Here is a 56,602-nt window from a genome sequence, read left to right on the forward strand (position 1 = left end):
CGCCGGCGCCGCCTGGGGCCAGCGCACCGGCGCCGAGCGCGCCGCCGTGCTGCACCGGGCCGGGCTCGCGCTCGCCGCGAACCGCGACCGTCTGATCGAGGTGATGGCCGCCGAAACCGGCAAGACCATCGCCGAGGGTGACCCGGAGGTCAGCGAGGCGATCGACTTCGCCCACTACTACGCTGAACGCGCCCGCGACCTGGACGCCGTGCAGGGCGCGATCTTCGTGCCCGCCAGGCTGACCGTGGTCACCCCGCCGTGGAACTTCCCGGTCGCCATCTCGGCCGGCGGCGTGCTCGCCGCGCTCGCCGCCGGATCCGGCGTGATCGTCAAGCCCGCCAAGCTCGCCCAGCGCTCCGGCGCCGTCATGGTCGAGGCGCTCTGGGAGGCCGGCGTGCCACGCGACCTGCTGGTGCTGGTGGACCTCGCGGACCGCGAACTCGGCACCCGCCTGATCTCGCACCCGGCTGTCGACCGGGTCATCCTGACCGGGGCCTACGAGACCGCGCAGCTGTTCCGCAGCTTCCGCGAAGACCTGCCCCTGCTGGCTGAGACGAGCGGCAAGAACGCCATCATCGTCACCCCCTCCGCCGACCTCGACCTCGCCGCCGCCGACGTCATCAAGAGCGCGTTCGGGCACGCCGGGCAGAAGTGCTCCGCCGCGAGCCTGGTCATCCTGGTCGGATCGGTCGCCCGGTCGGAGCGTTTCCTGAGTCAGCTGACGGATGCCGCGACCTCCCTCCGCGTCGGACGGCCCGCCGACCCGGTCACCCAGATGGGTCCGCTGATCGAACCGGCCGAGGGCAAACTGTTGCACGCCCTCACCACGCTCGGCGTCGGCGAGCGGTGGCTGGTCGAGCCCGAACAGCTCGATGAGTCCGGCGCCCTGTGGTCGCCGGGCATCCGCACCGGGGTTCTGCCCGGCTCCTACTTCCACCTGACCGAGTTCTTCGGCCCGGTGCTCGGAGTGATGCACGCGCGCAACCTGGCCGAGGCCATCCGGTTCCAGAACGCGGTCGACTACGGCCTGACCTCGGGGCTGCACTCGCTCGACCCGGCGGAGCTGGCCGAGTGGCTGGAGACCATCGAGGCCGGCAACCTCTACGTGAACCGCGGCATCACGGGCGCGATCGTGCAGCGGCAGCCCTTCGGCGGCTGGAAGCGGTCGGCCGTGGGCCCGGGCACCAAAGCCGGCGGTCCGAACTACCTGTACGGGTTCGGCAGCTGGGTGAGCGATCCCGGCCGCAACAGCTCGACACTGCACCTTCGGGGTCTCGACCAGAGCGTCACCGACCTGATCGAAGCAGCCCAGACCGTGCTCGACTACGCCGACTTCGACGTGCTGCGCCGGTCGGCGCTCAGCGACGCGCTGGCCTGGCGCGACGAGTTCGGCGCCGTGAAGGACGCCTCGGACCTCGGGCTCGAACGCAACCTGTTCCGCTACCGCCCCCTGCCCGTCACCGTGCGCCTCTGCGAGGACGGCACGCTGTCCGACCTGCTGCGGGTGATCGCCGCGGCCACCGTGTCGACGGCGCGGTTCGAGGTGTCCAGCGCGATCCCGGTGCCGCCGATGGTGCGCAACGTACTCGCCGAGCGCGAGATCACGGTCACGGTGGAGAACGACGCCGAATGGCTGGAGCGGGCGGCGGCCGGTGGCATCCGCACCAGTCGGGTGCGACTGATCGGCGGGGACCGTCTGCACGGAGCCCAGGCGGCGGCGTCCAGCCTGGCCCGCGCCCTCGGCGGCAGCCCGGATGTGGCCGTCTACGCGCACCCCGTCACCCAGGCCGGCCGGGTCGAGCTGCTTCCGTTCCTGCGTGAGCAGGCGATCTCGATCACGGCGCACCGCTTCGGCAACCCGAGCACCCTCTCCGAGGGGATCATCTAGCGGCGATCATCCGCCCCGGGTCTCCGCCCGCACGGCGGCGGCGGCCCGGAAGGCTAAAATGAGTCCTTGGCGGTCGCAGTCTGCGGTCGGCCGTGCCCAGCAGGAGTACGGACAACAGTCAGGCTTCAGGTGCAGGATGGCCGGGGCCGTGGTTGCCACTGCTGCAATTCGACAGGGGAACCACAGTTGGACGGTAACGCAACGACGACGCACCGGAACGTCGTTCTGCTCTCGGTGGCGAGCGAGCTCGCCCCGCAGATCACCACGTCGGTGGACATCGACCGTCGCTTGCAACCGGCCCTGAAACGACTCAAACTGCCGAGCGGGCTGCTCCAGCGGGTGGCCGGCGTGCACGAGCGGCGCAACTGGGCTCCCGGCCAGGCCTTCGACGACGCGGCCGTCACGGCCGGCAAGCGCGCCCTGGCCGCGGCCGGCATCGAACCGGGCCAGGTCGGCCTGATGATCAACACCTCGGTGACCCGCAAGCATCTCGAACCCTCCGTCGCCGTGCGCATCCACCACGGTCTCGGACTGCCCTCCTCGGCCACGAACTTCGACATCGCGAACGCCTGCCTCGGCTTCGTCAACGGCATGACCCTGGCTGCCCAGCTGATCGACTCCGGCCAAATCGACTACGCGGTGATCATCGACGGCGAAGACGCCGACGAGATCCAGACCAACACCATCGAACGGCTCGGCCGGCCGGACATCAGCCGCAAGGATTTCATGAGCGAGTTCGCGAGCCTGACGCTCGGCTCCGGGGCGGCCGCGGCCGTGCTCGGGCGGGCCGACCGGCATCCGGAGGGCCACCGCATCCTCGGCGGCGTCACCCGGGCCGCGACCCAGTTCAACGGACTCTGCGTCGGCAGCGTCGACGGCATGTTCACCGACGCGAAGGCACTGCTGAAGGGCGGCATGGAGCTCGTCGTCTCGGCCTGGACCGAGGCCAAGCGCGACTGGAACTGGTCGGGCATGGACCGCTACATCCTGCACCAGGTGTCTGATGTGCACACCAACGCCATCGTGAAGGCGACCGGGCTGGACCGCAGCCGGGTGCCGCTCACCTACCCTTTGTTCGGCAATGTGGGTCCCGCGTCGATCCCGATCACCCTCGCCGGGGAAGCCGGCACCCTCAAGCGCGGCGACCGCGTGCTCCTGATGGGCGTCGGCAGCGGCCTCAACACGGCCATGATGGAACTCGCCTGGTGAACCTCGGCCCTGCCCCCGTGTCCTACCGCCTCCCGCGTGCCGCCGCGACGCCGGCGCCCGCGACCCTGCCGCCTGCCGGGCTGCCGGGGATGGACGCCGCGTTCTCCCGGCTGGTGCCGGTCGTGTCGGGGGCGTCCGGGCATCCGGTCACCCGCACCTGGCACCTGCTCGACAACGGCGACCGCCTCGCCGAACTGGGCGTCACCCCCGTGGGCACGGTGCTCTGCGTGCACGGCAACCCGACCTGGTCCTACCTGTGGCGCGAGTTCGTGACGGCGGCGACGGATGCGGCCGCCAACGGCGGCGAGGCCTGGCGCGTGATCGCCGTCGACCAGCTCGAAATGGGCTATTCCGAACGATCGGGTGCCCGGCGCCCGCTTGCCATGCGCGTGCGGGACCTCGGTGAACTGACCGACACGCTGGGACTCTCCGGCCCGGTGGTCACCTTCGGGCACGACTGGGGCGGCTCGATCTCGCTCGGCTGGGCGCTCGACCACCCGGAACTGCTCGCCGGGGTCATGCTGCTGAACACGGCCGTGCACCAGCCGGAGGACGCTCCCGTGCCGGCCCCGCTGCGGCTGGCCCTGCGGAGCAGCGTGCTCGGGCGTGGAACCGTGGCCACGCCGGCGTTCCTGGAGACGACGCTGGCGCTCGCGCACCCGCCGCTGCCGACCGCGGTCAAGCAGGCCTATCGCGCGCCGTACCGCGGCGCGGCCCGGCGCGGCGGCATCGGCGCGTTCGTGGCGGACATCCCGGTGCCGGACGCACATGAGAGCGCGGCCGAACTGGCCCGGATCTCCGGCGGCATCCGTGACCTCGTCGTGCCGGCCCTGATGCTCTGGGGCCCCACCGATCCGATCTTCAGCGACCGCTACCTCGACGACCTTCTGGACCGGCTGCCGCACGCCGACGTGCACCGCTTCGAGGGTGCCGGGCACCTCGTGATGGAGGACGTCGACTACGCCGCGGCCGCGCTCACCTGGCTCGGCGACCGTGGGCTGCCCGCAGACGCCTCCGCCGGTGGGGTTCCCGTTCCGGTCGAGAGTGCCCGTTCCGCCGGGCACTCTCGACCGGAACGGGCACACTCGGGCGCGCGGGGCGAGGGCGAGGGCGAGGGTGAGGGCGAGGGCGGCTGGGCGGCCGCCGGGCAGTATCCGCTCTGGCACTACCTCGACGAACTGCAGAACAGCGACGAGACCGCGCTGATCGACATGGCCCCGCCTGGTGGCGGCGCGCCCCGCGTCGTCAGCTGGCGGCTGCTCTCCCGGCGCGTGAGGCAGCTCGCCTGCGGCCTCGACCGCCTCGGTGTGCGCAAGGGCGACCGTGTCTCGCTGCTGATCCCGCCCGGAGCCGATTTGACCGCGGTGCTCTACGCCTGCGTGAGGATCGGCGCGATCGTGGTGGTGGCGGATGCCGGCCTCGGCCTGCGCGGGCTGACCCGCGCCGTGCGCGGCGCCCGCCCCGACCATGTGATCGGCGCCGCCCCCGGGCTGCTCGCCGCCCGGGCCCTCGACTGGCCCGGCCAGAAGATCTCCGTGGCGCGGTTTCCCCGCGCCGCGATGCGCGCCCTCGACATCTCCGCCACCCTCGCCGAGCTGATCGCGCTCGGCGTGGACGAGGAACTGCCGCCGCCGCCGGAACCCGGTGACACGGCCGCCGTGCTGTTCACGTCCGGCTCGACCGGTCCGGCCAAGGGCGTCGTCTACACGCACGGCCAGCTCGCCGCGGTCAGCCACGCGCTGTACGCGCAGTACGGCGTGGGCCGTGGCACCGGCCTGGTGGCCGGTTTCGCCCCGTTCGCCCTGCTCGGGCCGGCACTCGGCGCCCGTTCGGTGACCCCCGACATGGACGTGACGAAGCCGAAGACGCTGACCGCCGCATCCGTGGCCGCCGCGGTGGCCGCCATCGACGCGACCGTGGTGTTCCTGTCGCCCGCCGCGCTGGCGAACGTCGTCACCACCGCCGACAGCCTCACCGCCGCCGACCACGCCAGTCTTGCGGGCGTGGAGTGCTTCCTCTCGGCCGGCGCCCCGGTCTCCGAGCCACTGCTCGCCGCGGCGGCCCGGCTGATGCCGGCGGCCTCCGCACACACGCCCTACGGCATGACCGAGGGGCTGCTGATGGCCGACATCACCCTCGACGGCATCCGCGAGGCGCTGGCCACGCGCCCACTGACTGACCCGACGTCGGCATTGTCGTCGGTTGGGTCGGCTGTCGCGTCGTCGACCCCGACGGATGTCCCGGCCGGCCCCGGCGGGGTCTGCGTCGGCCGCGCGACGGCGACCACGCGCATCCGCACGAGCGCCCTCGACGCCCGGGGCCGTGCCACCGGCGAACTGTCCGAGGTTGCCGGCGTCACCGGCGAGATCGTGGTCTCCGCGCCCCACGTCGAAGACCACTACGACCGCCTGTGGCTGACCGACCGGGCCGCCCGCCGCGGCGCCGTGCCCGGCGAACGCTGGCACCGCACGGGCGACGTCGGACACCTCGACACGGCCGGACGACTCTGGGTGGAGGGCCGCCTGCCGCACGTGATCACGACCGCGGCCGGCGTGCTCACCCCGGTCGGCCCCGAGCAGCGCGTCGAGTCCGTCGCCGCGGTGGCCCGGGCCGCCGTGGTCGGGATCGGCCCGGCCGGCACCCAGCAGGTGGTGGTCGTGGTCGAGACCGTCACGCCGGCCCGCCGGGTCGCGCTGGCCGACCCCGAGCTGGCCGCCGCCGTGCGCGCCGCCGCGGGTCTTCCGCTGGCCGCGGTTCTGGTCGTGCCGCACCTGCCCACGGACATCCGTCACAACTCGAAGATCGACCGCACCCGGCTGGGCCGCTGGGCCGGCGGCATCCTCTCCGGTGCCCGGATGACTCGCCCGTGAGGGTGCTCGTCACCGGGGCCAGCGGCTTCCTCGGCCGGGCCGTCGCGGCCGAGATCGCGGCCGCCGGGCACGAGGTGCGCACGTTCCAGCGCCGCCCGTCGGGCGTGCCCGGCGTCACCGACCTGCTCGGCTCGGTCACCGTGCCGGCCGAGGCCCGGCTCGCCGTCGCCGGCATGGACGCGGTCGTGCACCTGGCCGCCAAGGTGTCCCTCGCGGGCAGTCCGGCCGATTTCGTCGCCGTGAACGTGGGCGGCACCCGCTCCCTGCTGGCCGAGGCCACGGATGCCGGAGCCTCCCGTTTCGTGTTCGTGTCCTCGCCCTCGGTGGCCCACGCCGGGGCATCCATTGTCGGCAGCGACGCCGACCCGGCCGACCCGGCCCGCGCTCGCGGGCCCTACGCCCGCACCAAGGCCGAGGCCGAACTGCTCGCTCTCGCCGCGGACTCGGCGCGCCTGCGCGTGGTCGCCGTGCGCCCGCACCTGGTCTGGGGCCCCGGCGACACCCAGCTCGTGGCCCGGATCGTGGAGCGCGCCCGCGCCGGGCGCCTGCCGCTGCTCGGTCACGGCGCCGCCCTGATCGACACCACCTACATCGACAACGCCGCCTCGGCGATCGCCGCCGCCCTCGAGCAGGCCGACGCCGTGCACGGCAACTCCTACGTGATCACGAACGGCGAGCCGCGGCCGGTCGCCGAGCTGCTCGCGGGGATGTGCCGGGCCGCGGGCGTGCCGGCTCCGGCCTGGCGGGTGCCGGCCGGCGTCGCCCGCGGTGCGGGGGCGCTGATCGAGGCGGCCTGGGCCGTCCGCCCGGGCGTCGACGAGCCGCCGATGACCCGGTTCCTGGCCGAGCAGCTCTCGACCGCGCACTGGTTCGACCAGCGCCGCACCCGGACCGAGCTCCGCTGGACCCCCGCGGTGAGCCTCGATGAGGGCTTCCGCCGCCTGGCCGCGTCGTACGACCGCTAGCCGACTCTCGCCGTCTCTGCCGAGAATCGCCTTTCTGCGGGCGAGTCTCGGTGCAAACAGCGACTCTCGCCAGGGGGAACCGCTTCCTACGAACGGATGCCCAGGGCCGTCCGCACGATCACCAGCGCTTCATCCGTGGCCAGCCCGAGTGAGCGCACCCGCTCGGCGTAGGCGACCGCGGCCAGCTGCGCCTGCCGGTGTGTGGCGTCCCCGGTCGCGGCGATGAAGGAGCCGAGGCGTCCGCGGGTCTCGATCACCTCGTCCGTTTCCAGCTCCCGGTAGGCGCGCGCGACCGTGTTCGGCGCCAGGCCGAGGTCCTCGGCGAGCCGGCGCACGGTGGGCAGCTTGTCGCCCGGCGCCAGCGTGCCGGCGCGCACCCCCTCGATCACCTGCACCCGCAGTTGCTCGTAGGGCGGGGTGGGGGAGTGCTGGTCGATGACGAGTTGCATGCCGGACATCCTTTGTGTGCGTTACGTACCAAGCTAGCCGTGATTCACCCGCTCTCGCAGTCGGAAGGGCAGTGCCGAACAGCGGTGCGGGGCCGAACGGATGCGGCGGCTCGCTAGGCTCGATACGTGACCTGGCTCCGCGACCTCCCTGCCCAGCTGGCCGGGCTGGCGCCGACCCTGCTGGGCGTCGTGCTGCTCATCGCGATCGTCACGCTGGTGTTGCGGACGTACCGGGTGCCGCATCCGTTCGCTCCGGCGCTCGCCGTGCTGCGCGGAGCCCTGCAGCTCGCCGCGATCAGCCTGATCCTCAGCGGCATCATCTCCGACCCGTTCTGGGTCGGCGTGGGCCTCGTGGTCATGTTCACCGCGGCGGTCGGCACCGTCACCCGCCGGATCGGCGCTACCCGCCGCCACGCAGCCTGGGTGGCCGCCGCGATGGGACTCGGGGTCCTGGTCACCCTCCTCGTGGTCTTCGGCACCGGAGCGCTCGAGTTCACGCCGCGCTACGTGTTGTCGTTCGGCGGCATCATCATCGGCAACGCCATGTCGATCGCCACGCTCTCCGGCCGACGCTTCACCGAGGGCGTCACCGAGCACTGGGAGGAGGTCGAGGGCTGGCTGGCCCTCGGCGCCACCCCGCGCCAGGCCACCCGGGAGCTCGCCCGCCGAGCGGTGTACTTCGCCCTGATCCCCTCCACCGACCAGACGAAGACCACCGGGCTGGTCACGCTGCCGGGGGCCTTCGTGGGCGCCATCTTCGGCGGGGCGTCGCCGCTCGAGGCCGGCCGGTTCCAGATCGTGGTGCTGGCCGGCATCCTCTGCGCCGGATCGATCGCCGCGGTGACCCTGATCCATCTGCTCGCCCCGGTGACTCGTCGCCCGGTCCCTGTCCCCGGCTAGCGCCCCGTGCCCCGCGCTCGGCGGGTTTCGGCGGCCCAGTGCCGCTAGTGCAGCACCAGGAACTTCGCGAGGATCAGCACCGCGGCGAGCAGCACTGTTCCGCCCGCGACGACGAGGAGCGGCCAGCCACGGATGCCGCGGAGCCGCAACCCGCCGACCGCCACCAGAGCCAGCAGCACGGTGGCCGTGATCACGCCGATCAGTGTCGCGGTGCCGGTGTCGAAGCCGAGGGCCAGCAGGGCCAGCACGGTCAGCAGCGGCACGAACGCCGCGGAGATCATCGGGGCGCTGACGCGGAGGTGGTGGCGCACGTGCGTCCAGCCGACCTTCTCGTCGCCGATCGAGTAGGCGAAGACGTGGGTGGCGTAGTAAACGAGGTTGGTGATCATGACGACGAGGATGATGGTCCAGGCGGAGCTGTTCCCGAGCCCGATCAGGGTGCTCGCGGCCACCAGCAGGCCGTACGCGCCCGCGCTGATGCGCTCGGCGCCGGCTGCGCCGATCCTGCTCGGAACCTGACTGCTTCTGCGGGAGACCATCCCCACAGTGTTGCGGAGGTCCGGGCCGAGCGAAAGGGCCGGGCTGAGCGGCCCGCGGTTACTCGGCCGTGCGGTGGATCAGCCGGGAGAGCACGATCGCGCTGCGGGTGTGGTCCACGTTGGGGGCCAGACGCACCTTCTCCAGCGCCGCCTCGAGGCCGGGGATGTCCCGCGCCCGGATATGCACGATGGCGTCCGCACTGCCCGTGACCGTTCCGGCGTCCACGACCTCCGGCACCCCGGAGAGGATGCGGAGCAGTTCCTCCGGCGCCACGGTTCCGCGGCAGAAGAGTTCGACGTAGGCCTCGGTGCTCATTCCGTCGATGGCCGGGTCCACCTGGATGGTGAAACCACGGATGACGCGGTCCGCCACGAGCCGGTCCACGCGGCGTTTCACGGCGGACGCCGACAGCCCCACCACCGAGCCGATATCGCCGTAGCCCGCCCGGGCATTCTGGCGGAGCAGGTCGAGAATGCCACGGTCGAGGTTGTCCATGCCGAGAGTCTAAGGGGCGTCGTTGCGCTGATGCGCGTGTCGACGCAGAAAAACAGCGCCCGATAGCGCGAATCACTGGATAGCTGCGCGGTGGTCAGCCAGGGGCAGGCCGGCGCTGGGCATCCGTCACCGTCTCTCACGGCGGAAAACTGCGCGCACGGCCGAAATCGCGCATGTTTTCGGCGCAAATTAGCGTGCACCTCCGATTCATGCTGTGTGAAACTAAGAATGGCGTCTCTGTCGGAGCTGTTTTCCCGTCTGGCAGAGCTCTCGTGAGTGACCTGGTCCGCCATCCACCCCGCACGCCGAGCACGCCGGTCTCGCCCGACACGGGCGGCCGGCCGCCGAAGGAGTCCCATGTCGACCAATCTCACCGCCCCCAACCCGAATGAGCTCGTCTCGCCGGAACGGCCCGAGCGCACACCCGTCAAGCGCACCGTGCTGATGTGCAAGCCCGACTACTTCACCGTGGTGTACCGCATCAACCCCTGGATGGACCCGGCCATCCCCACCGACACCGCACTCGCCGTCGCCCAGTGGCAGACCCTCCACGACACCTACGTCGGCCTCGGCTTCGACGTTCACCTGATCGACCCGGTCGAGGGCCTGCCGGACATGGTCTACGCGGCCAACGGCGGCTTCGTGATCGACAACATCGCCTACGGCGCCGCCTTCACCTACGCCGAACGCCAGCCGGAAGGGCCGGCCTATATGGACTGGTTCGGCGCCCACGACTTCGACGTGCGCGTGCCCGTCGAGATCAACGAGGGCGAGGGCGACTTCCTGCTCGTCGGCGATGTGATCCTCGCGGGCACCGGGTTCCGTAGCGCCTCGCACAGTCACGAAGAGGTGGCGGCGATCTACGGTCGCACGGTGATCACGCTCAACCTGATCAACCCGAGCTTCTACCACCTCGACACGGCCATCGCCGTGCTCGACGGTTCGCCCGACACCGGCAACGGCGAGATCGCCTACCTGCCGAGCGCGTTCGACGAGCCCAGCCTGGCCATCCTGCGGGAGCGCTTCCCGGATGCCATCATCGTCACCGAGGAGGACGCGGCCATCCTCGGCCTCAACTCCTACTCCGACGGTTTCAACGTGGTCATCGCCGCGCGGGCCAAGGACTTCGAGCGCCAGCTGCGCTCACGCGGCTTCAACCCGATCGGGGTCGACCTGTCCGAGCTGCTGCTCGGTGGAGGAGGAGTGAAATGCTGCACGCTGGAGCTGCGCCGATGACCGACCAGACGACGACGCCGAGTGCGACGACGCTCGGCCAGGCCGGGTACATCGCACTGGAAGACGAGCACGCCGCCCACAACTACCATCCGCTGCCTGTGGTCGTCGCGTCCGGCGACGGCGCCTGGGTGACGGATGTCGACGGCCGCCGCTACCTGGACTGCCTGGCCGCGTACTCCGCGGTCAACTTCGGGCACTCGAATCCGCTCCTGCTGGACGCCGCCCGCGAGCAGCTGGGCCGCATCACGCTCACCAGCCGTGCGTTCCACAACGACCAGCTCGGCCCGTTCGTGACCGCGCTCGCCGAGCTCGCCGGCAAGGACATGGTCCTGCCGATGAACACGGGCGCCGAGGCGGTCGAGTCCGGCATCAAGGTGGCCCGCGCCTGGGGCTATCGGGTCAAGGGCGTCGCCGCGGGGATGGCCAACATCATCGTGGCCGGGGAGAACTTCCACGGCCGCACCACCACGATCATCAGTTTCTCCGACGACGAGTCGGCCCGGAAGGACTTCGGTCCGTTCACCCCGGGGTTCCGCACGGTTCCCTATGGGGACGCAGCGGCCCTCGAGGCGGCGATCGACGAGAACACGGTGGCCGTGCTGCTCGAGCCGATCCAGGGCGAGGCCGGCATCGTCGTGCCGCCGGCGGACTACCTGCCGGCCGTGCGCGAGATCACGACCCGGCACAATGTGCTCTTCATCGCCGACGAGATCCAGTCCGGCCTCGGCCGAACGGGGGCGACCTTCGCCTGCGACCTGGTGGGCGTCGTTCCCGACCTCTACCTGCTCGGCAAGGCTCTCGGCGGCGGCATCGTGCCGGTCTCCGCGGTCGTGGGCAACCGGGACGTGCTGGGTGTGCTCCGCCCGGGGGAGCACGGCTCGACCTTCGGCGGCAACCCGCTGGCGGCGGCCGTCGGCCTCGCCGTGGTGAAGCTGCTGGCCACCGGCGAGCAGCAGGAGCGCGCGCGCGTGCTCGGCGCCCGCCTGCACGACGGGCTGACCGGGTTGATCGGCCGGGGTGTTCTGGCCGTGCGCGGCGCCGGTCTGTGGGCCGGCATCGACATCGACCCGAAGCTGGCCTCCGGCCGGGCGGTCTGCGAGGCTCTCCTGGTGCGCGGCGTGCTCGCGAAGGACACCCACGGGTCCACCGTCCGCCTGGCTCCGCCGATCGTGGTCTCCGAGGCCGACCTGGACTGGGCGGTGGAGCAGCTCGCTGCCGTGCTCGCGGAGCTCGCCGCGGCGTAGCCGCGCCGCCCAGACGTCCCGTTTGTGCCGAGTTGACCCGCTAGAACGGGTCAGCTCGGCACAAACGGCGACGCTCGGCCGGTCAGGCCGCTACACGCTGACGGATGCCGCCACGGGCTGCGAGATGCGGCCGAGGCGTGCGAGCTGCGTGACGTGCCCGGGCTCGAGCTCCTCGAGGCTCGTCACACCGAGCAGCCGCATCGTGCGGGACACCTGCTCGGAGAGGATCTGGACGGCCCGGTCGACGCCGGCCTCGCCGCCGGCCATCAAGCCGTAGAGGTAGGCGCGGCCGATCAGGGTGAAGCGGGCGCCGAGGGCGACGGATGCGACGATGTCGGCACCGCTCATGATGCCCGTGTCCAGGTGCACCTCGTATTCGCTGCCCACCTCGCGCACGACCTGCGGCAGCAGGTGGAACGGGATCGGGGCGCGGTCCAGCTGTCGACCGCCGTGGTTGGAGAGGATGATGCCGTCCACGCCGAGGTCGGCGAGCGTCTGCGCATCCGCCAGGCTCTGCACGCCCTTGACGACGATCTTGCCGGGCCACTGAGCTTTGATCCAGGCCAGGTCCTCGAACGTGACGGTGGGGTCGAACATGGTGTCGATCAGGTCGGCGACCGTGCCGCTCGAGCGGTCGAGGCTGGCGAAGGCGAGCGGCTCGGTGGTGAGGAAGTTGATCCACCACTCCGGCCGCGGCAGCGCGTTGATGACCGTTCCGATGGTCAGGGCCGGCGGGATCGAGAAACCGTTGCGCCTGTCGCGCAGGCGCGCACCGGCGACCGGCACGTCCACGGTCACCAGCAGGGTGTCGTAGCCGGCTTTCGCGGCCCGGTCGACCAGCGCCATCGACCGGTCGCGGTCCTTCCACATGTACAGCTGGAACCAGTTGCGCCCGTGCGGGTTCGCGGCCTTGACGTCCTCGATCGACGTGGTGCCCATGGTCGACAAGGAGAAGGGGATACCGGCCCGGGCGGCCACGTGGGCGCCCGCGATCTCGCCCTCGGTCTGCATCATCCGGGTGAAGCCGGTCGGGGCGATGCCGAAGGGCTGCGCCACGGGGGCTCCGAGCACGTCCCAGCCGGTCGAGACGGTCGACACGTCCCGCAGGATCGACGGGTTGAACTCGATGTCCTCGAAGGCCTGGCGGGCGCGGCCCAGCGAGAGCTCGGCTTCGGCGGCACCGTCGGTGTAGTCGAACGCGGCCTTGGGGGTGCGCTTCTTGGCGATGTCCCGCAGGTCGTAGATCGTGTGCGCGCTCTCGAGGCGGCGCTTCTTCGCATTCAACTCGGGGGTCTTGAACCGCATCAGCGGGGCGAGGTCTGCGATCTTCGGGATGCGGCGTTGAACCATTGGGATGTGTCCGTTCTTCTATCGGGCCACCGGATACCCGGAGGCATCCGCGGTGCGGGCGGGACGGTGGTGGGCCTGGTGGGTTTCGGCGTAGTAGCCGGCGATGTGGTCGTGCACGAGGCTCCGAGCCGCCGGAGCGTCGCCGGCCTCGATCGCGGCGACGATCGCGCGGTGTTCGGCCCGGAGCCGGGTCGAGGTGTCGGCCCAGGAGGCGAGGCTCGTCGCACCGGCCCGGGCGTAGCCCTCGATGGCGCTGCGGAGCCCGGCCATCGTGGCGGTGACAACCTGGTTGCCGGAGGCCTCCGCCAGGGCCAGGTGGAATTCGGCGTCGAGGGCCAGGAACTCCGCCTCGGTGAGCGCGGGCGAGTCCATCGCGCCCAGCAGCTGTACCGGTGCCCGGAGATTCGGTCGCAGCGACGCGCTGGCCACCATGGTCGAGTCGGCCCGAGCGGATGCCTCGGCCAGCTCGGTCACGACCGACGCCTCGAGCACGAGCCGGGTCTTGACCACGTCAGCGACGGGGAACCCGCGAGCCGCCACCTGCAGGCGCATCAGCGCCGACATGCCGCCGCCGGGCAGGGCCACGATGATCGCGCCCGCGCCGGGTCCCGACCCGGCGGAGGTACGCAGCAGCCCGAGCACCTCGAGCACCCGGATGGCCTCTCGCACGCTGGAGCGTCCGACGCCCAGCTCCACGGCGAGGGCCCGTTCGGGCGGGAGGCGGTCGCCGGGCCGGAGTCGACCGCTGAGCAGGTCCAGCTCGATGCTCTGCAGCACGGTTTCCCAGGCGCGGGGCGGAGCGCTCACGGTTCCTCCTCGACATTGGGGGGGCGGTGTGGTGGGATGTGGTCTGACCACATGCTAGCGGTGTCGGCGCCTCGCCGGGGATAAAGTTGTGATTCAGCCTGAGAGGCCACCCCTGAGAGGCCACCCCTGAGAGGCCACCCATGACCGGCAGCACCGCTCCGCACCTGATCGACCTGCTCCTGCCGCCTGCGCCGGGCGGCAGCGCCGGGCTCAGGGCGGTACTGGGCCGGCCGGCCGGTCCCGGTCCCTGGCCGGCCGTCGTGCTGGTGCACGAGGCCTTCGGCCTGAACGATGTGATGCGGCGCCAGGTCGAACGGATGGCCGCAGCCGGCTACCTCGCTTTGATGCCCGACCTCTTCACCGAGGGCGGGGCGCGAAAGTGCCTGATGCAGACTTTTCGCGAGCTCCAGACCGGCGCGGGCCGGGCCTTCACCGACATCGAGTCCGCCCGGCAATTCCTGATCAACCGGGACGACTGCACCGGCGCTGCCGGGGTGCTCGGGTTCTGCATGGGTGGGGGGTTCGCCCTGGTCGCCGCCACGCGTGGGTTCGACGCGGCATCCGTCAATTACGGCCGGCTGCCGAAACAGCTCGACGACGCGCTCACCGGAGCGTGCCCGATCGTGGCCAGCTTCGGCGCCACCGACAAGTCCCTCCGGGGCGCCGCCGCCACGCTCGAGGCGTCGGCGACCCGGCTGGGCATCCCGCACGACGTCGTGGAGTACCCCGGTGCCGGGCACGCCTTCCTCAACGATGCCGAAAGCGGCCCGGTGGCCCTGCGATTCCTGCTCAAGCGCGTTCTGGGGGCCGGGCCTGATCCCGTCGCCGCGGCCGACGCCTGGCGGCGGATCGAGGCCTTCTTCGGCGAGCACCTGACGCCCGGGCGCTAGCTCTCGAGCGTCAGGTGCGCCCGGCGGGTCAGACGAAGAGCAGCACGATGCCGAGCACGCCGGATGCGGCGCCGATGCCGAGCAGGATCAGCCCGGTCACGCGCAGGGCCCGGCCCTCCGCCTCGGGGGTGTGGGTGCGGCACCGCGAGGGGGTGCGAAGGTTGAACCAGACCAGCACGTCCTCTCCCGGAGCGAGCCGGTGTGTCTCGTGGGTGGTGGCAGGGCATTCGTGCACGTCGCCGTCACGGTCGAACCAACGGATGACCGTACCCGCCGGCGAGGAGGCGATGACGCCGTCCGTCAGCATCCAGCGGCCCTTCACGCCGCGCACGACCAGGCCGGCTGCGAAGAGGACTCCGCCGACGACGAGTCCGACCAGGGTCAGGACCTCGCTGAGGAGGGAGACTAGCGATAGAGCGTCCATGCCGGCCCTTTCTCCAGAGGTTCTAACGGTACCGGGCAAATCGTACCGTGCGCCGCAGCCCGGTGCCGCAGCGGCGCCGATGCCCCCGATTCTGGGGGCACGCGGTAAGGTCAAGCAATGTCCTCGGTTGTTGAACAAGCCCCTCCACGTGACGACCGAAGCTTCCTCGGCCAGCCCCGTTCCCTCGCCAATGTCTTCGGCGTCGAGATGTGGGAGCGTTTCTCCTTCTACGGGATGCAGGGCATCCTGCTGCTGTATTTGTACTATTCCGCGGCCGACGGCGGCCTCGGCATGCCGCAGGCCACCGCGGCCGGCATCGTGGGGGCGTACGGCGGCGGTGTCTACCTGTCGACCATCCTGGGTGCCTGGATCGCCGACCGTCTGCTGGGTTCGGAGCGGGTGCTGTTCTACAGCGCCATCGTGATTGCCGTGGGGCACGTGGCGCTGGCGGTGCTGCCGGGCGCCGCCGGGGTGGCGACCGGGCTCATCCTGATCGCCCTCGGCAGCGGAGGGCTCAAGGCCAACGCGACCAGCGTCGTCGGGGCGCTCTACGCCAAGGACGACCCGCGGCTCGACGCGGGGTTCTCCCTCTTCTATCTCGGGATCAACCTGGGCGCGTTCTTCGGACCGGTCCTGACCGGGCTGCTGCAGACCACTCTCGGCTTCCACTACGGCTTCGGCCTCGCGGCCGTGGGCATGGCGATCGGCCTGGTGCAGTATTCCTTCGGGCGCAAACGGCTGCCGGCGATCGTGCACGAGGTGCCGAACCCGCTGCCGGCCTCCCGCTACGCCGCGTACCTCTGGGCCCTGATCGCGGCCATCGGCCTGATCGTGGTGCTGGTGCTGCTGGGCGTGATCACGGCATCCGGTCTGGTCACGATCGTGATCACGCTGACCCTGGTTGCCACGGTCTCCTACTTCGTGGTGATCCTGCGCAACCGTCAGATCACTGCCATCGAACGCAAGCGCGTCTACGCGTTCATGCCGCTGTTCGTGGCCAGCGCCGCGTTCTGGTCACTCTCCCAGCAGCAGTTCACGGTGGTCACCATCTACGCCGATGAGCGCCTCAACCGGGACGTGTTCGGGTGGGAGCTGCCCGTGTCGTGGGTGCAGTCGTTCAACCCGGTCTTCATCATCCTGCTCTCCGGCGCCTTCGCGGCGCTCTGGACCCGCTGGGGTTCCCGCCAGCCGTCGACCCCGGTCAAGTTCGCCGCGGGCACCGCTCTGATGGGCGCCGCCTTCCTCCTGTTCCTTCCGTTCGTCGACGGCGGTGCGAACTCGACTCCGCTGGTCGCCATGGTCGTGATCCTCTTCGTGCTCACGGTGGCGGAGTTGATGATCGGGCCGGTCGGCCTGGCCGTCACCACGCGGCTCGCGCCCGAGCCGTTCAAGACCCAGATGGTCGCGCTGTTCTTCCTGTCGATCGCCCTGGGCAGCGCGATGTCCGGTTGGCTCGCCGAGTGGTACACCACGGTGCCCGAGACGGTCTACTTCAGCGTGATCGGCGGGGTCGCCATCGTGCTCGGACTGCTGCTCGCACTGATCGCCCGCCCGATCCTGCGGCTGATGAACGGCGTGCGCTGACCGGCGTGCGCTAACCGGCGTGCGCTAACCGGCATCCGCCGGCCCGACGGCTGTGACCCGGCGCTCTGGCGACCTGCGTCGCCATGGTTCCCATGGCGCTGGTCGAGCCTGTCGAGACCCGAGCCTGTCGAGACCAAGGCCCAGACGCACCCCTACTCGTCATCCCTGCTCACGTTCGTTCGTTCGACGGAGTCCGTCATCCGGGTGCGGGACTTCGTCACGGCCCGCCACTTGCGTGCCCCGGTCTCGAGCCAGGGTGGTGCCATGATCTGCACGGCGCCGCGCACCATCCGGATGGCCCAGCCGGAGGCGGCGAGGTAGCGGTGGTGGAACCAGCAGAGGCAGACGCCGTTGTCGGTGTGGGTTTCCCCGCCTTCGGAATGCGGGATGACGTGGTGGATCTCGGTCATTCCGGCGGGGATTTTGCACCAGGGGATGATGCAGGTGCCGTCGCGGAGTTGGATCGCGCGTCTCTGCGCGGGCGTGAAGCAGCGCTCGGGGGAACCGAGCTTGATGATGCGGCCCTCGTCGTTGATCACGACCTTCTGCTGTCCGCCGGTGCTGATCAGATCCTTGACGGCGGTGATCGGGATCGGGGAATCGACGCCGTCGATCCAGCCGACGCCGCGGCCCTGGCCGAAGTCCGCGTTGAGGTCCTGTTCCCGCACGCTGACCAGCACCGTGGCGGGGGCGCCGCCGATGGTCGGTGCCTCGCCGGCGCGGGCGGCGACGTCGACGATCACGGCGAACACGTCGTGCCGCCGCTGGTCGGGCGTGCGATCGTCCCGTTCGAGCAGCGCCTGCTCCCGCGCCTGCTCCGGTGTGAGCCCCTCCCGGTTTGTGTCGGCGTCTTCCTCGGCGTGGAAGGCGACCGGCGCACTCTTCGGCGACAGATACGCGTCGAACAGGCGGCGCAGCTTGCCCGCGATCTCGGGCATCAACGACCCCGACACCGGCACCACGCCGTCGCGTTCCCGGCCGAGCCGGAACGACCGCGCCACCGCGGCGTGGTCGTCGGGCCGCGACCCGTCGGGCGCGAGCACGGCCTTCCAGACGGAGCCCTGCAACCGGACCTCATCCGCCGGCGCGGGCACCGGGGTCTGCGCACTCGTGCCCGTCGCCGTCGCCACCAGCTCGCTCTCCGCGGCCTGCACCGAGTCCAGGTCGGTGCACCGCAGCGTGGGCGTCAACGCGGTCAGGATGGCGTCGGCCGTGTCGACGCCGATCGCGCCGGTGGCCAGAGCGATCGAGGTCGCCGGAAAGGTGGGCGGCAGCGGTTCGCCGCTCAGGGAGCGGCCGGTGCGGAGCTGCTTGCCCAGCCGCATCCGTCGCCCGGCGGTCGGGCCCGACACCAGGGTGAGCCGCTCGAGGAGTTCCCCGGCGGTGCGGCAGCCCTTCCTCGCGGAGAGCTGCCCGGTGCCGAGTTCGGGCCGGGACCGGTCGGCGACCTCCCCGGCCGCGGCTACCCGGAGGGCGTCGACACGGCGGCCGAGCCCCTCGAGCGCCGTGGTCACCTGCAGCAGCCCGTCGTCGTCGAGGCCGCGCACGCTCGAACACCCGAGCGTCTCACCGAGTTCACCCGCGAGAGCCTGCAGCTCGGCCACCACGCGCGCCGCCGCGAACGGGCCGGGTGCGGCATCCGCTGCGGGGTGTTCCACGAGGGTGGTCATGAACAAGAGTTTACCTCAAGTAGAACAAAAGCACTATATTCGTTCCCATGACAATAAGCTAAAATCGAACTTGATTACGAAGTGTCGATCGCGCCGTCAGACCCCAACACCGTCGTCTCGCCGAGCCGGGCGATTCGAGCGCTAGCGTGTCGCCGTGGCCTCGACGATGGCGATCTCGCGGGTCGCCGTCTCGGCATCGCGGCCGTCGCCGTCGTGGTGCACGCGGATCCGGGGGGACACGCCCCGGCGGATCCGCACCCGCAGGCTGCGGTAGCGCACCATCCAGAACAGCACGGCGGCAGCCGCGAGGAGGCCGGAGAGCGCGGCGACACCGAGCGCCCAGCGCGGGCCGAATTGGTCGGCCACCCAGCCGACCAGCGGTGCCCCGAGCGGAGTTCCGCCGGCGAAGATTGCCATGTACAGCGCCATCACCCTGCCGCGCATGGCCGGCCGCGTCGTGGTTTGCACGTACGCGTTCGCAGTCGTCATCAGGGTCAGCGAGGACAGGCCGACGAGGGCCAGGGAGATCGCGAACGTCACGTAGTTGGGCATCACAGCGGCCAGGGCGCAGGAGAGTCCGAACACGAACGAACCGGCCACCACGAGTCGGAGCCGAGGCCGGCTGCGCCGGGCGCTGAGCAGGGCTCCCGCCACCGAGCCGATCGCCATGATCGAGCTGAGCAGGCCGAACTCGCTGGCACCCATTCCGAACTCGACGGTCGCCATCGTGGCCGTGAAAATGGCGAAGTTGAACCCGAAGGTGCCCACCAGGAAAACCGTGATCAGCACGACGACGATGTCGGGTCGATGTGACACATAGCGGAAACCGGCCATCAGCTGACCGCGCTCGCGGGGTGCCCGCGGCTGCCGGCGCAGTTGCTCGGTTCGCAGCAGTGTCATCGCGAAGACCGTCGCGGCGAAGGTCACGGCGTTGATCATGAACACCCAGCCGGCACCCACGGCCACCGTCAACAGGCCGGCGGCGGCCGGGCCGAAGAGCCGGGCGCCGTTGAACGAGGCGGAGTTGAGGGCCACCGCGTTCGACAGGTTGTCGTCGGAGACCAGCTCCGACACGAAGGTCTGCCGGGCCGGGGCGTCGATGGCCGCTACGATGCCGAGTCCGAGGGCGAAGAGGTAGACGTGCCACAGCTCGACGACGCCGGTGACCGTGATCACGCCCAGGCCGAGCGCCAGCAGTCCCATCAGGCTCTGCGTCAGGATGAGCAGCCGGCGTCGGTTGAACCGGTCGGCGATCAGGCCCGACCACGGCATCAGCACGAGCTGCGGCCCGAACTGCAGGGCCATCACGATACCCACTGCCGTGGCGTTGTAGTCGGTCAGCTCGGTCAGGACGATCCAGTCCTGGGCGGTGCGCTGCATCCAGGTTCCGATGTTCGACACCAGGGCGCCCGCGAACCAGATTCGGTAGTTCGGGACGCTCAGGGAGCGAAACATGGTATTCAACTGTTGGCGAGCTCCTTCATGATGTCGACGGCTTCGGTGAGCACCCGGCGCTGATCGGAACTCAGTTTCACGATGCGCTGGGCGAGCCACGCATCCCGGCGCTTGCGGGTCTCCCGCATCAGGCTGCGCCCCCGTTCGGTCACCGTGAGTACCACTTTGCGGCCGTCGTCGGCCGAGCCGGCCCGGTCGACGAGGCCGGCCTCGACCAGCGCGTTGACCGTGCGATTCATCGAAGGCGGTGTGACCCGCTCGTGCTCGCTGAGCTCGCGGAGGGTGAAAGGGCCCTGGAAGAAGATGGTGCCGAGCGCCGAGAACTGGCTGCTGCTCAACTCGTTGTCGGCCTTCTCCTGGCGCAGCCGCCGGGCCAGGCGGCCGTTGGCCAGCCGGAAATCGTGGCTCAACTCGGCAACCGTCGCGCGCCGGCCGCCTGCGGGGGCAACAGCTGACGTGAGAGCTGACGGTGAAGATTCCATGGGTACACACCCTAACCACTTAGCCTTGCTAAGTATTCCCTGTTCGCAGCCTAGTTCAGGTTGGCGGCAAAGCCCTGTAACCAGCAGACGAGCGGGGCGAGTGCTGTCAGACTGGCCCCGTGCCTACCTACACGGATGACTTCGGCGTCTCGATCACGTATTTCACCTGGGCCGTCGATCGCCCTCGGGCCATCGTCCAGATCGCCCACGGGGTCGGTGAGCATGCGCAGCGCTACGCGGAGCTCGCCGAGCGCCTGAACACGGCGGGCTACACCGTCTATGCCGACGATCATCGGGGCCACGGCCACACCGGGGTGCACCAGTACGGTGGCGACCTCACCTGCCTCGGCCGCCTCGGCCCCGGCGGCCTGCGCGCGGCCGTGGCCGGAGTGCACCAGCTGAGCGGGATCATCCGTGCCGCCCACCCCGACCTGCCGCTCGTGCTGCTCGGCCACAGCTGGGGGTCGTTCATGGTGCAGATGATCGTGAACGCGCACGCCGCCGACTACGACGCGGTCGTGCTCAGCGGCACGGCCTACCGGATGCCCGGCTACCTGGACAGCGGCGACCTGAACCGCCGGCACAAGCACCTGGGCGACACCGGGGTGGAGTGGCTCAGCCGCGACCCCGCGGTGGCCCGCGCGTTCATCGCCGACCCGCTCACGACCACGACTCCGCTGGCGAAGCTGTTCGGCTTGCGCGAGGCGGCGCGCCTCTTCGGCCGGCCGAGTCGCGGTCTGCCGCCGGACCTGCCGCTGCTGATCCTGGCCGGCGGCGACGACATCGTGGGCGGGGAGCGCAGCATTCTCAAGCTGGTCCGGGCCTATTCCGGGCGGTCGGGGCTGCGCGACATCCGTGTCATCGTCTACCCGGGGGCTCGGCACGAGGTGTTCAACGAGACGAACCGCGACGACGTCTTCGACGACCTGATCGGGTGGCTGGGCAAGCGCTGGGCCGTGCCCGCCGATTAGGCTGGCGTCATGCACGGTGAATATAAGGTTCCAGGCGGCAAGCTCGTCGTCGTCGATCTCGACGTCGTCGACAACACGATCGTCGACTTCCGGCTGGCCGGTGATTTCTTCCTCGAGCCCGACAGTGCGCTCGGTGACATCAACGCGGCCGTGAACGGCCTGCCCGCCGACAGCGACGCTGTGAGCATCGCCGCCGCTGTGCGCGCCGCGCTGCCGGCGCAGGCCACGCTGCTCGGCTTCTCGCCCGAGTCGGTGGCGGTGGCGATCCGCCGTTCGCTCGCCCAGGCCAGTGGCTGGCGAGACTACGAGTGGCAGCTGATCCACACCAAGGCGGTCGCCCCCGTCATGCAGATGGCGCTCGACGAGGTGCTCGCGATCGAGGTCGGCGAGGGGCGCCGCAGCCCCACCCTCCGGATCTGGGAATGGACGGAGCCGGCCGTGGTGATCGGCAGCTTCCAGTCCCTCAAGAACGAGGTCGACGCGGTGCAGGCCGCCCGGCACGGCTTCACCGTCGTGCGCCGGATCAGCGGCGGCGGGGCCATGTTCATGGAAGCAGGGTCGGTCATCACCTATTCCATCTACGCGCCGACCGACCTCGTGCAGGGCATGACGTTCGCCGACTCCTACGCCTTCCTCGACGAATGGGTGCTCACGGCCCTCAAGTCCCTCGGCATCGACGCCTACTACCAGCCGCTGAACGACATCACGAGCCCCAAGGGCAAGATCGGCGGGGCCGCCCAGAAGCGGCTCGGCAGCGGCGCCGTGCTGCACCACGTCACCATGAGCTACGACATGGACGGCGACAAGATGGTGCAGGTGCTCCGCATCGGCCGCGAGAAGCTCAGCGACAAGGGCATCACGAGCGCCGCGAAGCGGGTCGACCCGTTGCGCAGCCAGACGGGCCTCAGTCGAGACGCGATCATCGACCGCATGAAGACCACCTTCACCGGGCTGTACGGCGCGGTTGCGGGCGAGATCACCGAAGCGGAATACGCCCGGGCGGCCGAGCTGGTCGAGACCAAGTTCGGCACGGATGAGTGGATCGGCCGCGTTCCGTAGGCCGAGGGTTACTGTCCGCGCGTGAGCAGGTCCTGGTACTCGGTGTGCAGGTCGATCCAGCGCACGACGTAGGGGCACACCGGCACGACGGTGAGTGTGGTCTGAGTGCGTACGTCGTCGAGCGCCTGCTCGACCAGAATGCTCGCCAGGCCCTCGCCCCGGTGCGTGGGGTCCACCTCGACGTGGGTGAACACAACCTCCTCGCCGGCGATCTCATAATCGGCCAATCCCACGGTGGCTCCCGCGATCTCCAGCGTGTAGCGGGAGAGGGCCGGCTCGTGGCGGAACTCGACCGTGGTCGAGGCCGTCGCTGAGTCCGTGCTGGAGTTCGTCGTGGTTTCCGGGGCTGCTGCGTCTGTTGTCATCCCTTCAGCGTAGGGTGCCTGACACAATGAGGGAATGCCAACCGCGTGGTCTCCCTCCTCTTCCAGCCGTGTCGTCCACGCGAACAACCTCGAGGTGCTGCCGCACCTGCCCGATGCGGCCTTCACGCTCATCTACCTGGACCCGCCGTTCAACACGGGACGCAAACAGAACCGGCAGACCACAACGTCGGTCCGGGCGCCCGCCCAGGCGGCATCCGCTGCCCTCGGCGCGAAAGCGGCGGGCACCATCACGGGATTCAAGGGACAGCGCTACGAGCGCATCAAGGGTGACCTGCTTGGCTACGACGACCAGTTCGAGGACTACTGGGCCTTCCTCGAGCCGCGCCTGATCGAGGCCTGGCGCCTGCTCGCCGACGACGGCACGCTGTACCTGCACCTCGACTACCGCGAGGCGCACTACGCCAAGGTCCTGCTCGACGCGCTCTTCGGCCGGGACTGTTTCCTGAACGAGCTGATCTGGGCCTACGACTACGGTGCGAAGTCGAAGAACCGCTGGCCGACCAAGCACGACACGATCCTGGTCTACGTGAAGAACCCGGCCCGGTACTATTTCGACTCGACCACGGTCGACCGTGAGCCCTATATGGCGCCCGGGCTGGTCACCCCGGAGAAGGTCGCGAAGGGCAAGCTGCCAACGGATGTCTGGTGGCACACGATCGTGTCGCCGACCGGCAAGGAGAAGACCGGGTATCCCACCCAGAAGCCCGTCGGCATCCTGCGCCGCATGATCCAGGCGTCCAGCCGCGAGGGGGACTGGGTACTCGACTTCTTCGCCGGCAGCGGCACGACCGGCGCCGTCGCCGCCGCCCTCGGCCGCCGGTTCGTTCTGGTGGACCAGAACCCGGAATCGATCGCGGTCATGCGGGCGCGCTTCGCGCTGCTGCCCGACGTCGAGTTCCTGGCCGGCGGCGATGCCCTGCCTGGAGCAGTGAACCCCGCCCAGCCGCCGCTGCTCGATTTCGCCCCGGACGAAGCCGAGACAAGACTGGGAGCATGAGACTCCGCATTTTCACCGAACCGCAGCAGGGTGCTTCGTACGATGACATCCTCGCCGTGGCCCAGGCCACGGAGACGCTCGGCTTCGACGCGTTCTTCCGCTCCGACCACTACCTCGCCATGGGCGACACTGCCCCCGGCCTGCCCGGGCCGACGGATGCCTGGACCACCCTGGCCGGCCTCGCCCGGGAGACCCGGCGCATCCGCCTGGGCACCCTGGTCTCGTCGGTGACCTACCGGCCGCCGGGGATTCTCGCGATCCAGGTCGCGCAGGTCGACCAGATGTCGGGCGGGCGGGTCGAGCTCGGGCTCGGCACCGGCTGGTTCGAGCAGGAACACCTGGCCTACGGCATCCCATTCCCGGCCAAGCGGTTCGGCATGCTCGAGGAGCAGCTGGAGATCGTGACCGGCCTCTGGGATACCCCGGTCGGCGACCGCTACAGCTTCACCGGCGAGCATTACACCCTCGTCGACTCACCTGCCCTGCCCAAGCCCGTGCAGGCCCGCATCCCGGTGATCGTGGGCGGCGGCGGCGCCAAACGCACCCCGGCCATGGCGGCCCGCTTCGCCACCGAGTTCAACCTGCCCTTCCCCGACTTCACGGATGTCCCGGCCAAGTTCGCTGGCGTGCGCGCGGCCTGCGAGGCCATCGGCCGCGATCCCCGTGAGCTCGTCTATTCGGCCGCCCTGATCGCCGTCGCGGGTGCGGACGAGGCCGATTTCGCCCGCCGGGCCGCGGCCGTGGGCCGGGAGCCCGCCGAGCTGCGGGCGCACGGCGTGGCCGGCACCGCATCCGAGGTCGTGGACCGCCTCGGCGCGCTCTCGGATGACGGGGTTGAGTGCGTCTACCTGCAGATCATGGACCTGTCCGACCTCGACCACCTGGACTTCATCGCCCGCGAGGTCATGCCCCAGCTCGCCTGATCGCCCTCTCGCTCCCGCACAGTGCCCGTTCCGGTCGAGAGTGCCCGCTGCGCCGGTCACTCTCGACCGGAACGGGCACACTCGCGATGAAGTTACGCGGACTCCCGCAGCACCAGGCGGGTGGGCATCAGGGTCTGGTGCGGCATCTTCTCGTCGCCGGAGAGCCGGCGCAGCAGGATGTCCGCCATCGCGTAGCCCATCTCCTCGGAGGGCTGGCTGACAGTGGTCAACGGCACCAGGCCGCTCGTCGCGGCCGGGCTGTCATCGAATCCGACGATGGCCACGTCCCCGGGCACCGAGCGGCCGAACTCGCGCAGCACGTCCACCGCACCGGTGGCCATCAGGTCGCTGGCCACGAAGAGGCCGTCGATGTCGGGGCAGCGCTCCAGCAGCCGGCGGGTGGCCGCCGCGCCGCCCGAGGCCGTGAAGTCGCCGGGCTCGACGGCATCCGTGGGCATCCCGGCTCGCTCGAGCGTGCGCTCGAAACCGATGAGCCGGTCGATGCCGGCGGGCATGTCGACCGCTCCGGCGATCGACCCGACGCGGCGCCGCCCGATGTCGATCAGGCGCTGGGTGCCCGTCTCGGCACCGGACGCATTGTCGACGTCGACGAAGTAGGCGTTCGGGTTGTCCGCGTTCGCCGGCCGGCCGCCGAAGACCACGGGCATGGTTTTCTCCAGTTCGGCGACGAAGTCGTCCCCGGTGTGGTGCGAGATGATGAGTGCGCCGTCGACGTTGCCCGAGCGCAGGTAGCGCATGGTCTTGTGCCGCGGGTCGCTCGAGGCGACGAGCAGGTTGAGCGTGTAGTCGCTCTGGTCGAGGCGGCGGGTGATGCCCTGCACGACCGCGGCGAAGTAGGGGTCACCGAAGAACCGGGTCATGTCCTCGGGCACGACCAGGGCCACGGCCTCGGTCTGCCGGCTCGCGAGCGAGCGGGCCGCCCGGTTCGGGACATAGTTGAGCTGGTTGATGGCATCCGTCACCGAGGCGACGATCTCGGGGCTGACCTTCGGCGACCCGTTCACGACCCGGCTCACGGTGGCACGGGAAACCCCGGCCACCTCGGCCACCATCTCCAGGGTGGGCTGCGACGGACGGGCCTGGCGCACACTGGTAATCATGGCGTCAGTCTAATTCGCCGGTGACCATTGCAATTCCGGATCAGGACAGGGCGCGGTTGCGGATGATGTCGGCGTAAGCCCTCCCACTGTCCTTGACGGTGCGCTCCTGGGTGGCGTAGTCGACCCGTACGATTCCGAAGCGCTTGTCGTAGCCCCAGGCCCACTCGTAGTTGTCCATCAGTGACCAGTAGAAGTAGCCCCGGACCTCGACGCCCTCATCGATGGCGTCGAGCACGGCGCCGAGGTGGTCGGTCAGGAACTCGGTGCGCCGGGCATCCGGTACGCTGCCGTCCGCCGCGACGACGTCGTCGAAGGCCGCGCCGTTCTCGGTGACGTAGAGGCTGGTGCCGGCCGGTGCTGCGTACTCGGTGTTCACGCGAACGAGCAGTTCGCGCAGGCCGTCCGGCTGCACCTCCCACTCCATGGCGGTCAGCGGCAGCCCCTGCGGGTGGGTGAAGACACCGTCGGCGGCGGGGAACGCCGACCGGGTGGGACGGCTGGTCGGAGCCTGGGCGAGCAACGGATGTTCGGCCGGGCGATCGCTGACCAGCTCGCCGTGGTAGTAGTTCACGCCCAGGGTGTCGATCGGCTGGCTGATCTGGGCCAGGTCGCCGTCCTGGATGAAGTCGGTCAGTCCGAATTCGGCGACGTCCTCCAGGAGGTCCTCGGGGTAGGCGCCGCGGAAGATCGGGTCGAGGAAGACTCGGTTGAACTGTCCGTCGATCCGTCGGGCGGCGTCCACATCGCCGGCGCGGGCCGGATCGACCGGCTTGGCGACGGTGAGGTTCAGCGTGATGCCGAGCTCGAGCTTCGGATCGCGGTCGCGGAGGGCCTCGATGGTGAGTCCGTGGCCCAGCAGGAGGTGGTGCGCCGCGGCGAGGCCGTCGCGGGGGCTCTGCCGGCCCGGGGCGTGCACGCCGCCGGTGTAGCTGAGGAAAGAGGAGCACCACGGCTCGTTGAGGGTGGTCCACACGTCGACACGGTCGCCGAGGGCGTCGTGCACGTTGAGGGCGTAGTCCCGGAACAGGGAAGCAGTGTCGCGGTTGACCCAGCCACCCTTCTCCTCGAGGGCTTGCGGCAGATCCCAGTGGTAGAGGGTCAGCCACGGCTTGATGCCGGCGCCGAGCAGCTCGTCGACCAAGCGGGAGTAGAAGTCGATCCCCTTCGGGTTGACCGGGCCGCCGTCGGGCTGCACGCGCGACCAGGAGGTGGAGAAGCGGTAGGTCTGCAGGCCCAGATCCTTCATCATCGCGACGTCGTCCTGGTAACGGTGGTAGTGGTCGCAGGCGACGTCCCCGTTGTCGGCGCCGAGGACGGCGCCGGGGACGCGGCTGAACGCGTCCCAGATGGAATCCGTGCGCCCGTCCTCGTGGGCGGCACCCTCGATCTGATAGGCGGCCGTTGCCGCTCCGAACAGGAATGCGGGAGGGAAGGAGCGAGCGTCTGTGGTCATATCCATATTCTGGTTCACGGTGGAAGGGTTCAGTACCGCGGTCATCCCTTGACCGCGCCCTGCATGATGCCGGCGACCAGCTGCTTGCCCAGGAAGATGAAGACCAGGATCAGCGGGATGATCGACAGGACGACGCCGGCGAGCACGAGGGAGTAGTCGACGTAGAACGCGGCCTGCAGCTGCTGCAATGCCACGGGGAGGGTGGGGTTGCCCGGCCCGAGCACGATGAACGGCCAGAAGAAGTTCGTCCAGGTGCCGATGAAGGTGAAGAGGGCCAGCATGGCTGCGGCCGGGCGCGCGGCGGGGAGGCCGATGTGCCAGAAGCTGCGGATCATCGACGCGCCGTCCATGCGCACGGCCTCGATCAGCTCGTCCGGCAGTGCGTCACGCAGGTACTGGGTCATCCAGAACACGCCGAACGCGGTGACCATGGCGGGTGCGATGACGGCCCAGAGGCTGCCGGTCCAGCCGAGCCGGGACATGACGATGAACAGCGGCACGATGCCGAGCTGGGTTGGTACGGCCATGGTCGCGATCACGAAGATCAACAGGCCTTCACGGCCACGGAACTTCAGCTTGGCGAAGGCGTAGCCGGCCAGGGTCGAGAACATCACCACGCTCAGCGACACGACCGTCGACACGATGATGCTGTTGCCCAGGGCCGTCCAGAACGGGATGCTGTCGATGACGGTCAGGGCGTTGGCGATGAAGTTCCCGCCCGGAATCCACATCATTCCGTTCTGGTTCAGCGCGGAGGCATCCTGGCTGCCGATCAGGAACGACCACCAGATGGGGAAGGCCGAGCCGAGGAGAACGGCGATGAGGATGCCGTAGACCCAGAGGGAGGGACGGCGGTCGTGGCCGCCGATGATGGTCTTGCTCATTTCATGCCTTTCGGGCGGACGCGCAGCTTGCGGTCGGCGGTGCCCGCGATGCGGCGGGTGATGAGGAAGTTGATCACCGCGATGAGGATGATGATCAGGAAGAGCAGCCAGGCCACGGCGGACGCCCGGCCGAAGTTGCGCTGGTTCCAGCCGAGTTCGTAGATGTAAAGGGTGAGTGTCTGCCATTGGCGACTGGCCCCGCCCTGGCCGACGTTGTCGAACATGCGCGCCTCGTCGAAGATCTGCAGACCGCCGATCGTCGAGGTCAGGATGACGAAGATGATGATCGGGCGCAGCAGTGGCAGGGTGATCGACCGGAAGGTGCGCCAGCGGTTGGCGCCGTCGATGATGGCGGCCTCGTAGTAGTCCCGCGGGACGGCCTGCATGGCGGCCAGGAAGATGAGGGCGTTGTAGCCCGTCCAGCGGAAGTTCACCATCGTGGCGATGGCGATATGGCTGGGGATCACGTCGACGTGCCAGCGGATCGGCTCGAGCCCGAGGCTCATGATGCCGCTGTTGATGAGCCCGTACTTGTCACCGAAGAGGTCGTTGAAGATCAGTGCGACCGCGACCGGGGCCACGACATAGGGCAGGAGTACGCCCATACGCCAGAAGGTCTTGCCGCGCAGGTTGAAGTCGAGCACGGCGGCGATGCCGAGCGCGATCAGTACCTGGGGAATGCTCGAGAGCAGGAAGATGCTGAAGGTGTTGCGGAGGGAGTTCCAGAAGTACCCCTGGGTCAGCACCGTGACGAAGTTCTCCAGACCGACGAAGTCGCCCTGGCCGCCGATGAGGTTCCAGTCGTGCACCGACACCCAGGCCGTGTACAGCAGGGGGAAGAGGCCCATGACTCCGAAGACGAGGAAGAAGGGAGAGATGTACAGGTAGGGCGAGAAGCGCACATCCCAGCGGCTCAGCTTGTGGCTGAGGGCGATGCGGCGGATGCTGCGGGCATTCACCTCGGCGGCGGCGGCGGCGGTGGTCATGAACAGTCCTTCGGTGGTTGAGCGTGTCGAAACCCGGTGGTCGAGCCTGTCGAGACCCGGTGGTCGAGCGTGTCGAGACCCGGTGGTCGAGCCTGTCGAGACCCGGTGGTCGAGCCTGTCGAGACCCGGTGGTCGAGCGTGTCGAAACCAGGGCGGTCGAGCCGGGAGAGCCGGCCGGGACCGGGGGCCGGGCCTGACGAGAGGTGTCTCGACAGGCCCGGCCGGCGGGTGGTGCTGGTTAGCCGAGCGACTCGACGTCGGTGACCCACTGAGCCCAGGACTCGTCGGGCGTCATGGAGCCATCCTCGACCCGGGTGAGAGCCTGCTGCATGGCGTCGTTGATGGCGAAGTAGAACTCGCCCTTGAACGGCGTCACGTCGACGGCCGCGGCGCGGTTGGCGAGGATCTCACCGGTCGGCGCGTTGTTGAAGAACTCGTTCGTGGCGCTGAGCAGTTCGTCGCTCGCGAGAGCGTCGACCTGGCTCGGGAAGGTGCCCTTGGATTCGAACGCCTTGAGCTGCTGCTCGGGGGCGGTCAGCCAGGCTGCGAGCTTCTGCGCTTCGACCTGGTTCTTGGACTGCTCGGGAACGGTCAGGTACGAACCGCCCCAGTTGCCGCCGCCGCCGGGGAAGGTGTCGGCGATGTCCCAGCCGGTGACGCCTTCAGCGTTTCCGGAGATCACGCCGAGCATCCAGCCGGGGCAGAGCATGGTGGCGAAGCCGTCGTTCTGGAAGCTGGCGGTCCAGTCGTCGCTCCACTGTCCGAGGTGGGCGGAGAGGGTGGTGCTGGCCCCGAGCACGCTCGTGTAGGCCTCCTTCACCTCCGGGTTCTCGGTGGCGATGATGGTGCCGTCTTCTTCTTCGTAGGCGTTGGGCATCTGGTTGACGACACCCTGCCAGGTGGCTCCGGCCGAGTCGAACCACGGCACGTTCGTGCCGGCGGCAGCGAACTTCTCGCCGGCTGCGTAGTAGCTTTCCCAGCTGGTGCCGAGGAGCGCGGCGACTTCAGCGCGGTCGGTCGGCAGGCCTGCGGCGGCGAACAGGTCGGAGCGGTAGCAGACGCCCTGCGGGCCGATGTCGGTGCCGTAGGCGATGAGGCGGCCGTCGGCATCCGTTGCGGCCTCGGTCTTCCAATCCAGCCAGCGGTCCTTGACGTCATCGGAGGTGAGGTCGACGAACTGGTCGGAGTACTGGAGCAGTTCCGGCAGCCAGTCCACTTCGATGGCCTCGACGTCGCTCAGGCCGCTGCCTGCGGCGAGACGGGTCGTGAGGTTGTCGCGGGCCTCGTTCGAGGTGGCGGCCTTCTTGTGCGTGATAGTGACGTTCGGGTTGGCCTTCTCGTACTCGGCGAAGAGGTCCTCGTAGCCGAATTCGTTGAAGGTGGCGACGGTCAGTTTGACGTTCTTGTCCGTCGACTGCCCGGTGTCGGCGCCGGCTGAACAGCCGGACATGAGCAATGCGAATGATGCCGCTCCGGCGACGGTTACTGCAAGTGTGCTGCGTGGGAAACGCTTCACGGTCACTCCCTTGTGTGCGTGCTGATGGGTGGATGCGAGTCCGCTCTCATCAGTGCTGTGAGAGCGCTCTCACGTGTTGATGATCACGCTAGTGTGCGGATCGGTCGTTTGTCAAGAGAGCGCTCTCATTTGGTGCGCGTGAGGAGTCGCAGCCGGGGGCGGCGGGTCGGCCGCCGCCCCGTTCGGGTCAGATTCCGGCGTGCTCCGGCACGGTCACCACGAGGGAGAGCACCCGGCCGTCGCGGCGGAAGATGCTCGCGCTCAGGTCGGCGTCGAGTGTGCCACCCTGCCCGGGCACGTGGGTGCCGTCGGACAGGTGCGCGACCACGTCGAGCGGACCCCCGCGGTGGAATACGACGGGGACCTGGCAGAACGTGAAGGCCAGCGCTCCGGCGGGCAGATCGATGCTCTGCTGCTCACCGGTGACGTCCGAATAGGTGAACGTGCCGGGCGTCGTGGTCCACTCGCCGGCCCGGAGCAGAGTGGGCCGCAACCGGATGCGACCGTCCTCGACCCGCAGGCCGAGCTCGCCCATCCGGGTGAGCACCTCCTCCTTGACCTGCCCGGTCATTCCCGGTTGCCGTGCGCCGTGGCCGGCCGGGGTGTGCGAGTAGGGATCGGTGGGGAACGCACCGTAGGTCAGCGGATCCTTGCGGTAGCCGATGCCGGCCCGCACGTCCTCGTATGCCGCCTTCAGCCCCGAGATCGCCGCCTCGTCCGCCTGCTCGGCGACGGCACGTTCCAGTGTCTCCTGCACCGCGAGCAGCAGCTTCGACACCATGTGCCAGTAGATGCTGCCGAGGCCCTCGTAGGCGAAGAACGACCCGGAGCGCCCGGTGAACTCCGCATGCCGGAAGACCTCCTCGAAGATGCCCAGGAGCTCGGCCCGGTCCTGTTCCACGGCGTCATGCAGGGCCGGGTCGGTGCTCAGCGCGTCCAGCGCCTCCGAAACGCCCCTGGCATTCCGGATGTGGGCGGCGAAGTGCAGGTCTCCCTGGACATCCCGCACGACGACGCTGCGGTCGCCTGCCGCGGCAAGGCGCAGGGCGAGGGGGCAGTCGTCGGCCCGGGCGGCGCTGAAGGTGTTGCGGGCGAGGAAGGACGGAAGGTCCTTGTCGGGATAGAGGATGTAGCTGTGCTGGTCGGCGCGGTACAGCCGGCTTGCGCGCAGGGCGCGAAGCAGGTCCAGAGACTCGTCCGGGCCGAGCAGGCCGGAGGAGAGGATGGCGACCTGGCCCTCGAGCATCTCCGCCAGCCGCCGCACGTCGGCGCGATCGGCTCCGAGGTCCAGAATGTTGTAGGAGTGCACGAGTCCGTCGCCCCGCCGGTTGGCGCGCAGGCCGGACTCCACGAAGCGTCGGGCCAGATCGAGCAGCTCGGCGACGTCTCCCGCGGCGACCGTCGACCGGTCCCCGCCGAAACCGGCGTAGACCTGCTTGCGATAGGCGGTCCCGGCCTCGCCCAGATCGTCCATGACGGTCTTGCGGCGAGTGGAATCGAATCCGTCGGCCAGGGCGTCCGAATGCTCGAAGAGCACGTCGCGCACCGCGGTGAGCAGTCCGGAGAGTTCGCTCGAGAGCTCGACGTCGACCGTCAGCAGGTCCTGCGCGAAGACGAGGTAGCGGCGCAGGTAGGCGAGGGTGACCACCGACAGGCCGCGGCCGACGAGCGCGTTGTTGGCGTCGTTCCACTCCGGGCGCTGGGTCGTCATCCAGATGCCGCCGTCGGGCACCAGGTTGACGAGCTTGGCCAGCAGGAGCAGCAGCACCTTCTCCGCCAGCGTCACCCGCACCAGGTCGCCGTCGGCGCCGTGCACGAGCCGTCCGTCCGACCCCTCCGCCGCAACCCGGCGGTCGATGGTGTGCTGCCGCTCGTCGTCGAACGTGATGGTGTTGTACGGGTCGGTGAGGATGTCCCGGTACGAGGCGATCCGATACGGCACGTCGGCGTGGGTGAAGGCCGCCCGGTTGACGAGCGCGTCGAGGCGCCCCGGGTGGAAGCGGTGCGAGGTTTCGAGCAGCTTGAGCAGGTAGACGATCTGGTGGTCGCTCCAGTAGCCGATGTTGGCCCACGGGTCCTCGGGCTCGGGGACCTCCCAGTCGATGCCGTCGCGGGAGATCCGGTACGGGTTGTAGCCGTCGGCGGTGGTGGCGTCGAGGAAGATCGTGATCATCGACTCGACGTATTCGGGGAACGACCAGGCCAGCGCCTCCCAGTTCTGGAAGATGTCCCGCCAATTGCCCTGGTATTCCAGGCGACGGATGCCGCTCTCGTCTTTCAGCACGATCCGGAACTGGTTCCACGGCCGGCTCGGGTCGCCGTGCCGGCGGCTGAACGTGAGCGGCAGGTACTCCGTGGCGAGGCGCCACAGGTCCACGTCGCCGTGCTCCTGAACGATGGCGATGAGCTCGTCGGCCCGCAGCCGCTCGGGCAGGGCCTCCAGCACCGCGGCGCAGCGCCGGGCCGTCGCCTGGCTCCGCTGGGTGATGAACGCCCGCACGTCGCGGGACTCCACCGTGTAACCCTCGGCGGGGACGCCGCCGCGCATGGTGTTGAAGAGCACATTGGCGGTGTGGTGGATGGTCGCCAGCTCGTCACCGGTGTGCTGGGCGGCGTCGGTGGCCCCGAGGATCGTCTCCAGATCGGACCGGGTGCCGGAGATGTCGGCCGCCAGCTCCTCGGCGAGGGCGAGCGGGTCGCGAAGCTTCTCCCGCAGGCCCACGACATCCGCCGCATCCTGGTTCACGTCGGCGACGATCTGCCAGCGCAGTGTGCTGCCGGGGGCCAGTGTGGTCCGCGCGTGCACGAGGTAGGCGCCGCGCTGGCCGCGGACATCCGTCTCGGCGGTGATGCCCCGGCCGCGGGCGAAGGCGGCCACCTGGCTGGTCGAGAGCAGGTGCTCGGCGTTGCTCAGCCCGACCTGCCAGGCCACGTTGGCCTGCAGCGACTCGCTGGGCTCGGCCAGGTCGGAGAGCGTCGCGCTCAGCGTCAGCAGCCCGAGGCCCGTCGCCGGGTCGAGCTCGGCGCGCTTATAGGCGTCGAGCAGCACGCTCAACTCGTTCTGCGTCTTCTTGCCGGCCCCGGCAGGGAGGATGTTCACCAGGCCGTCGAGGAGGTCGACGTCGAGAGTGTCGCCGGCGAGAGAAGTGAGAGCGCAGCTGCGCACGACGCCGAAACGGGCGCTGGTCTGCCACGTCACGCGCAGGCGCAGGCCGAGATCCGGGCGGGTCTCCTCGAAGACCAGGGTCGTGCCGAGGGCGTCCTTGTAGAGCGTGCGCTGCACGTGCTGATCGCCGGGGCGCAGCTCCGCGAACGGCTGCCAGTGGGTGCTGGTCCCGTCGGGCCGTCGGACGAGCAGCACGCTCAGCCCGCCGGTCCGGCCGGCGCTCTCGGTGACCTTGTCGTCGGTGTAGTACGGGAAGAGGGCCCGGTCGGCGTCAACCCGGCCGGCGGTCAGGCCGCCGGTGCTCGAGATGAAGAGCCACACGTCGCTCGCGCCGACGAGCGTCATGAAGAACGGCGGCATCTGGTCGTAGGCCTCGATCCGGTAGAACCGGCGTCCGTCCAGATCCACCGGTCCACCCCGGACGGTGCCCTCTGCGGGGTCGACCGGGATCTCGCCTCGGTCGGTGTGCTGAATGATGGGCTCGAGGGACATGGGATCCTCCATTGGATTCACCCCGACGGATGTTCCGGCGGGACCGGGCTCACCGGGTCACCGAGAGAGCGCTCTCACACAGCATTTCAGACATCCGTCGCGCATTCAAGCTGCTTCTTCCCGGGCGGTCGGCGTCGAGCTCGGCGTGAAGCCGACCCGGCCTACGCGAACGCGGCCACGGCGGTGGTGACGGGCGTCTCACCGGACACCAGGTGCAGCACCCGGCGGGTCGCGGCGCCACTCGTGATCAACTCGGCCAGCACGGCGGCGACGTCGGCGCGGGGAACGCTGGCGCTGTCCTCCGGCAGGCCGGGGCCGGCGGGGGTCAGTCGCACCTGACCGGTGCCGGCGTCATCGAGCAGGCCGCCCGGACGGACGATCGTCCAGTCCAGAGGGCGGGTGACGAGGTCGTCTTCGGCCGCCAGCTTGGCCTGAAGGTAGCCGAGGAAGTCCGCCGGGACATCCTCGGGGGTCTGGCCGTTCCGCACCTTCTCGGTGCCGGTCGAGGAGATCTGGATGAAACGGGGCACGCCCGCGGCCTCGGCGGCGTCGGCCAGCAGCACCGAGCCGCCGAAGTCGACGGCCTGCCGGCGCTCCTCGCTGCCGCCCGCTCCGGCTCCTGCGGCGAACACCGCCACGTCGGCGCCGGCCAGAAGATGCGCGACGTCGGCGGCCGAGGACGCCTCGAGGCTGATCACCACCGGCACCGCCCCGTCGGCAATCAGGTCCGCCCGCTGCTCATCCGTTCGAATCAGCCCGACGACCTCGTGGCCGTCCTTCGCCAGCTCCCGGGTCAGCTGACGAGCGATTTTTCCATGTCCACCTGCAATAACAATACGCATAGGAGGTCCAACGCCTCGCCGGCCCGCACAATTCCCCACCCCGGCGATCGAGTTCGACGGGACCCCAGCAAGTCGGTCGCCCGAACGGCCCCGACCGGTCTAGGCTCGCCACCGTGGGGGGACTACAGGCACCAGGGCCGGCGCATCCGTTTCGGCGGAGGCGCATCATTGCGCTGTCAATCGTCATCGCCGTGCTCGCTTCCGGTGCGGTCCTGGCCGGAGCCCTGACGGGGGCACCTCCGCCGCTCGCCGCCAGCCCTGTCGTGGATCCGGTGCCCACCCCCCGCCAGGAGCCGACCGCCACGCCCACCCCGACCAGAGCTGCCCCGACCGGATCCCCGGAGCCTGCCGTGGTGCCCACCTTCAACCGGTCGGCGCGCTCTCTCGACGACCCGGCCAGCATCTGGGTGGTCGTCGACAAGACCCGGCCGCTGAATCCCGCCGACTACTCACCCAGCGACCTCGTCGAGGTGCCGGTGGCCCACGTCTGGACGCCGCTGCTGCGCCGGGAGGCTGCCGACGCCGTCGTCGCCCTGTTCGCAGCCTTCGAGGCCGAGACGGGGTTGCAGTTCCAGTCGCAGAGCGCTTACCGCAGCTACGCCACCCAGGTCGACCTCTATGCCGGCGACGTCGCCGCCAACGGTCAGGCGGTCGCCGACACGAGCACGGCACGACCGGGAACGAGCGAGCATCAGACCGGGCTGGCCATCGACATCAGCGCGCTGCCCGGGAACTGCTCCCTGGCTGCCTGTTTCGGCGACACCGTGCAGGGGCAGTGGCTCGCGCAGAACGCGTGGCGATTCGGATTCCTGTTGCGGTACCCCGCCGACAAGGTGGAGATCACCGGTTACGCCTATGAGCCCTGGCATTTCCGCTTCATCGGCACTGAGCTCGCAGCCGAAATGCACAGCGTTGGAGTGACAACGCTCGAGGAGTTCTTCGGGTTGCCGGCCGCTCCCGGCTACAACTGAGTCCACGCCTCACTGGAACACTCTGACATTTCACGGATAAGTGTGATTATCTGGGGTGTCCCCCAACCGGGGTATTTCGTCGCCCGAACGGGTGACACCCCGATCGAATAGAGATATCTGTGGTTTTGACTCGACGCTTCCGTATCGGCGTTGTCGTACTTGTCCTCGGCGGCCTGGTCGCCGGAACGGCCGCGGTGGCCTCGATGGGCGCGGACGAGCCCACGGCCTCGGCCACCCCGACGCCGGATCCCACGGAGGCCGCCTCGACGAATACCGCGTCCGGAACCGGCGCGACGGAGGCTGACGCAACGGAGCCGGAGCGGGCCGAGCCTGCCGACGCCGGAGAGCCCGTTGCCGTCGACGCCCAGGCGCAGGCCCAGGTGGACTACATGCTCGCCTACTGGACCGACTACAACACCGACGCCTACGGCGTGATCACCGACAACGACTGCGTCAACTTCACCAGCCAGTCCCTGATCGAGCGGGGCTGGACCATGGACGACCAGTGGTGGTCCGAGGGAACCGGCTCCGACTTCGACACGTCCTCGCCCTGGATCAGTTCCACCGCGTTCCGGGATTACGTCGCGCAGTCCGGCCGGGCCACGGCTCTGACGGATGACCAGCGCGACCAGGTCAAGATCGGTGACGTTGCCCAGTTCGACTGGGACAATTCGGGCGACCGCGACCACACCGGGGTGGTCACCCGGATCGAGGGTTCCGGAGACGACATCCAGATCTACTACGCCGGACACACCGACGACACCGACTACCGGTCGGTGGACTACGCGATCACCGAGAAGCACCCGGGCGCCACGGCGTACTACTGGAGCATTCCCTAGCGGGTCTCGACAGGCTCGACCGCCGACAGGCTCGACCGCCGACGCGGGTCTCGACAGGCTCGACCGCCGACAGGCTCGACCCCCGACAGGCTCGACCACCGACAGGCTCGACCACCGCGGTGATCGAGCCTGTCGAGATCCGGCGCGCTACGCGATCGCGTCGTCGACGATCGCCTTCGCCTCGATCTGCACCTGCTTCAGGTGCTCCGGGCCCTTGAACGACTCGGCGTAGATCTTGTACACGTCTTCGGTGCCGCTGGGCCGGGCCGCGAACCAGGCGTTCTCGGTGACGACCTTGACGCCGCCGATAGCCGCACCGTTGCCGGGGGCGTGACTCATCTTCGCGATGATCTTCTCGCCGGCGAGTTCGGTCGCGGTGATCGCGTCACCGTCGAGCTTGGACAGTTGGGCCTTCTGGGCCGGGGTCGCCGCGGCATCCACTCGAGCGTAGGCCGGGTCGCCGAAGTGCTCGGCCAGTTCGGCGTAGCGCTGGCTGGGGCTCTTGCCGGTCACGGCGACGATCTCCGCCGCGAGCAGGGCGAGCAGGATGCCGTCTTTGTCCGTGGTCCAGACGGTGCCGTCGAAACGCACGAAGCTGGCGCCCGCGCTCTCCTCGCCGCCGAAGGCGACCGAGCCGTCGATCAGGCCCGGAACGAACCACTTGAAGCCGACCGGCACCTCCCAGAGGTCTCGGCCGAGGAAGCCCGCGACGCGGTCGATCATGGTGGAGGAGACGAGCGTCTTGCCGATCGCGGCATCCGCCCGCCACCCGTCTCGGTGGCTGTACAGATAGTCGATGGCCACGGCCAGGAAGTGGTTCGGGTTCATCAGCCCGCCGTCGGGCGTGACGATCCCGTGCCGGTCCGCGTCGGCGTCGTTGCCCGTGACGATGTCGAACTCGTCCTTGTGCGCGGCGACGGACGCCATCACCGAGGGGCTCGACGGATCCATCCGGATCTTGCCGTCCCAGTCCAGGGTCATGAAGCGCCAGGTGGGGTCGACGTGGGGGTTGATCACGGTCAGGTCGAGCTCGTAGCGGTCGCGGATGGCGCCCCAGTAGCCGACACTCGCGCCGCCGAGCGGGTCGGCGCCGATCCGGATGCCGCTGGCCTTGATCGCGGCCATGTCGATGATGTTCTCGAGGTCGTTCACATACTCGCCGCGGAAATCATAGGTCTCGACCGCGCTGGGCTCGCTCATCTTCACCTCGTTGAGGCCGCCCGCGATGAGTTCGTTGGCTCGGTTGGCGATCCAGGAGGTGGCGTCGCTGTCGGCCGGTCCACCGTGCGGCGGGTTGTACTTGAAGCCGCCGTCGGAGGGCGGGTTGTGGCTCGGGGTGACCACGATCCCGTCGGCCTCGTCGCTGTTGCCGGCCCGGTTGTAGGCGAGGATCGCGTGCGAGAGCGCCGGGGTCGGCACGTAGTCGTCGAACTCGTCGACCAGGACGCGCACACCGTTGGCGACGAGCACTTCAAGGGCGGTCGTGTACGCCGGCGCACTCAGGGCGTGCGGGTCGGTGCCGATGAAGAGCGGTCCGGTGATGCCCTGGGCTGCGCGGTATTCCACGATCGCCTGGGTGGTCGCGATGATGTGGTCTTCGTTGAAGGCGGTGTTGAGAGAGCTCCCTCGGTGTCCGGAGGTGCCGAAGGCCACCCGCTGGGCGGGCACCGTGACATCCGGTTTCAGGTCGTAGTACGCCTTCACCAGCGCTTCGACATCGACAAGGTCAGATTCCAGGGCCGCTGTGCCCGCGCGTTCGTTCATGGTTCCCAGTCTTGCACTGCAACTAGGCTGATCTCCATGTCCGAGACCCGCAATGTCAGCTACAGCTTCCTCGGACCCACGGGCACGTTCACGGAGGCCGCCCTCGCCCAGGTCGTCGAAGCCCACGGCAAGCCGTGGCGGGCCGTGAACAATGTGGGCGAAGCGTTCGATGACGTCGTGTCCGGCCGCAGCGTGGCCGCGATGATCGCGATCGAGAATTCCGTCGACGGCGGCGTGTCCGCCACGCAGGATGCCCTCGCCAGCGTCCCCGGGCTCCGCATCATCGGTGAGTATCTGGTGCCGGTGAACTTCGTCCTGGTGGCTCGCCCGGGAACCGTGCTGGCCGATGTGAAGACCGTCAACGCGCATCCGGTCGCCTACGCCCAGTGCCGCCGCTGGCTGGAGTCGAACCTGCCCCGCCACGGCCACGTCCCCGCGTCGAGCAACGTGGCCGCCGCCGCAGCGCTGTCCGAATCCGCGCTGGCGGATGCCGCCATCGCCCCGCCCGGGATCGAGAAGCACCACGATGTGGTCGTGCTCGCCCGCAGTATCGGCGACAACCCCAATGCGGTCACCCGCTTCGTTCTCGTCAGTCGCACGACCGCCCTGCCGCCGCGCACGGGCGCGGACAAGACCAGCCTGATCGTGGAGCTGCCCGAGGACCGTTCCGGCGCGCTGCTCGAAATGCTCGAACAGTTCGCCACTCGCGGGGTGAACCTGAGCCTGATCCAGTCGCGCCCGATCGGCGACGCGATGGGACGCTACCGCTTCGTGATCGACGCCGACGGTCACATCCATGACGAGCGGGTGGCCGACGCGCTGCTCGGCCTGCGCCGGTTCAGTCCGCAGGTGATGTTCCTCGGTTCCTACCCGCGGGCCGACAAGCAGCCCATCGAGTTCACGTCCCGTTACGATGACGAGGTCTTCAGCGGAGCGCGGGCCTGGCTGAGCGGCCTGCTCGGCTGAGGCCTGCCCGGCTGAGGCCTGCCCGGTTGAGGCGCTCAGACGCCGGCCGGTACCCGCATCACGAGTGAGACCGGATCGGTGCGCATCGAGACCGAGCGCACGGGACCGAGCGCGTCGCCGTCGATCTCGAAATCGTGGGCTTCGGCCAGCACGATGCGCACGTCGGCGGCCTGCAGCGTCGTCATCACCCGGGCCGTGGTCGATTCGGTGCGCTCGAGGATGCGCCGCCCCACGGCCGACCGCCGCAGCACGCCGTTCTCCCACGTCACCCGGCGCCAGATCGTCAGCCAGCCGAGGAATCCCTTGGGCTGCAGCATCGCGATATCGAGGATGCCGTCGTCGATCCGGGCATCCGGCAGGATCTGGATATTACCCGGCAGCTGGCCGCAGTTGCCGATCAGGATAGTGCTGACGTGCGCCGGGCGGTGTGGGCGGCCGTTCAGGCTGTACCGGATCGGGAACGGCTTGACCCGGGGAAGCACGCGCGCCACGGCGTCGACGTAGGCCAGCCAGCCCACCTTCTTCTTCAGATCGGGGCGGGTGCTGGCGATCATCTGGGCGTCGATGCCGATGCCCGCCATCACCAGGAAGACATGGTCGGATGTGGTCCCGTCCTCGCTGCGAACGGATGCGACCCCGACGTCGATCGGCTTGTCCAGGCCCGTGAACGCGATCGTGGTGGCCTCGTCCAGGCTCGACAGCGGCAGGCGCAGGTTGCGGGCCAGCAGGTTGCCGGTGCCCAGCGGAACGACGGCCAGAGGCACGCCGGAACCCCGCAGCACCTGGGCGACGGCGCGCACAGTGCCGTCTCCGCCCGCCGCGAGCACCAGGTTCGCGCCCTGCGCGAGGGCCAGCCGTGCGGCGGCCTGTCCGGCGTCATCCGCGCTGGTGGAGAACCACAGGGACTCCGCCCAGCCGGCCGCGCCCTCGGCCCGGGACACGCTGGCCCGCAGGCGCTCCGGGTCGACCTTGAGCCGGTTGTAGACAACCGCGGCTCGCCGAACAACGGGAGGCTGATCGGGAGTATCCACCCGGCAAGGCTAGCAAGCTGCCGGGGCAGGCGCTTGTAGACTGGTTCAGTGATTGATCCTGTGCTGCTGCGAGAGAATCCCGACCTCATCAAGCGTTCGCAGAAAGCGCGCGGTGCGTCGGTCGAGGCGGTCGACGACGCGCTCGCCGCCGACACGGAGCGTCGCGCCACCATCCAGGCGTTCGAGGCGCTGCGCGCGTCCCAGAACCAGTTCGGCAAACAGGTGGCTGCCGCGCCCCCCGCGGAGAAGAAGGCCCTCGTCGCCCAGGCGCAGAGCCTCGCCGCCGAGGTCAAAACCGCTGCGGCGGCCTCCGCCGAGGCCGAGGCGCGGTTCACCGCCGTCGTGCGCACCCTGGCGAACCCCATCATCGACGGCGTCCCGGCCGGCGGCGAGGAGAACTTCGTCACCCTCCGCACCCATGGCTCCGTGCCCACCTTCGACTTCGAGCCGCGCGACCACCTCGAACTGGGTGAACTGCTCGGCGCCATCGACATGGCCCGCGGGGCCAAGGTGTCCGGCGCCCGGTTCTACTTCCTGCGCGGCATCGGCGCCCGCCTCGAGATCGCGCTGATGAACATGGCGCTCGACCGTGCGCTCACGGCCGGCTTCATCCCGCTGATCACCCCGACCCTGGTGCGGCCGGAGATCATGGACGGCACCGGGTTCCTCGGCGAGCACGCCGACGAGATCTACTATCTGCCTGCCGACGACCTCTACCTCACCGGTACGAGCGAGGTCGCGCTCGCCGGGTACCACTCGGACGAGATCCTCGACCTGACCGACGGCCCGCTCCGCTACGCGGGCTGGTCCACCTGCTATCGCCGCGAGGCCGGTTCGGGCGGCAAAGACACCCGCGGCATCATCCGGGTGCACCAGTTCAACAAGCTGGAGATGTTCACCTACGTGCTGCCGGAGAACGCGGAGGCCGAGCACGACCGCCTCGTGGCCCTGCAGGAAGACATGCTCCAGGCTCTCGGCCTGAGCTACCGCGTCATCGACGTGGCCGCCGGCGACCTCGGTTCCAGTGCAGCGCGTAAGTTCGACATCGAGGCCTGGGTGCCCACCCAGAACGCCTACCGTGAGCTGACCAGCACCAGCAACTGCACCACGTATCAGGCGCGCCGGCTGGACATCCGTTACCGCACCGAGTCGGGCAAGACCGCGCCGGTCGGCACTCTCAACGGCACCCTCGCGACCACGCGCTGGATCGTGGCCCTGCTCGAAACGCACCAGCAGGCGGACGGCTCGGTGCTGATCCCCGAGGCGCTGCGGCCCTGGCTGGGCGGCCTCGAGGTCATCCGCCCGGTGGGCGCATGACGACGCTGACGGATGCGCCCTGGCTGGTCGCCCTCGACATCGACGGCACCACCATGCACGAGGACGGCACGATCAGCCCCGGCGTGCTCGAACAGATCCAGCGCCTCACCGCGGCCGGCCACGAGGTCATGCTCGCCACCGGGCGCTCGACGGCCACCACGCTGCCGGTGCTGGATCGTCTCGACATCCGGCCGCGCTTCGTGGTCTGCTCGAACGGTGCGATCACCCTGCACCGCGATCCGGATGCGCCCACGGGCTACCGGCGCGAATGGGTCGAGACCTTCGACCCGACGGATGTGCTCCTGCAGATCCGCTCGCACCTCGTCGGCGCCCGGTATGCGGTCGAGGATGAACACGGTTTCTACCGCTACACCGAGCCCTTCCCGGATGCCACGATCGGGCTGGACAGCGAGCACGTCGATTTCGACGACCTCCTCAGCCAGGACGCCACCCGGGTCGTCGTGATCTCACCCGACCACGACATGGAGGACTTCCTCCAGGTCGTGGACCGGATGGGGCTGAACCGGGTGAGCTATGCGATCGGCTGGACCGCATGGCTGGACATCGCCCCGGACGGCGTGAACAAGGCCACGGCGATGGAGCGCGTGCGGGCCGAGTTCGGAATTCCGCGCAGCCGCGTCATGGCCGTCGGTGACGGGCGCAACGACATCGAGATGCTCGAGTGGGCGGGAATCCAGGGCCGGGGAGTGGCCATGGGCCAGGCTCCGCAGGAAGTCCTGTCCGTGGCCAGCGAGATCACCGGAGCCGTGCACGACGACGGGTTGGCCGTCGTTCTGGGCAGCCTGTAGCCGGTGCCCAGCCCGCTGCCAGCATCCTCTGGCACAGTGGGTAGTCCGCGAGCGGTTAGAATCGGTCGGTATTCGCATGTCCGCGTCGCGTGTTCGATCAGCGCAGCCGGGTAGTGAAACGGGAGGGCTGTCCGAGCGGCCGATGGAGCCAGTCTTGAAAACTGGTGGGCAGAGATGTCTCGTGGGTTCGAATCCCACGCCCTCCGCATCTTTATCTGCACGGCCTGCATCAACGAAGGGACCTCAGTGAGCGACCAATTGCGCCCCCGCTCGTCACGATCGAGGAAGCTCGCCACCATCGCCCGCCACGGTCGTCTCCGCCGTTCCAACCCGTTCATCGCTCTGGCCAAGGTTCTCGCCGCGTCGCTGGCCGTCGTGCTCGTGAGCGGCGTCTCCGTTGCCGCGATCGCAACCTACGACGTCGCCGCGAGCGTGCAACCGGACGTGAAGCTCGCCAACGAGACCGCGGGCCCGGCGACCAGCATCGATGCGATCGAGGGTGGGGTGAATCTGCTCATCGTCGGCAGTGACAGCCGCAAGGGCCAGGGCGAAGCGTTCGGCCCGGAAGACTCCACCGGCGACCTCAATGACGTGACCATGCTGCTGCACATCTCCGAGGACCACAGCAACGCCTCCGTGATCAGCTTTCCCCGGGACCTGTATGTGCCTATTCCCGAGTGCCCTGACCCGGAGGGTGGCACCTTCGATTCGATGAGCAGCCAGAAGATCAACACCACGCTCACCTACGGCGGTTTGGCCTGCACGGTTCTCACCGTGGAGAAACTGACCGGCCTGAGCATTCCCTACGCGGCGGAGGTGCAGTTCAACGGTGTCATCGCCATGTCCACGGCCGTCGGAGGCGTTCCGGTCTGTGTCGCCGAAGACATTGAAGACGAGTACACGAACACCTATCTGGAAGCCGGCATGCACACGCTGGAGGGAACGGCCGCGTTGCAATTCCTGCGCACCCGCCACGGCGTCGGCGACGGCAGTGACCTGACCCGGATCAGCAACCAGCAGGTATTCCTGTCCTCGCTCATGCGCACGGTCAAGAGCGCCGACACCCTCACCGACCCGCTCAAGGTCTACTCCCTGGCTAAGGCCGTGACGGCCAACATGAGCCTCTCCACCAGCTTGAACGACGTCTCCACCCTCGCCTCGATCGCGGTGGCGCTGAAGGACATCGACCTCAGCAAGGTCGTCTTCATCCAGGTGCCGACCGGAACGGTCGACGGCGGGGTGGAGGCGGTCGAACCCGACTTCGGCGACCTCTTCGCGGCGGTCGCCGCCGACGCCTCGCTCCAGCTGGGCGGCACCACCGGGGGAGGCGCCACCGTCGACCCGAACGCTCCGGTGGTCGCCGAACCAGACCCGGCAGCCACCGTTGACCCGGCGACCGGTGAGGTCGCGGATCCCGCTGTCCCTGATCCGGCCGTCACGGATCCGTCGACAACCGTGCTCTCCGACTCCGTGACCGGCCAGACCGCCGGCGAACTCACCTGTTCGGTCGGGCGCACGCTCGACGACCAGTAGCGCCCGCCGGCATCCGTCGGCCCGGTTCGTGCGGATGCCGTCAGTACGGTTATGATTGCAATCGTGTGTTTGCATTGCAGGCACCAAGGAGACGTCGCATAGTACGGCTTAGTGCACCACCCTGCTAAGGTGGAGTACCCTTCACGGGGTACCGTGGGTTCAAATCCCACCGTCTCCGCACTGAGATCCTTCGCACAGAAGGTCGTTCGCACGAACAGCATCCGCCCCTCCATGCCGGTTCCCCGGGATGTGGGGGTTTTGTCTTTCCCCCTTGTGCTCTCCCCCTTTTCCTTTTTCCCGCGCCGCACATATCCGCTGCACGTTACTGCGGAGATTTTCGCGACACACCGGGTCTCCGGGCGGGGCGAATGGCGTGTCGCGAAAAACTCCTCTCTTGCCGCGGTGACGGATGACGCGGACCGGGCGCGAAGGCCGGCCGTGCTCTGCCGGCAACCTGCGCCAGACCCAACCGCCGCAGCGCACTAGAAGCCCGGCAGGAACTCCTGCCACACCGCCCGTCGTTCTCCGCGCGGATCCGACTCGATGCGATCGACCGCGTCGATGATCAGGGTCAGCCGGTCCGACTCCGTGTAGGTCGGCCAGGTGTCGTCGGGGCGCCCGGTGCAGGCGAAGCGCAGCCAGTGCAGGCGCATCCGTTCGCCCGCGTTGATGAAGAGTTCCCGCCCGCCCAGCAGGCTCATCGCCCGGGCCACGGGACCGTCGACGTGGTCGAACAGGGCGAACAGCTCGATGCCGTGGGTGGCGCCCATGCCCAGCAGGTGCATGAGTCGGGGGGCCAGGTCGAACCGGTAGGCGTAGACCGCCGCGAACCGCGAGTGGAAATCGCCGATCTGCAGGCTCGGAAACCAGAACACGAAATCCCCACCGAAGTCGGCCGATGACCTCTTCGCCGGAAGGCTGGCATAGACGGTCCGCATCGCGTCGTGCGAATTCACCGGGGCGTGGTCGAAAATGGCCGCGATGCGCTTGGGCGATTGCGGCAGGATGTCCACCCGTCCCCGGAACAGGGAGCCCTCCCGCTCGTTCGTGCCGATGATCAGCGGCACTCGGTGCGCGGTCCCGTCCCGGAAGGCGTCGAGGGTGCGCTCGGGCAGGAAGTCCCCGTCGATCACCGGGATCAGGCAGAAGGTACCCGGGTTCGCATCGGGGGTTCGCGACTGCAGTTCCACCGCGGCCCGGGTCAGGTCGGTCACGGCCGCGCCGGTCAGCAGCTCGTTCGGGGAGAGGGCGTCCGCGTCCGGTTCGAGCGATCGCAGTTCCGCCACGAACTCTGCCGCCCAACCCTCCGTCAGCGCATGCGAGAACGACGCGCTGGTGGGTGGGCTCTGCGCGATCGCACGGGCGAACAGGCCCTTCGCCGCGGGCGTCACCATCAGGTGCAGCACGGCATTGGCGCCGGCCGACTCCCCGAACACGGTCACATTGTGCGGGTCGCCGCCGAAGGCACGGATGTTGTCGCGCACCCACTCCAGCGCGGCCACCTGGTCGCGCAGGCCCAGGTTGCTCTCGAGGGGCCGTTCCGGGGTGGAATACCGGGAGAAGTCGAGGTAACCGAGAGCCCCCAGGCGGTAGTTGAAACTGACGTAGACGACCCGGCCGGTGCGCACGAAGCTCTCGCCCCGGCCGGTGAAGTCCTGTGAGGAGCCCACGCTGTAACCCCCGCCGTGGATGAAGACCATCACCGGGCGGCCCAGGCGTTTGCGGGACGACGACGCCGGCCGCAGCACGTTGACGGTCAGGCAGTCCTCCCCGGCCGGTACGCGCGGCCGGGTGCCCTTGAACTGGCTCTTGTAGGGCTGCGGCGCGACCCGGCCGAACGTGGAGGCGTCCCGCACGCCCTGCCAGGGAGCGACGGGCTGCGGGGCCCGGAACCGCAGTTCCCCCACGGGCGGTGCGGCGTAGGGGATCCCGCGCCAGGCCAGGATGCCGTCGTCGGCCACGCCGCGCACGACCCCTCCCGTTACCCGCACGTCCAGCCGGCTCCGGGGAGAAGTCGGCGCCACGGGGGTCAGGGTCACGGTCATGGTGGGCTCACTTCTGGCGCAACGGCGCCGCTATCGGTACTCCGGGTTCGGCTGGAATCCGAATCGCTCGCCCTGGTCCCACTCGGCGCGGAGGTTGCCGTAAGCGGGGATGCCGCCGTTGGCCTTCAGAATCGCGGCCAGGTGCATCAGGTTCCAGGTCATGAACGTGGTGTTGCGGTTCGTGAAGTCGTTGTCCGGGCCGCCGGAGCCCGGGTCCAGGTAGCTCGGTCCCGGCCCGATCGCGCCGAGCCAGCCGGAGTCCGCCGCCGGGGGGATCGTGAACCCGATGTGCGCCAGGCTATAGAGCACGTTCGACGCGCAGTGCTTCACGCCGTCCTCGTTGCCGGTGATGACTGCTCCGCCCACCTTGCCGTAGTAGACGTACTGGCCCTTGTCGTTCATTTCGCCCGACATGGCGTACAGCCGTTCGATCACGCGCTTGGTGACCGACCCGTTGTCGCCGAGCCAGACCGGCCCGCCGATCACGACGATGTCGGAGGTGCGCACCTTGTCGAACAGGGCCGGCCAGGCATCCGTCGCCCACCCCCGTTCGGTCATATCGGGGTAGACGCCGGTGGCGATGTCGTGGTCGACGGCCCGGATTGTTTCGACGTAGACGCCCTGCTCGTGCATCAGGTTGATGCTGAGGTTCATCAGGCCCTGCGTGTGGCTGATTTCCGGGCTTCGTTTGAGGGTGCAGTTGATGAACAGGGCGCGCAGGCCCGCATATTCGAAGGATGCCTGGGTGTTGCGGGTCGGGGTCATGGCGCCAGTTTTGCACCGGCCCCAGACCTCGGCTAGGGCGGTGCGCGGCGCTCCGGGGTGCGCCCGCAGGCCCCGAGGAGGTTAGATGAGAGGATGATAGCCAGAGACCGCCGGGTACTGATCGTGGCCATTCTGGCGTCGTTCGTCGCCTTCCTGGACGGGTCCATCGTCACGGTCGCGTTGCCGGCGATTTCGGCGGAGCTCGGCGGCGGGCTGGCGTTGCAGCAGTGGGTGGTCGACGGCTATCTGCTCTCCCTGGGCGCCCTGATCCTCGTGGCCGGGTCGCTCTCCGACACGTTCGGCCGGGTGCGGGTGCTCCGGATCGGCCTCGTCTGGTTCGGAATCACCTCGCTCGCGTGCGCGGTGGCACCCTGGGGGAGCGCGCTCGTGCTCGCCCGGTTGCTGCAGGGCATGGCGGCCGCCCTGCTCGTGCCGAGCTCCCTGGCTCTGATCACGTCCACCTTCTCCGGAGCGGCACAGGCTCGCATGATCGGCGCCTGGACCGGTTGGACCGGGATCGCGGGCATCATGGGCCCGGTGCTCGGCGGCATCCTGGTCGACACGCTGAACTGGCGCCTCGTCTTCGGGCTGAACGTGATCCCCATCGCGGTCACGCTGTACCTGCTGGCAGGACTGCACGAGCCGGGGCGCACCCGGCCGGCCGCGCCGCTCGACGGGTGGGGTGCCGGTCTGGCCGCGCTCGGCCTGGGCGGTGCCGTCTTCGCCCTGATCGAGCAGGGCCGGCTCGGCTGGTCCAGCCCGATCGTGTTCGTCCCGTTCATCGTCGGGGTGCTCGCCTTCTCCGCCTTCCTCTGGTGGGAGGCGCGCGCGCCGCATCCCATGATGCCTCTGGACCTGTTCCGGATCCGTAATTTCGGGGTGGGCAACCTCGCCACGGTCGGTGTCTACGCGGCCCTCAGCCTCGGCTTCTTCGTCGTCACGGTCTATCTGCAGCAGGTCGGCGGCTTCTCCGCCACGGCGGCCGGCTTCGCGGGCATCCCGGCAACCGTCATGCTGCTGCTCCTCGCGACCCTGTTCGGCACGCTCGCCGGCCGCTACGGCCCACGGATGTTCATGGCCGTCGGTCCGGTCGTCGCGGGTCTCGGTTTCCTGCTGCTGCGTGGGGCGGTGCCGCCCATCGACCTCTGGGTGGACGTTGTACCGGCCATCGTGGTGGTCGGCCTCGGACTGGCCATCACCGTGGCGCCTCTGACCTCCGCGGTGCTGGGATCGATCCCCGCTGAGCAGGCCGGGATCGGGTCGGCCGTCAACAATGCCGTGGCCCGGGTGGCCGGGCTGATCGCGGTGGCTCTGGCCGGAACCATCATCGGGGCGGCGCTCGACGTGGCCGGCTTCCAGCGTGTGATGGTGGTCGTGGCGGGCCTGATGATCGCCGGGGGGATCGTTTCCTGGCTCGGAATTCGCACCCCCGCAGCGCTTGCGGCACCAGAGCGCCCCGAATAGCTGTTATAGTTTTCAAGTTGTCATAGAGCGCTTAGCTGAATGACAGCCTGCGCTCGTAGCTCAACGGATAGAGCATCTGACTACGGATCAGAAGGTTGGGGGTTCGAATCCCTTCGGGCGCACAACATAAAACCCCCGCAATCGTCCAGATTGCGGGGGTTTTTTCGTACCCGGGGCGCGGCCCGTCGGGCAGGTCAGCGCGCGGCCACCAGGGTCCGGGGCTGGTGGGCCGACTCGCGGCGCACATTCGTGCGGTCGCATCCGGTGCAGCTCAGAACGTAGACCGGGAGGGCGTGGTGCTCGGCGTGCGCCGGGTTCGGCGTCAGGCGAGCGGCCGAGTGACAAAAGGGACACGTGATTCTCATGGCTGAGGCTCCTGTTCTTGTACCCGCCACGATCTGCAACGCGTAATCCGAAGTTAACTCAGGTCGGCTCGGCGCAGTACCCCCTTGACCCGGCCGGATGCCTGTGCTCGGCCGTCTCGGGACGCGGCTCTACGAGTGGTCGATGTGCTCGATCATGAAGTCCGTGCCGGGGTAGACGATGCTCTCGTGCGCTTCACTGAACCGCACGAGGTAGGGCGGTTCGCCGTCCGGTCCGCGAACCTCCAGAATCACGCCATGCCGGTCCGAAGCCTCCACCGTCTTGCCTCGAATGACGATCCGGTCTCCCTGCGCTGCGTGCATGGGAACCACCTCCTCGCCGGTTACCGTACGCCCGCCCGTGGTGTCTGCACAGGGGGCGCGGGGGCGGTGCGCCGGCGAAGGGGCGGCAGGGTCAGTCGCTGCCGCGGAGGCGGTCGCAGAGAGCGGTCAGCTGTGTGAGTTCGTCGGCGCTCAGGGTGTCGCCGATGCGCTCGGTGATGGTGTCCATGTGTTGCAGCGCGACCCGGCGGAAGAGCTCGAAGCCGGCATCCGTCAATTCGATCAGCGCGCCGCGGCCGTCGGTCGGGTCGGTGTGCTTCTGCACGAAACCGCGCAAAGCCAGCCGGTCGACCAGACGGCTCACGCTGGGCTGGGTGAGTAGCACGTGCCGGTTCAGATCGCGGAGCCGCAACTGCCGTCCGGGTGCCCGGGACAGGTTGAACATGACGTCGTACTCGTTGAAGGAAATCTCCCGGGACGGGAAGTCGGCGGCGATACTGCGCATGATGGCGACCTGGGCGCGGAACAGGGACTCCCAGGCGGCTACAGCCACGGCTCGATCGGTCACGCTGCCTCCACATCCTTGAACTCCAAGAATAGAGACTCCGTACGAAGCCGCCTCATCCACTCGTGGCGAATTCAAAGAAAAATAACGAACGGATAACTAGCTTCTCGTTACGCGTTCGTTATATATTCGGAGTGCGTCAACCGTTTGCTGTGGCGGAAGACGCGAAATGTGATTGCAGGACACTCTTGGTGCAAGGGAAGAGGGCCGGTCGTAGCTACTACGACCGGCCCTCTGTCATGCAGGCACCACTCAGAAGACGTCGGGGCTGGGCGTGCTGGACTGGCGGATCGACACGTCGGCGTGCCGGTCGAAGCGGTAGCCGACGCCGCGCACGGTGCGCACGATGTCCTCGTAGCGGCCGAGCTTGGCCCGCAACCGGCGCACGTGCACGTCGATCGTGCGCTCGTTCGGGGCGTCCTCGTCGTCCGCGGCGTTCCAGAGCTTGGAAATCAGCTCGGCACGTTCGATGGTGCGGCCTTCGCGCAGCACGAGGTACTGCAGCAGTTCGAATTCCTTGTAGGTGAGCGCCGCGGTCTCGCTGTCGAGGATGACGCGCTTGCGGGAGATGTCCACCACGACGCCGCCGGGCGCGCGGTCGGGGTCTTCGGCGACGTTGCGGTGCTTGGCCAGGGCGGTGGGGTCCTGCAGCGCGAGGCGTACGACGTCCACGTCGCGGCCGCCGGCGCCGGCCGGTGCCAGTGCGACGGCGGCATGGGTCTCCGCGGCCGGGGCGATCGTACTGGTCAGCGCCTTCAGGGCCTCGACGATGCGGCTGAGGCTGGTTCCGGCCGCTGCCGCGGTGTCCTCGTCGATGCCGACGTACAGAACGAAGCCGCGGGCCTGCGTGCCGTCGGGCACGGCCCGGATGCGCGGCGCGGCCGGGGTGGGAGCGGTCTGAAGTTCGAGGCGGGCTGAGCGAGCGGTGTCAATGTGAGCAAGCGACATGGCGGTGATCCTTGGCTGGGATGCTGCAGGGGAACCCGACGCACGAAGCGGTTGCGGGTTCGAAAAAGTTCGGCCGGTGAATGGCCTGGAGGCAGTCGAAGAGACTCGGAGTTCAACCGGCCGGCCGCGATACGTCAGCGGGGCGGGAACGGGGCGATGGTTCGCTGGTTAGCGGGACATTCGGCAACACGCGGAGCAGCTGCCGGGCATCAGCATCATGCCGGCAGTCCCGGGGGCCTCGACGGAGGTCTGGGGGCGTGCGCTCGTTGTCATAGTTGCGAGTAAAGCCCACTGTTACGGCGTGTGTCAATTCTGTGACCGAGGATGACGCTGTGCGACGCGCATCACGTTCGGTGACTCTGCGACGGATCGGAGGATCCGCCGCAGAGAGGGAAACTGTGAAAGCATCCGTGATGAAAAGATACTTCATCAAAGATTCGTGAATATGTCGGGGTTGCATGCCATGTGGGTCGCAGGACCTGCATGGCCGGTACCCGGCACCGGATCAGTCGGTTCTGCTACACCAGACCGTAGAGGCGGTCGCCGGCGTCGCCGAGCCCGGGCACGATGTAGCCGTGTTCGTCGAGACGGTCGTCGACGGCGCCGAGCACAATGGTCACTTCACGGCCCTCGAGGGCCTTTTCCACCGCGGCGAGGCCTTCCGGGGCGGCCAGGATGCAGATGGCCGTGACGTCGACGGCGCCACGGTCGAAGAGGAACTGGATGGCCGCGATCAGCGAACCGCCCGTGGCCAGCATCGGGTCGAGAACGAAGCACTGGCGGTCGGACAAGTCGTCGGGCAGACGCTCCGCGTAGGTGGTCGGCTCGAGGGTTTCCTCGTTGCGGGCCATTCCGAGGAAACCGACCTCGGCGGTCGGCAGGAGTTTGACCATGCCCTCGAGCATGCCGAGCCCGGCGCGGAGAATCGGCACGACGAGCGGCTTGGGGTTGCTGATCTGCACGCCGCGGGCCACGGCGACCGGGGTCTGCACGGTCACTTCCTCGACCCGCACACCGCGGGTCCCCTCATAGGCGAGGAGAGTCATCAGCTCTTCGACAAGTGATCGGAATATCGGCGACGGGGTGTTCTTGTCCCGGAGAACCGTGAGTTTGTGGGTGATCAGGGGGTGGTCGGCTACGTGGACTCGCATAGGCTCAATCTACTAGTCGGGGAGAGGAACGTGGATGGGCGAGGTCGATCGCCGGCACAGTGAATGGATGCGGCTGGCCCTGCACGAGGCCCGGGCGGCACTCGAAACGGGCGACGTTCCCGTGGGCGCGGTGGTGCTGGACGCTGCCGGCACGGTCATCGGGCGTGGGCGAAACGAGCGCGAAGCGCTGCAGGATCCGACCGGCCACGCGGAGATCGTCGCCATCCGACAGGCTGCCCAGGCTCTGGGGGACTGGCACCTGACCGGTTGCACCCTCGTGGTCACGTTGGAGCCCTGCGTGATGTGTGCCGGGGCGATCCTGGCGGCGCGCGTGCCCGTGGTGGTGTTCGGCGCGTGGGACGAGAAGGCCGGGGCCGCCGGTTCGGTGTACGACGTGTTGCGGGACCGCCGGCTCAATCACCGGGCTGAGGTCTACGCCGAGGTCGACGCGGAGGAGTGCGGGGAGCTACTCAGGGCGTTCTTTCTGGATCCAGCCCGTCGAGCCATTCGCTGAACATGGCCCTGGACGCGCTCTGCATGCCCCTGGAGTAGCGTTCCCGGTCACGGCGCAGCTCGCCCGGGTCGAAGCCTTCCGCGGCCACCTCGGCCTCGGAGGCGGCCAGCCAGACCTCGTGCATCTCGGCGGTGACCTCCGGGTGGAACTGCACGGCCAGCGCCCATTTGCCGATGGAGAAGGCCTCATTGCCGTATTGGGGTGAACCGGCCAGTCGCGTCACCCCGTCGGGCAGGTCGAAGGTGTCGCTGTGCCACTGGAAGACGGGGACGCCGCTGATATGGCGCACCGGGGACGCCGCGCCGGCCTCCGTGGGCACCACGGACCGGTAGCCGATCTCGTTCGTCGGCCCGCGGTAGACCCGGGAACCGAGGGCTGTGGCCATGAGCTGGGCGCCGAGGCACACGCCGAAGACGGGCAGGCCCGCGCCGAGCCGGTGCTCGAGCAGCGCGATCTCGTCGTGCAGTGCCGGGAACGCGTCGGCCTCGTAGACCCCCATCTCGCCGCCGAGCACGACCAGCAGATCGCCGTCGGTCGGGTCGAGGGAGCGCACGTCCTCCCGCAGCGTGTCGACGTAACGGACGACGTAGCCGTGCTCCACCAGGACGGGCTCGAGATTGCCGAGGTGGATGGTGTCATCGTGTCGCAGAACGACCGCGGTGCGGCTCACTCACTGCCCTTGATGACGATGGCGTCGGTGGGAGGCTGGCGTCGGTTGGGGTCGACGTACAGGTCCGGTTCGAGGTAGATCACCCGGGCGGCCGGCACGGCCTCACGGATGCGGGCTTCGACCGAATCGATGCCCGCGGCCACGTCGGCGAAGCGGTTGTCGGCGTCGAAGGCGATCTTGGCCGCGACGAGGAGTTCGTCCGGACCGAGGTACAGCGTCTTGAGGTGGATGATCTTCTGCGTCTCCGGGCCGGAGAGGATGGCGCGCTGGATGGATACGGCATCCGCGGTGTCGGCACCCTCACCGACCAGCAGGCTCTTCGTCTCGATGCCGAGCACGACAGCGACGAGCACGAGCAGCACTCCGATGAACAGGGTGCCGATGGCGTCCCAGATCGGGTCGCCGGTGATGATGGTCAGGCCGACGCCGAGGAACGCGAAGACCAGACCTGTGAGCGCGGCGACGTCTTCGAGCAGCACCACGGGCAGCTCGGGCGCCTTGGAGTGCCGCACGAACTGCACCCAGCCCTGCGTGCCGCGCACGAGGTTCGATTCCCGGATCGCGGTGCGCAGCGAGAAGGACTCGAGGCCCATGGCGACCAGCAGCACCAGGATGGGCAGCCACGGAACGTCGAGCGGGTGCGGATTCTGCAGCTTGCTCACGCCCTCGTAGAGGGAGAAAACGCCGCCGACCGAGAACAAAATGATCGACACGACAAAGGCGTAGACGAAGCGTTCCCGGCCATAGCCGAACGGATGCTCCGTGTCCGCTTTCTGCCGCGACTTACGACCGCCCACCAGCAGCAGCACCTGGTTGCCCGAGTCGGCGAGGGAGTGCACGCCCTCGGCGAGCATCGAGGAGGAGCCGGAGAATCCCCAGGCCACGAACTTCGTGATCGCGATGCCCAGATTGGCACCGAGTGCCGCCACGATTGCCTTGTTCCCGCCCAATGTGCTCATTGGGCAATCCTAGAACGATCGAAAAGGCGCCCGGCTCCGGCCCCTGCCTCGAAAGTAGACTCGTCGGATGACTTCGACTGCATCGACCACCCTGCCCACGATCGCATTCCTCGGCGCCGGCTCTATGGCGAGGGCCGTACTCACCGGGCTGCTGCAGCCGGGCGTGACCGTGCAGGGTGGTATTCGTGCCACCAATCGCACCGCCGCCAAGGCCGCCGAACTCCGCGCGACCGAGGGCGTGACCGCCTACGCCACCGCGGAGGACCCGGAGGCCAACCGCACGGCCGTGGCCGGTGCGCGCATCGTGATCGTGGCCGTGAAGCCCGCGATGGTCCCGGACCTCCTGCGAGAGATCGCCGACAGCCTGGAGCCCGGAACGCTGGTCGTCAGCGTCGCCGCCGGCGTCACCATCGCGACGTTCGAAGCCCTGCTGCCCGACTCCGTCTCCGTCATCCGCTCGATGCCCAACACTCCGGCCGTCGTCGGCAAGGCGGTCACGGGGCTGAGCGCGGGGTCCCGGTCCAGCGCCACCGATCTCGAGCTCGCCACGGCCCTCTTCGGCACCGTCGGCGACGTGCTGGTCGTGCCCGAGGAGAAGCTCGACGCCCTCAGTACGATCTCCGGGTCCGGTCCGGCTTACGTCTTCTACCTGATCGAGCAGCTCACGGCCACGGCCCTCGACAAGGGCTTCACCCCGGAGGAGGCCGCGGTCATGGTGAACGGCACCTTCCTCGGTGCGACCACCCTGCTTGCCGCATCCGACCTGTCGCCGACCGAGCTGCGCCGCCAGGTGACGAGCCCGAGCGGCACCACCGAGCGGGCCGTCTGGGAACTCGAGAAGGGTGGCCTCAAGGAGCTGTTCGACCGGGCGACGGATGCCGCGCTCGCCCGGGCCCGCGAACTCGCCGGCCACTGACCCGCGAGTGCCCGGCCAGGCCGGGGTTCCCGGCCGCGAACTCCCGGCCTAGAACTCCAGCGCCGCGAACCGCTCGATGTCGGATTTGGTGCCGGAGACGATGATCAGGTCCTGGTCGGTGACCACGGTCTTCTCGGTGGCGTAGGTGAAGGGTCTGCCGGGGCTCTTCACGCCGACGACGGTGACGTTGTATTTGCGGCGCAGCCCGGATTCGGTCAGGTTCAGGCCCCGGATGGGCTTCGGTGGGATCATCTTGACCAGCGCGAAGTCGTCGTCGAACTCGATGAAGTCGAGCAGACGCCCCGAGACCAGATGGGCCAGTCGTTCGCCTGCCTGCGCCTCCGGAAAAACGACATGGTTGACGCCGATGCGCTCGAGGATCGTGCCGTGGGACTTGGAGATCGCCTTCGCCCAGATCTGGGGGATCCCCAGGTCGACGAGGTTCGCCGCGATGAGCACGCTGGCCTCGACGGACGAGCCGACCGCGCAGACGGCGATCGAGAATTCCTGGGCGCCGATCTGGCGGAGCGCCTCCATGGAGGTCGCGTCGGCCTGCACCGCGTGGGTGACCCGCTCGGACCACTTCTGCACGAGGGTCGCGCTGTCGTCGACGGCGAGCACCTCGCGGCCGAGCCGGTCGAGTTGCCCGGCGGTGGCTGCGCCGAACCGGCCGAGGCCGATCACCAGCACGGGTGCGTCGTGTTTGAAGCGGTCAGCCAACGATGGGTCTCTCTTCCGGACGGGAGAACAGCTGCCTGCTCTGGCTCGCGGCGAGGGCAGCCGCGAGTGTCACTGTACCAATCCTGCCAAGGAACATCGTTGCCGCCAGCACGTACACCCCGGCGGGAGACAGTTCTGCGGTCAGTCCGGTCGACAGGCCGCAGGTGGCGAACGCGGAGATCACATCGAAGAGCACGAGATCCAACGGCGCCTGGGAGATCTGCAGGATCAGGATGGTGGACACGGCCACGGTCGTGGCGCCCCACAGCACCACGCTGACCGCGAGCCGCAGGATGTCGCCGGGGATGCGGCGGCCGAACGCCTCCATCTGGGTTCGTCCGCTGGCCTCGGCGAAGGCCGCCAGAAAGAGGATGGCCAGGGTTGTCACCTTGATGCCGCCCGCGGTGGACGCGGAGCCGCCGCCGATGAACATGAGCATGTCGGTGGCGAGCAGGCTCGCACCGTTCAGGTCGCTGATGTCGAAGGTCGCGAAGCCGCCGGAACGGGTCATCACCGACAGAAAGAGCGACTGGAAAATCGCGTCTCCCGCGCTCAGGGAGCCGAATGTCTTCGGGTTGTCGAACTCGAGTAGGAGGTACGTGGCGATGCCCGCCACGAGCAGCGCAACCGTCGTGAAAAGGGTCAGCTTCACGTGCAGGGACCAGCGCCGGGGGCTGCGCCAGCCTCGGGCGAGGGTGTAGATCACCGGGAATCCCAGACTGCCGAGGAAGGCCCCGAGCATGAGGGCGCTGAGGAA

At 69.1% G+C, this 56,602-nt stretch carries 52 protein-coding genes and 3 tRNA genes (1 of these 55 cut by a window edge); 25 read left to right on the top strand and 30 right to left on the bottom strand.

Features of this window, described 5'->3' with window-relative positions; genetic code table 11:
- The 4 genes from E3T49_RS05755 to E3T49_RS05770 all read left to right on the top strand — a co-directional run.
- A partial coding sequence (locus tag E3T49_RS05755) for an aldehyde dehydrogenase family protein (protein WP_134424012.1) occupies positions 1–1,888 on the top strand: 1,888 nt, incomplete at its 5' end.
- 186 nt (positions 1,889–2,074) lie between these two features.
- On the top strand, positions 2,075–3,097 hold the full coding sequence (locus E3T49_RS05760) for a 3-oxoacyl-ACP synthase III (protein ID WP_134424013.1): 1,023 nt from the start codon (positions 2,075–2,077) through the stop codon (positions 3,095–3,097).
- A gap of 89 nt (positions 3,098–3,186) precedes the next feature.
- Positions 3,187–5,967 (top strand): alpha/beta fold hydrolase, encoded by a 2,781-nt coding sequence (locus tag E3T49_RS05765; RefSeq protein ID WP_134424064.1) that lies wholly within the window; start codon positions 3,187–3,189, stop codon positions 5,965–5,967.
- Positions 5,964–6,932, top strand: coding sequence for an NAD-dependent epimerase/dehydratase family protein (locus E3T49_RS05770; RefSeq protein WP_134424014.1), 969 nt, complete (start codon positions 5,964–5,966; stop codon positions 6,930–6,932). Before E3T49_RS05765 ends, E3T49_RS05770 begins: the two co-directional genes overlap by 4 nt.
- Before the next feature lie 86 nt (positions 6,933–7,018).
- Here E3T49_RS05770 and E3T49_RS05775 read toward each other — a convergent pair whose 3' ends face one another.
- Complete coding sequence (locus E3T49_RS05775) at positions 7,019–7,381, bottom strand: GntR family transcriptional regulator (RefSeq protein WP_134424015.1); 363 nt, start codon at positions 7,379–7,381, stop codon at positions 7,019–7,021.
- Positions 7,382–7,507: 126 nt separating this feature from the next.
- On the opposite strand from E3T49_RS05775, the gene E3T49_RS05780 reads away from it, so the two are divergent.
- A complete protein-coding gene (locus E3T49_RS05780; protein ID WP_174722386.1) occupies positions 7,508–8,281 on the top strand; it encodes an ABC transporter permease in 774 nt (257 codons plus the stop codon).
- Positions 8,282–8,325: 44 nt separating this feature from the next.
- On the opposite strand, the gene E3T49_RS05785 is transcribed toward E3T49_RS05780, so the two are convergent.
- Positions 8,326–8,820, bottom strand: a complete 495-nt coding sequence (locus E3T49_RS05785; RefSeq protein WP_134424016.1) for a hypothetical protein — start codon at positions 8,818–8,820, stop codon at positions 8,326–8,328.
- A 58-nt stretch (positions 8,821–8,878) separates the two neighbouring features.
- Positions 8,879–9,316, bottom strand: a complete 438-nt coding sequence (locus tag E3T49_RS05790; protein ID WP_134424017.1) for an Lrp/AsnC family transcriptional regulator — start codon at positions 9,314–9,316, stop codon at positions 8,879–8,881.
- Positions 9,317–9,673: 357 nt separating this feature from the next.
- Between E3T49_RS05790 and ddaH the strand changes: the two genes are divergently transcribed.
- On the top strand, positions 9,674–10,552 hold the full coding sequence (gene ddaH, locus E3T49_RS05795; RefSeq protein ID WP_134424018.1) for a dimethylargininase: 879 nt from the start codon (positions 9,674–9,676) through the stop codon (positions 10,550–10,552).
- Complete coding sequence (gene rocD, locus E3T49_RS05800; protein WP_134424066.1) at positions 10,549–11,796, top strand: ornithine--oxo-acid transaminase; 1,248 nt, start codon at positions 10,549–10,551, stop codon at positions 11,794–11,796. The genes ddaH and rocD overlap by 4 nt, the downstream gene beginning before the upstream one ends.
- 90 nt (positions 11,797–11,886) lie before the next feature.
- On the opposite strand, the gene E3T49_RS05805 is transcribed toward rocD, so the two are convergent.
- Positions 11,887–13,146, bottom strand: coding sequence for an alpha-hydroxy acid oxidase (locus tag E3T49_RS05805; protein ID WP_134424019.1), 1,260 nt, complete (start codon positions 13,144–13,146; stop codon positions 11,887–11,889).
- 18 nt (positions 13,147–13,164) lie between these two features.
- Positions 13,165–13,953, bottom strand: a complete 789-nt coding sequence (locus tag E3T49_RS05810) for a FadR/GntR family transcriptional regulator (protein WP_134424020.1) — start codon at positions 13,951–13,953, stop codon at positions 13,165–13,167.
- 140 nt (positions 13,954–14,093) lie between these two features.
- Between E3T49_RS05810 and E3T49_RS05815 the strand changes: the two genes are divergently transcribed.
- Positions 14,094–14,843 (top strand): dienelactone hydrolase family protein, encoded by a 750-nt coding sequence (locus tag E3T49_RS05815; protein WP_134424021.1) that lies wholly within the window; start codon positions 14,094–14,096, stop codon positions 14,841–14,843.
- Positions 14,844–14,871: 28 nt separating this feature from the next.
- On the opposite strand, the gene E3T49_RS05820 is transcribed toward E3T49_RS05815, so the two are convergent.
- Complete coding sequence (locus E3T49_RS05820; protein WP_134424022.1) at positions 14,872–15,267, bottom strand: sortase; 396 nt, start codon at positions 15,265–15,267, stop codon at positions 14,872–14,874.
- A 117-nt stretch (positions 15,268–15,384) separates the two neighbouring features.
- Between E3T49_RS05820 and E3T49_RS05825 the strand changes: the two genes are divergently transcribed.
- On the top strand, positions 15,385–16,851 hold the full coding sequence (locus E3T49_RS05825; RefSeq protein ID WP_134424023.1) for a peptide MFS transporter: 1,467 nt from the start codon (positions 15,385–15,387) through the stop codon (positions 16,849–16,851).
- 152 nt (positions 16,852–17,003) lie between these two features.
- Here E3T49_RS05825 and E3T49_RS05830 read toward each other — a convergent pair whose 3' ends face one another.
- The 3 genes from E3T49_RS05830 to E3T49_RS05840 all read right to left on the bottom strand — a co-directional run bounded on the left by E3T49_RS05830 (position 17,004) and on the right by E3T49_RS05840 (position 20,386).
- Positions 17,004–18,521: an HNH endonuclease signature motif containing protein gene (locus E3T49_RS05830; protein ID WP_134424024.1), complete on the bottom strand. Its 1,518-nt coding sequence runs from the start codon at positions 18,519–18,521 to the stop codon at positions 17,004–17,006.
- A 141-nt stretch (positions 18,522–18,662) separates the two neighbouring features.
- A complete protein-coding gene (locus E3T49_RS05835; RefSeq protein ID WP_198414223.1) occupies positions 18,663–19,976 on the bottom strand; it encodes an MFS transporter in 1,314 nt (437 codons plus the stop codon).
- Between the two features lie 5 nt (positions 19,977–19,981).
- Complete coding sequence (locus tag E3T49_RS05840) at positions 19,982–20,386, bottom strand: MarR family winged helix-turn-helix transcriptional regulator (protein WP_241972677.1); 405 nt, start codon at positions 20,384–20,386, stop codon at positions 19,982–19,984.
- Positions 20,387–20,577: 191 nt separating this feature from the next.
- On the opposite strand from E3T49_RS05840, the gene E3T49_RS05845 reads away from it, so the two are divergent.
- Positions 20,578–21,429, top strand: coding sequence for an alpha/beta fold hydrolase (locus E3T49_RS05845; protein ID WP_134424027.1), 852 nt, complete (start codon positions 20,578–20,580; stop codon positions 21,427–21,429).
- A gap of 9 nt (positions 21,430–21,438) precedes the next feature.
- Positions 21,439–22,488 (top strand): lipoate-protein ligase LplAB, encoded by a 1,050-nt coding sequence (locus E3T49_RS05850; RefSeq protein WP_134424028.1) that lies wholly within the window; start codon positions 21,439–21,441, stop codon positions 22,486–22,488.
- Positions 22,489–22,496: 8 nt separating this feature from the next.
- Here E3T49_RS05850 and E3T49_RS05855 read toward each other — a convergent pair whose 3' ends face one another.
- Complete coding sequence (locus E3T49_RS05855) at positions 22,497–22,853, bottom strand: GNAT family N-acetyltransferase (protein WP_134424029.1); 357 nt, start codon at positions 22,851–22,853, stop codon at positions 22,497–22,499.
- 34 nt (positions 22,854–22,887) lie between these two features.
- Between E3T49_RS05855 and E3T49_RS05860 the strand changes: the two genes are divergently transcribed.
- A complete protein-coding gene (locus E3T49_RS05860) occupies positions 22,888–23,871 on the top strand; it encodes a DNA-methyltransferase (RefSeq protein ID WP_134424030.1) in 984 nt (327 codons plus the stop codon).
- The gene (locus E3T49_RS05865; RefSeq protein WP_134424031.1) at positions 23,868–24,794 is read left to right on the top strand and encodes an LLM class F420-dependent oxidoreductase; all 927 of its coding nucleotides are present in this window, start codon (positions 23,868–23,870) and stop codon (positions 24,792–24,794) included. The genes E3T49_RS05860 and E3T49_RS05865 overlap by 4 nt, the downstream gene beginning before the upstream one ends.
- A gap of 92 nt (positions 24,795–24,886) precedes the next feature.
- On the opposite strand, the gene E3T49_RS05870 is transcribed toward E3T49_RS05865, so the two are convergent.
- The 7 genes from E3T49_RS05870 to E3T49_RS05900 all read right to left on the bottom strand — a co-directional run bounded on the left by E3T49_RS05870 (position 24,887) and on the right by E3T49_RS05900 (position 35,254).
- On the bottom strand, positions 24,887–25,915 hold the full coding sequence (locus tag E3T49_RS05870; RefSeq protein WP_134424032.1) for a LacI family DNA-binding transcriptional regulator: 1,029 nt from the start codon (positions 25,913–25,915) through the stop codon (positions 24,887–24,889).
- A 40-nt stretch (positions 25,916–25,955) separates the two neighbouring features.
- Positions 25,956–27,368 carry a GH1 family beta-glucosidase gene (locus E3T49_RS05875; protein ID WP_134424033.1) on the bottom strand — a complete coding sequence of 471 codons (1,413 nt, stop codon included), beginning with the start codon at positions 27,366–27,368 and terminating at the stop codon, positions 25,956–25,958.
- Between the two features lie 41 nt (positions 27,369–27,409).
- Positions 27,410–28,252, bottom strand: a complete 843-nt coding sequence (locus tag E3T49_RS05880; RefSeq protein ID WP_134424034.1) for a carbohydrate ABC transporter permease — start codon at positions 28,250–28,252, stop codon at positions 27,410–27,412.
- Positions 28,249–29,238: a carbohydrate ABC transporter permease gene (locus tag E3T49_RS05885; RefSeq protein WP_134424035.1), complete on the bottom strand. Its 990-nt coding sequence runs from the start codon at positions 29,236–29,238 to the stop codon at positions 28,249–28,251. The genes E3T49_RS05880 and E3T49_RS05885 overlap by 4 nt, the downstream gene beginning before the upstream one ends.
- A gap of 238 nt (positions 29,239–29,476) precedes the next feature.
- Positions 29,477–30,688: an ABC transporter substrate-binding protein gene (locus E3T49_RS05890; protein WP_134424036.1), complete on the bottom strand. Its 1,212-nt coding sequence runs from the start codon at positions 30,686–30,688 to the stop codon at positions 29,477–29,479.
- Positions 30,689–30,941: 253 nt separating this feature from the next.
- Positions 30,942–34,412, bottom strand: a complete 3,471-nt coding sequence (locus tag E3T49_RS05895; RefSeq protein WP_134424037.1) for a hypothetical protein — start codon at positions 34,410–34,412, stop codon at positions 30,942–30,944.
- Positions 34,413–34,573: 161 nt separating this feature from the next.
- Positions 34,574–35,254, bottom strand: a complete 681-nt coding sequence (locus E3T49_RS05900) for an SDR family oxidoreductase (protein WP_134424038.1) — start codon at positions 35,252–35,254, stop codon at positions 34,574–34,576.
- Positions 35,255–35,445: 191 nt separating this feature from the next.
- Here E3T49_RS05900 and E3T49_RS05905 point away from each other — a divergent pair, with 191 nt between their 5' ends.
- Both E3T49_RS05905 and E3T49_RS05910 read left to right on the top strand, forming a co-directional pair.
- Positions 35,446–36,225 (top strand): M15 family metallopeptidase, encoded by a 780-nt coding sequence (locus E3T49_RS05905; RefSeq protein WP_241972678.1) that lies wholly within the window; start codon positions 35,446–35,448, stop codon positions 36,223–36,225.
- A gap of 119 nt (positions 36,226–36,344) precedes the next feature.
- Positions 36,345–37,064, top strand: coding sequence for an amidase domain-containing protein (locus E3T49_RS05910; RefSeq protein WP_134424039.1), 720 nt, complete (start codon positions 36,345–36,347; stop codon positions 37,062–37,064).
- Positions 37,065–37,211: 147 nt separating this feature from the next.
- Here E3T49_RS05910 and pgm read toward each other — a convergent pair whose 3' ends face one another.
- Positions 37,212–38,828 carry a phosphoglucomutase (alpha-D-glucose-1,6-bisphosphate-dependent) gene (gene pgm, locus E3T49_RS05915; RefSeq protein ID WP_134424040.1) on the bottom strand — a complete coding sequence of 539 codons (1,617 nt, stop codon included), beginning with the start codon at positions 38,826–38,828 and terminating at the stop codon, positions 37,212–37,214.
- A gap of 36 nt (positions 38,829–38,864) precedes the next feature.
- Here pgm and pheA point away from each other — a divergent pair, with 36 nt between their 5' ends.
- Positions 38,865–39,794, top strand: a complete 930-nt coding sequence (gene pheA, locus E3T49_RS05920; RefSeq protein ID WP_134424041.1) for a prephenate dehydratase — start codon at positions 38,865–38,867, stop codon at positions 39,792–39,794.
- Between the two features lie 35 nt (positions 39,795–39,829).
- Here the strand turns inward: pheA and E3T49_RS05925 are convergent, their stop codons facing one another.
- On the bottom strand, positions 39,830–40,825 hold the full coding sequence (locus E3T49_RS05925) for a diacylglycerol/lipid kinase family protein (protein WP_134424042.1): 996 nt from the start codon (positions 40,823–40,825) through the stop codon (positions 39,830–39,832).
- Positions 40,826–40,873: 48 nt separating this feature from the next.
- Here E3T49_RS05925 and serS point away from each other — a divergent pair, with 48 nt between their 5' ends.
- The 5 genes from serS (at position 40,874) to E3T49_RS05950 (ending at position 44,662) form a co-directional block, all read left to right on the top strand.
- Complete coding sequence (gene serS, locus E3T49_RS05930; protein ID WP_134424043.1) at positions 40,874–42,142, top strand: serine--tRNA ligase; 1,269 nt, start codon at positions 40,874–40,876, stop codon at positions 42,140–42,142.
- Positions 42,139–42,951: an HAD family hydrolase gene (locus E3T49_RS05935; RefSeq protein WP_134424044.1), complete on the top strand. Its 813-nt coding sequence runs from the start codon at positions 42,139–42,141 to the stop codon at positions 42,949–42,951. Before serS ends, E3T49_RS05935 begins: the two co-directional genes overlap by 4 nt.
- A gap of 121 nt (positions 42,952–43,072) precedes the next feature.
- Positions 43,073–43,157: transfer RNA gene (locus tag E3T49_RS05940), tRNA-Ser, on the top strand.
- Positions 43,158–43,197: 40 nt separating this feature from the next.
- A complete protein-coding gene (locus tag E3T49_RS05945; protein WP_241972679.1) occupies positions 43,198–44,484 on the top strand; it encodes an LCP family protein in 1,287 nt (428 codons plus the stop codon).
- An 87-nt stretch (positions 44,485–44,571) separates the two neighbouring features.
- Positions 44,572–44,662: transfer RNA gene (locus E3T49_RS05950), tRNA-Ser, on the top strand.
- 304 nt (positions 44,663–44,966) lie between these two features.
- On the opposite strand, the gene E3T49_RS05955 is transcribed toward E3T49_RS05950, so the two are convergent.
- Positions 44,967–46,529, bottom strand: coding sequence for a carboxylesterase/lipase family protein (locus E3T49_RS05955; protein ID WP_134424046.1), 1,563 nt, complete (start codon positions 46,527–46,529; stop codon positions 44,967–44,969).
- Between the two features lie 30 nt (positions 46,530–46,559).
- A complete protein-coding gene (locus tag E3T49_RS05960) occupies positions 46,560–47,294 on the bottom strand; it encodes a flavodoxin family protein (protein ID WP_134424047.1) in 735 nt (244 codons plus the stop codon).
- A gap of 93 nt (positions 47,295–47,387) precedes the next feature.
- On the opposite strand from E3T49_RS05960, the gene E3T49_RS05965 reads away from it, so the two are divergent.
- Both E3T49_RS05965 and E3T49_RS05970 read left to right on the top strand, forming a co-directional pair.
- Positions 47,388–48,758 carry an MFS transporter gene (locus tag E3T49_RS05965; RefSeq protein WP_134424048.1) on the top strand — a complete coding sequence of 457 codons (1,371 nt, stop codon included), beginning with the start codon at positions 47,388–47,390 and terminating at the stop codon, positions 48,756–48,758.
- A gap of 49 nt (positions 48,759–48,807) precedes the next feature.
- Positions 48,808–48,880: transfer RNA gene (locus tag E3T49_RS05970), tRNA-Arg, on the top strand.
- Positions 48,881–48,952: 72 nt separating this feature from the next.
- Here the strand turns inward: E3T49_RS05970 and E3T49_RS16125 are convergent.
- From E3T49_RS16125 to upp, 5 genes are all read right to left on the bottom strand, one after another.
- Entirely contained in the window at positions 48,953–49,123 is a 171-nt protein-coding gene (locus tag E3T49_RS16125; RefSeq protein WP_166785483.1) for a hypothetical protein, read from the bottom strand.
- Between the two features lie 129 nt (positions 49,124–49,252).
- On the bottom strand, positions 49,253–49,444 hold the full coding sequence (locus E3T49_RS05975; RefSeq protein ID WP_134424049.1) for a DUF1918 domain-containing protein: 192 nt from the start codon (positions 49,442–49,444) through the stop codon (positions 49,253–49,255).
- Between the two features lie 91 nt (positions 49,445–49,535).
- The gene (locus E3T49_RS05980) at positions 49,536–49,970 is read right to left on the bottom strand and encodes a MarR family winged helix-turn-helix transcriptional regulator (protein WP_241972680.1); all 435 of its coding nucleotides are present in this window, start codon (positions 49,968–49,970) and stop codon (positions 49,536–49,538) included.
- 249 nt (positions 49,971–50,219) lie between these two features.
- A complete protein-coding gene (locus tag E3T49_RS05985; protein WP_134424050.1) occupies positions 50,220–50,915 on the bottom strand; it encodes a winged helix-turn-helix domain-containing protein in 696 nt (231 codons plus the stop codon).
- A 518-nt stretch (positions 50,916–51,433) separates the two neighbouring features.
- Positions 51,434–52,066, bottom strand: coding sequence for a uracil phosphoribosyltransferase (upp, locus tag E3T49_RS05990; protein WP_134424051.1), 633 nt, complete (start codon positions 52,064–52,066; stop codon positions 51,434–51,436).
- Between the two features lie 34 nt (positions 52,067–52,100).
- On the opposite strand from upp, the gene tadA reads away from it, so the two are divergent.
- On the top strand, positions 52,101–52,580 hold the full coding sequence (gene tadA / locus E3T49_RS05995; RefSeq protein ID WP_198414224.1) for a tRNA adenosine(34) deaminase TadA: 480 nt from the start codon (positions 52,101–52,103) through the stop codon (positions 52,578–52,580).
- On the opposite strand, the gene E3T49_RS06000 is transcribed toward tadA, so the two are convergent.
- Together E3T49_RS06000 and E3T49_RS06005 are read right to left on the bottom strand one after the other, a co-directional pair.
- Positions 52,537–53,250 carry a glutamine amidotransferase gene (locus E3T49_RS06000; protein ID WP_134424052.1) on the bottom strand — a complete coding sequence of 238 codons (714 nt, stop codon included), beginning with the start codon at positions 53,248–53,250 and terminating at the stop codon, positions 52,537–52,539. The genes tadA and E3T49_RS06000 overlap by 44 nt on opposite strands.
- Positions 53,247–54,209: a cation diffusion facilitator family transporter gene (locus E3T49_RS06005; protein WP_134424053.1), complete on the bottom strand. Its 963-nt coding sequence runs from the start codon at positions 54,207–54,209 to the stop codon at positions 53,247–53,249. The genes E3T49_RS06000 and E3T49_RS06005 overlap by 4 nt, the downstream gene beginning before the upstream one ends.
- A 67-nt stretch (positions 54,210–54,276) precedes the next feature.
- Between E3T49_RS06005 and proC the strand changes: the two genes are divergently transcribed.
- On the top strand, positions 54,277–55,125 hold the full coding sequence (gene proC / locus E3T49_RS06010) for a pyrroline-5-carboxylate reductase (protein ID WP_134424054.1): 849 nt from the start codon (positions 54,277–54,279) through the stop codon (positions 55,123–55,125).
- A 48-nt stretch (positions 55,126–55,173) separates the two neighbouring features.
- On the opposite strand, the gene E3T49_RS06015 is transcribed toward proC, so the two are convergent.
- Both E3T49_RS06015 and E3T49_RS06020 read right to left on the bottom strand, forming a co-directional pair.
- Positions 55,174–55,845 carry a potassium channel family protein gene (locus tag E3T49_RS06015; RefSeq protein ID WP_134424055.1) on the bottom strand — a complete coding sequence of 224 codons (672 nt, stop codon included), beginning with the start codon at positions 55,843–55,845 and terminating at the stop codon, positions 55,174–55,176.
- Positions 55,838–56,602, bottom strand: the 3' portion of a protein-coding gene (locus tag E3T49_RS06020; RefSeq protein WP_134424056.1) for a TrkH family potassium uptake protein. 666 nt of this gene lie beyond the right edge of the window; the window shows 765 of its 1,431 coding nt (coding positions 667–1,431); the start codon falls outside the window, past its right edge — the gene reads right to left on this strand; it ends in the stop codon at positions 55,838–55,840. Before E3T49_RS06020 ends, E3T49_RS06015 begins: the two co-directional genes overlap by 8 nt.

It is taken from the genome of Cryobacterium cryoconiti, assembly GCF_004403065.1.
Taxonomy (GTDB): domain Bacteria; phylum Actinomycetota; class Actinomycetes; order Actinomycetales; family Microbacteriaceae; genus Cryobacterium; species Cryobacterium cryoconiti.

Excerpts from the sequence above, each read along its gene's own strand:
- E3T49_RS05765 (WP_134424064.1), top strand. The coding sequence starts at position 3,187 with ATGGACGCCGCGTTCTCCCGGCTGGTGCCGGTCGTGTCGGGGGCGTCC.
- E3T49_RS05775 (WP_134424015.1), bottom strand. The coding sequence starts at position 7,381 with ATGCAACTCGTCATCGACCAGCACTCCCCCACCCCGCCCTACGAGCAA.
- E3T49_RS05785 (WP_134424016.1), bottom strand. The coding sequence starts at position 8,820 with ATGGTCTCCCGCAGAAGCAGTCAGGTTCCGAGCAGGATCGGCGCAGCC.
- E3T49_RS05790 (WP_134424017.1), bottom strand. The coding sequence starts at position 9,316 with ATGGACAACCTCGACCGTGGCATTCTCGACCTGCTCCGCCAGAATGCC.
- ddaH (WP_134424018.1), top strand. The coding sequence starts at position 9,674 with ATGTCGACCAATCTCACCGCCCCCAACCCGAATGAGCTCGTCTCGCCG.
- rocD (WP_134424066.1), top strand. The coding sequence starts at position 10,549 with ATGACCGACCAGACGACGACGCCGAGTGCGACGACGCTCGGCCAGGCC.
- E3T49_RS05805 (WP_134424019.1), bottom strand. The coding sequence starts at position 13,146 with ATGGTTCAACGCCGCATCCCGAAGATCGCAGACCTCGCCCCGCTGATG.
- E3T49_RS05815 (WP_134424021.1), top strand. The coding sequence starts at position 14,094 with ATGACCGGCAGCACCGCTCCGCACCTGATCGACCTGCTCCTGCCGCCT.
- E3T49_RS05820 (WP_134424022.1), bottom strand. The coding sequence starts at position 15,267 with ATGGACGCTCTATCGCTAGTCTCCCTCCTCAGCGAGGTCCTGACCCTG.
- E3T49_RS05825 (WP_134424023.1), top strand. The coding sequence starts at position 15,385 with ATGTCCTCGGTTGTTGAACAAGCCCCTCCACGTGACGACCGAAGCTTC.
- E3T49_RS05830 (WP_134424024.1), bottom strand. The coding sequence starts at position 18,521 with ATGACCACCCTCGTGGAACACCCCGCAGCGGATGCCGCACCCGGCCCG.
- E3T49_RS05835 (WP_198414223.1), bottom strand. The coding sequence starts at position 19,976 with ATGTTTCGCTCCCTGAGCGTCCCGAACTACCGAATCTGGTTCGCGGGC.
- E3T49_RS05850 (WP_134424028.1), top strand. The coding sequence starts at position 21,439 with ATGCACGGTGAATATAAGGTTCCAGGCGGCAAGCTCGTCGTCGTCGAT.
- E3T49_RS05855 (WP_134424029.1), bottom strand. The coding sequence starts at position 22,853 with ATGACAACAGACGCAGCAGCCCCGGAAACCACGACGAACTCCAGCACG.
- E3T49_RS05860 (WP_134424030.1), top strand. The coding sequence starts at position 22,888 with ATGCCAACCGCGTGGTCTCCCTCCTCTTCCAGCCGTGTCGTCCACGCG.
- E3T49_RS05865 (WP_134424031.1), top strand. The coding sequence starts at position 23,868 with ATGAGACTCCGCATTTTCACCGAACCGCAGCAGGGTGCTTCGTACGAT.
- E3T49_RS05870 (WP_134424032.1), bottom strand. The coding sequence starts at position 25,915 with ATGATTACCAGTGTGCGCCAGGCCCGTCCGTCGCAGCCCACCCTGGAG.
- E3T49_RS05875 (WP_134424033.1), bottom strand. The coding sequence starts at position 27,368 with ATGACCACAGACGCTCGCTCCTTCCCTCCCGCATTCCTGTTCGGAGCG.
- E3T49_RS05880 (WP_134424034.1), bottom strand. The coding sequence starts at position 28,252 with ATGAGCAAGACCATCATCGGCGGCCACGACCGCCGTCCCTCCCTCTGG.
- E3T49_RS05885 (WP_134424035.1), bottom strand. The coding sequence starts at position 29,238 with ATGACCACCGCCGCCGCCGCCGCCGAGGTGAATGCCCGCAGCATCCGC.
- E3T49_RS05890 (WP_134424036.1), bottom strand. The coding sequence starts at position 30,688 with ATGTCCGGCTGTTCAGCCGGCGCCGACACCGGGCAGTCGACGGACAAG.
- E3T49_RS05895 (WP_134424037.1), bottom strand. The coding sequence starts at position 34,412 with ATGTCCCTCGAGCCCATCATTCAGCACACCGACCGAGGCGAGATCCCG.
- E3T49_RS05900 (WP_134424038.1), bottom strand. The coding sequence starts at position 35,254 with ATGCGTATTGTTATTGCAGGTGGACATGGAAAAATCGCTCGTCAGCTG.
- pgm (WP_134424040.1), bottom strand. The coding sequence starts at position 38,828 with ATGAACGAACGCGCGGGCACAGCGGCCCTGGAATCTGACCTTGTCGAT.
- pheA (WP_134424041.1), top strand. The coding sequence starts at position 38,865 with ATGTCCGAGACCCGCAATGTCAGCTACAGCTTCCTCGGACCCACGGGC.
- E3T49_RS05935 (WP_134424044.1), top strand. The coding sequence starts at position 42,139 with ATGACGACGCTGACGGATGCGCCCTGGCTGGTCGCCCTCGACATCGAC.
- E3T49_RS05955 (WP_134424046.1), bottom strand. The coding sequence starts at position 46,529 with ATGACCGTGACCCTGACCCCCGTGGCGCCGACTTCTCCCCGGAGCCGG.
- E3T49_RS05960 (WP_134424047.1), bottom strand. The coding sequence starts at position 47,294 with ATGACCCCGACCCGCAACACCCAGGCATCCTTCGAATATGCGGGCCTG.
- E3T49_RS05965 (WP_134424048.1), top strand. The coding sequence starts at position 47,388 with ATGATAGCCAGAGACCGCCGGGTACTGATCGTGGCCATTCTGGCGTCG.
- E3T49_RS16125 (WP_166785483.1), bottom strand. The coding sequence starts at position 49,123 with ATGAGAATCACGTGTCCCTTTTGTCACTCGGCCGCTCGCCTGACGCCG.
- E3T49_RS05975 (WP_134424049.1), bottom strand. The coding sequence starts at position 49,444 with ATGCACGCAGCGCAGGGAGACCGGATCGTCATTCGAGGCAAGACGGTG.
- E3T49_RS05985 (WP_134424050.1), bottom strand. The coding sequence starts at position 50,915 with ATGTCGCTTGCTCACATTGACACCGCTCGCTCAGCCCGCCTCGAACTT.
- upp (WP_134424051.1), bottom strand. The coding sequence starts at position 52,066 with ATGCGAGTCCACGTAGCCGACCACCCCCTGATCACCCACAAACTCACG.
- tadA (WP_198414224.1), top strand. The coding sequence starts at position 52,101 with ATGGGCGAGGTCGATCGCCGGCACAGTGAATGGATGCGGCTGGCCCTG.
- E3T49_RS06005 (WP_134424053.1), bottom strand. The coding sequence starts at position 54,209 with ATGAGCACATTGGGCGGGAACAAGGCAATCGTGGCGGCACTCGGTGCC.
- proC (WP_134424054.1), top strand. The coding sequence starts at position 54,277 with ATGACTTCGACTGCATCGACCACCCTGCCCACGATCGCATTCCTCGGC.